Origin of the sequence: Shimia abyssi, from assembly GCF_003014475.1 — a bacterium.
GTDB classification, from domain to species: domain Bacteria; phylum Pseudomonadota; class Alphaproteobacteria; order Rhodobacterales; family Rhodobacteraceae; genus Shimia; species Shimia abyssi.
The window spans coordinates 1-55,484 of record NZ_PYGJ01000023.1; the positions used below are offsets into that span (position 1 = coordinate 1).

Here is a 55,484-nt window from a genome sequence, read left to right on the forward strand (position 1 = left end):
TATTTCTCGACCACCTCAGGAAATGTCACCGACGATGTCATACTTCAGTATTTGGAACTGCATTCCAAAAGGAAACCTACCGGCGTCAGCCGGTAGTGGTTTAGTTTTCAATTGAATCTAGGCCAATCTAGTTTCATTTCCTGTCACGGAAAGCGCCTTGGCGCAGCCGATGTGACTCCAGCCTACCTTTCAAGGGTAGAGCGTGGAGAAGTCGGTCCGCCGGGGGAAGAGACGCTGGTCAAACTGGCGTCTGATCTCGGAGAGGATCCCGATGTCCTGCTTGCGCTTGCGGGTAAGGTTTCGGCAGATCTTCGGGCCGCAATTGTCGCGCGCCCGAAACTGTTTGCAGACATGATCCGGCAGCTTCGCGACATGCCCGACGAGGCAGTGATACGAATTGTTCGAGAATTCAAAGACGGCAATTGGTAAGCTGAAGGAGACCACATGCTTACTCTTGAAAACGACGATATGATTTTCCGCTTCCCAGACTTGGGGGACGACGCGAAATTCTCGATAAACTTCCGACGCACATTGCGCATCCCGGATACGGAGGAAAACTATGGATTGCCACCGGGCTTGGGTCGCTTTCCCCGTGCGCCACGCAGAGGACTACAGGGATGGGCTAGCCTGCACACACGGTTGAACGGGGTATCATTCGGCAATTTGTCGCCATGCCGTTAGGTGTTCCACCCCAGGTGATCATATCTCTCCTCGGAGATAGGCCCTCTTCATGGCCAGATCGGTTCTAAGGGACGTTCGGGACGGGGGCAAGACATGCCGGTCCATCTTCACAAACAAGCGACAACGACTCCGGAGGTTCGGGCGTCCATCCAGGCGAGTGACGAGCCAGCGTCGTCCCTGGCGGAGAAGTTTGGCGAGATCGAGCAGAACGTCTACAAGTGGAGGCATCGCGACAGCGTCGAAGATCGCATCGTCGTAGTTGGCTTGTTTCCATATCGACCTCCTTGCCTCAAAATTAGGGGTCGAAGCGTCTACAAATCTGGGGGCACCTAAAACAACACCAACACGCATTGCGTGCATTCTTTGATCTACATCAACCAAATCTTGTCGGTCATCACTATTGTCGCTACAATTGCGACCAATTCGCCAGGGGACTGGTCGCTTCGTTAACCACTGGCGCCTTTTCGAAAGTGTTCGTCACGTAAACACAATCAACAGAGATCAATAGCCTCTAGCTGATAGGCTAGAGGAAGAGTTTTTTGAGCGCAGTACTAAAAACAATCGAAGCATTTCCCAGAGGGCGAACCGGCAATGAGCTTTATGCTCTGTTGGACGTCAACTTTACGGCTGCCAAGCGGGAAGAAATCCTCGCCGAACTCTTAGCATTGCAAAAACAAGGTCTGGTGCAGCTCGGGCACGATAATAAATGGCGTGCAGCAAGCAGAACCACTGCCAAACCTGCACATCAGGAACCCAGCTCAACAGGCACCGATGCCCAGCCAGACACAGACATCTTAGTTGCATGTCCCGCGCATTTTTTGACCGAGCGTGATGAGGCAATACTGACCCCCGGCGTAGACGATTTTGAAGGCAAGATCGATCCCAATGCACTTTTGAAATATTATCGGGCCGCACTGCAAAGCGATCCGCGCGGCTCCCTAACCCAAGCCGAAGACCGACATGGGACAGCCTACCAACTGTTGAGCGGCGTAGGCGATCCGTTTCCTGAGACAGATCATATAGGCATCATCCGCGTTAAGCTCGACCATTTGCCCGACAGCTTCAGAGAGGCTCTCACCCGCCGTGAAGCCAATGATCCAGCCTTGGCCGTTGGGTGGCCAATTGCAATCGGAAAAAAGTCTGGCGCGCCGGCTATCAGACCCGTTGGCCTGGTCGCCGCAACCTGGAGCCGCAACGATGACGATCTGATAATAGACATCGAAGCAGACGACGTGATGGTGAACCCGGACTGGGTCAAATCAGCAACGGCTGGGACAGCTTGGTCTGCGACCAACCTAGCCAAAGTGTTCGCAGGGCAGGGCGGCGCAGGCCTCGAGCGAAGTGACTTTCTTGCACGTTTGCGCGAAGCCTCCGCAAAATCCATCAGAGGGCATATCACCGGCCGCAATTTTGCCACGCAAGTTGACCCAATGGACGAAGGTATTTTTGACGCTTTGGGGCTGTTTTTACCTACGGAAAGCCCCTTCACTGCTGGCGCTGTGCGAAATCTGGACGAAATCTCAAGTTGGGATCGGGAAAAGATCTCGCGGACAGCTCTTGGCCCCCTGATTGGCCTCGCCCATGAGGGTGAAATGCCCGAGACACCACCGGTTAATGTCGGCCCGCTGAACCATGAACAGATCCGCGCGGTCGCCAACTCTACGTCACACCCGCTTTCCGTTGTGACTGGTCCACCCGGAACAGGAAAAAGCCAAGCAATCGTTGCTATCGCGGCGACAACTATGCTGCAGGGCGGTTCGGTTGTTGTTGCATCGAAAAACCATCAGGCACTGGACGCAGTCGAAGAACGCCTCGCGGCCATTGCTCCGAAGGTTCCATTTGCCGTGCGGACTCTGGATCCAAAGAACGACATTGACCAGAGTTTGAAACAAGCGGTTTCGGACTTAGTGAATGACCCCGGCTCGGCAGGGGCTGCAGCTGATGCTTTGCTTGTAATGCAGCTATCTGCTTTGGCGGAGCGACGACTATCCGCGCTTGAAAAAGTAGAAGAACAGAGGCGCCTGCAGGTTCAGCTTGCGAAGTTGAACGAAACAATTCTTTTGCGTGGGGATGGCGTGCCTTCTGTAACTGATCCCACGGACTCCACTGTGAAAGCGGGCCTACTAAGGCGGATTTGGGCATGGCTGTTTTCAAGACGCAAAAAAACGTTGCCAGCTGCTGAAGCCTCATTGAAAACGGCGTCCCTCAAAGACCTGACCCAATCCGTTGAAAACATACGAACCAAAGCGACTGAATTGGGAGATCCCGAAGACCCAGTTGCCCTAACCAATGAAATTGAAGCCTTGGCACAATCTGTGTTGCGACAACACCTCGGGGAACGATCTTCGCTGAGCGAGGAACAACGGCTCAATCTTTCTAGAGAGAACGACGATTTGGAGCTGCACGGCAGCTCGGCCATGTCTCGCAGCATCGCTGAAATGGTTCTCTATCACCGCCCTCTCTGGCTCGCCTCCGTTCTAGGAACGCCAAAGCGTATCCCTTTGTATGAAGGTCTGTACGATTTAGTGATTTTTGACGAAGCCAGCCAATGCGATATAGCCTCAGCTTTGCCTCTTCTTGCACGCGCGAAAAGGGCCGTGATCGTCGGTGATGACCGGCAGCTTGCCTTTATCTCGCAGATAGGTGTCAAACAAGATCGCAACCTGATGGCCGCCAACGGCCTGCCCAGCCGAGGCACGGGCCGGTTTTCGCAGGGGCGCAAAAGCCTGTTCGATCTTGCACGCAGCACGCCTGACGTTCCCGCAGTCATGTTGCGGGATCAGTACAGATCGGCAGAAGGAATTGTTGGGTACATCAACGATTTGTTTTATGGCGGAAAACTAAGAGTTTCGGCCAACATGGATTGCATGAAGCTGCCAACGGGGCGCAAATCTGGTCTCGCCTGGGCCGATGTGCCCGCTCCTGCAGTGCCATCCCATGGAACCCAGAACATCAACTCGGCGGAAGTGCAGGCCGTCACCGCTGAAGTCAAAGATCTGCTGCTCAGCAAGGGTTACAACGGCTCCATCGGTGTGATCGCCCCATTCCGCGCACAAGTCCAAGAACTGCAAAAATCTCTCAAAGCGACAATTCCGACCGAACTTTGGCAAAAAGCTGAACTACGTGTTGGCACGGTCGACGGTTTTCAGGGACAAGAACGCGATCTCATCCTGTTCTCACCAACGGTGCACAGCAAGATCAGATCAACCGCAACAACCTTTCTGCAACGTGACTGGCGCCGCCTGAACGTCGCAATCAGCCGCGCAAGAGCGATCGCACATGTGTTTGGCGATCTCAACTATGCCAGATCCGGCCAAATCAAACAGCTTCAAAGCCTCGCCGCACGCGCAACAGAGCCGCGCGTAGTTTCCGTCGGTGAAGGCGTTTTTGACAGCGATATTGAACGGGTCGTCTTTCATAAACTGAAAGAGCGCGGATTGGACCCAAAACCACAATACGACATCGCGGGCCGGCGGTTGGACTTTGCCCTGTTTGGCGAAGGCGGCATCAAGCTGGACCTCGAAGTCGATGGACGCCACTGGCACCAGGATGCCGACGGCAATCGAAAATTGGACGATCACTGGCGTGATCACCAGATGCGTTCACTGGGCTGGAAAGTTCAGCGTTTCTGGGTGGATGAATTAATGCAGGATATGGAGGGATGCCTTGACCTCGTCGAACGACAACTCGGCTAATCAGATGCCGATACCCCAAGAATGGCGCAAATCGCGTACGTTTACATGGCTGGCGGTTACAGCCTCGATAGGCGCTGTGGCAGTGTTCGGTTTCCTGCTGTTGAAAGTGAACCTGCTTGAAACAGAATATGGAGAGATTCGCGGTAACAAAGAGCGGATCTTGCGCGAGATTGATAACCGGCAAGAGCAACACGCCGAGCTCTTGGCTAAAATTCAAAAGCTCGAGACCGATAAATCCGGGCTTGAGGATGATCTGGCAAAAGCACGGGTCTTGCAGCGGCAGCTTGCAACACTTCAAGAGGGTGTCACTTCTGCCGAAACAACTCTTAAGGCCATGACCGGCGACATCACCGAAGCCGACCGGAAACTGATGGAGACAGAGTCCGTCGCGTCAGCATTGGAAATAGCGCGCGCCGAACAAGATGACCTGGTCACCAAGAAAGACCGGTTGGCTGCAGAAATAGCGAGCCTTCAGCGCGACGCTGACAACGCGAAAGACGCTGCGAGAGAAGCCAGAAACGCGCGCGACCAGCTGCAAGATGAAGTTGATGACTTGCAAGCGAAGAAGCGAGACCGGGATGAAGCCCTAGACGAGACTGCCGCGGCAAAAGCAGAACACGACGCGAAGAAAAAGCTTCTGAATCAGATCTCAAAGGAAGCTTCCGAAAAAGACGCTTTGGCAGATGAGGCGGAACGTCGTGTCACGCAAGCCGAAAAGGATCTTTCCTCTCTGAGTGCCCGGATCAGCTCTGCACGCAATGAGCTGGAAACGAAACGAAATGAGGCCAGCGCCGAGGCGGCTCGCCTTGCTGGTTTGGAAAAAGATAGAGAGAACCTCGACGAACAAGTTGACGCTCTGAGAAGCGAAGAAGCGCGTCTGAAACGATTTGTCGAGAGCAACACTGACGCAGAAGCGCAGCTCAACAGCACTCTTCAAGAGTTGCGAGAAAAGGATGGGCGGCTAGGCGAGTTGGAAGCCCAGATAAGCTCTTATCGAGATGACCTTCAGGACGAACAGGCCAACGTTGCTACAGAGAACGCGAAGCTTGCGGCCCTACGTCAAACCCTGTCTGCCGTTGAATCCGAGCACGCCAAAGCGGTTGAAGAACTCAGCTCCGTTACGACTGACATCCTGGGAAAAGCTCAATCACTGGAGCAGCTCGCAAAAGATTTGGCGGCAGTCAAAGCAGATCTAGTTTCTGAACGGGCGCTGCTGGAGCGAAAGCGCAGCGACCGGATCTCCGAAGAAGCACGGCTTGCCGGATTGCAAGAAAAGGCTGCGAACCTTCTGCCCAAGGTTACCGAACTGGGGGAGGTGGAAACGAACCTGACCCAAAAGCAGGCCGAGTTGGAAACCGTTGCAATCGCTTTAAAGTCAGCTGAATCCTCGCTGGTTTCTCAAATTGCGAAGACTGAGGCTGAACGGACACGCCTGACCGCATTGCGCCAGCAAGCAGGTACTGTTTCGGACGAGGTTGATGACTTGAGATCAACAAAAATCACTCTCCAGACCGAAGTCGAAAAGCTGCGACTCGAAAAGGCAAACCTTGAGGCGTTACAGCAAGAGCAGGTCACCTTGAAAACAGACATTGCAAACTTGTCTGGGCGGAAGGGTGTGCTTGACCAAGAAATCAGTGAAGCAGCGACGACTCTCGCCGATGTCGAAGGCAAGGTTGACGGTTTGAAAGATCGCCTGCGGTCTCTGGAGGAAAAAGAGGTGGACTTGAAATCCCGGATCACAGAACTGGAAGCCGCTCAAGAAGCCCGTCGCCTGTCTCTTGAAGGGGAAATCCGCGTTTTGGAGAATGAGAAGGCAGCGCTGCAAGAGACCGTTGCCAAACCAGATAGCGATTCACGAGAAGAAGTTCCGGATACGGCCAAGCCTGAAGGAGATGAATGATGGGATCTCTACTACTAACTGTTCTTATCTCGGGCTTTGTCCTGCTAGCATTGGTGATCATTATGGTGATCGTTGCAGCCAGGGCCGACCATGCAAACACGCTGAAGCCGCCGCTCGCGACACTAGGTGAAATAGATGCCCAAATCCGCGGCAAGTACACAACGCTGGATGATCTAGAGGCCGAGCTGCAAAAGCGCCGCGATGCGATTGGGAACCTCGCAGATGTCCAAGCGGAAGTTGATGCCCTTATCCGACAGAAAAATGAGGTGCTGGGAGAATGGCAGCAACTCGAAGACCGCCGCCAAGAAATTCTGGCTCTGCGTCAGGAAACAGACGAGGCGCACACAGCTTTGGCCGGTGCAACACGTGATTTGAGTGCGAAGGCGTTGGAACTGGAGCAGGTTGAGGCTCGGTTGCAAAAGGCCGAAAGACTTGTTGCGCAAATCGCTGATCTGGAAGCAGACTATTCACAGCTTGAGCAATCCGTTGCCGAGCTGCGAGGCGAGCTGTCCGACTTGCAAACTCTGCAAGCCCGCGAAAGTGAACTACGACAAAGTATCGAGCGGTTTGAACGCGACAGCGCCCGTTTAGAAGGCGAAATCGAAAGCGTCCGCAATCGTCGCCAAGAGGCCGAAGAAGGTGCACGCACGGCGCAAGGGCGACTAGAGGACATCAAAGCTGACTACACAGAGGAAGCGGCCAATCTGGCATCCCAGCGCACCGAGTTGACCAAAATCGAGTCGCAGCGCCTCGAGCTTCTTACGCAAATCGAAACCCTGAAGGACAAAGCGGATGTGGCTGGTGGCGTCGGGGGGCGCGGAGACGACCCATTAGCGGTACTCAAGTCGCTCCCACCAGTCCTTGAAGGTGTTAGGAAATGGCCTGAACATGCAGCGAACGAGCTGGAAACTGATGCGCTTCACCGCGTTTCGGTTCACATGAATGCATTGGGGTTGGATTACCATTCCCGCGTCATTCGCGCCTTTCACACCGCAATGAAAGTGAATGAAACGACACAAATGGCGGTGTTGGCCGGGATTTCTGGGACCGGCAAAAGTCAGCTACCGCGCCGTTACGCACAGGCCATGGGGATCGGTTTCCTTCAGGTACCAGTTCAGCCTCGTTGGGACAGCCCACAAGACCTGATGGGGTTTTACAACTACATCGAAAAGCAGTTCAGGCCTACCGACCTCGCCCGGGGACTGTACCATTTGGACAAATGGAATGGCCCAGATGAGAGCCGGGATGTGCAAGACCGGATGATGCTGGTTCTCTTGGATGAAATGAACCTCGCTCGTGTCGAGTACTATTTCTCGGATTTCTTGAGCCGATTGGAAAGCCGTCCCGGCATTGATCAATCCGACCGTGAAGAGCTGAGAAAAGATGCCGAACTCGAGCTGGACATTCCCATGCCAAAAGGCGATCCAACACCACGCATTTTCCCCGGCTACAACGTCCTGTTTGCCGGCACCATGAACGAAGATGAAAGCACCCAGTCGCTTTCGGACAAGGTTGTGGACCGTGCAAATGTCATGCGCTTTGCTGCCCCGAAAACAATCCAGGCAGGGGTAGGGCAGGGGCCACAAGTAGATCCCAAAGCACTCTCACGCCGCCAATGGCGCCAATGGGTGAAAAGCACAGATGCGCTTGGACCAGATCGGGGACAGGTAGAAGCTCACGTCGAAAAGATGGTGGGTCATATGACAGAACTTGGTCGCCCCTTCGGTCACCGATTAGGCCGTTCCATGATTGCCTATGTCGCCAATTACCCGCAAGATGGCGGGCGTCTGAATATCCCGACCGCTCTGGCCGATCAGGTAGAGATGCGGCTTCTTCCCAAATTGCGTGGCGTCGAAATGGACACCTCGGACGGCGCCTTCGAGCAACTTTCGGAATACGTGCAAAGAGACCTAAACGATACGGTCCTTGCCGAAGCGATCCGCAGCTCTGCCGCGGCAGCGACTGAGGATACAGGGCAGTTCGTCTGGCGAGGAGTCACGAGGTAATGAACCTTGTTAGGCGCCCCTGGTCGCTTCGCTCGGAAGGTGTAGAGGAGGCCGTTTTCGGCCCCGAAGACTGTCTTCTTGGCGACTCGTTTTCCCAAACTGACCGCAAAAGCAGGCACACTAGGCTTTTGTCGCTCGGCAATCGGGAATTGCGGCTGTTTCCCTATCCTAAAAAGGGCAGTGCGGACTTTCCTGTCCAGATTTCGGGTCTTCCGGCGCGTCCAAAAATCGGACTGGAACCCAAAACCCCCGAGGAAACGATTGCGGTCGAAGTCTCGGGACGGATGCATCGCGTCCTTGCCCGTATTGAAGAGCTGGAGGGCGCGCTTGATGATCCTGAAAACCTGTGGGAAAGACTACAAACTGCTTGGGATCGCGCGGAAGACGAAAGTAATCCCCGCATGGCCGAAATCGTGCGGCAAGCGGGCCATATCAAGCCGCATCTGCTGGAATTGGAAAAGCGTATCCGCCGGGTGCTGCGGCGCAACCGAGAGTTGACGCCTCTGGACCGTGTTCAGGAAATGGATCGCGCGTCGATGCTGTGGATGGTGCGCCAACCTGGCCGCAACACCGCCGAGCGGGCGGGGGCCGACCAGCGCGTTCTTGCTATTGTCCGTCACGAAAATTTTGACACGCTCGAGAACAGAGTTTTCCACGCCTATCTCAAGTTAGCGTCGCATTTTGCGCGTCAATGGATCCGCGAACACAAACAGGCGCAAAGTAGCCAACGTTTTAGGTTGGTCGAGGACTATTACAGACTTTGCCGACGGTTAATCCGCGAGCTGAAAGAAATGGGTGTATCGGTCGCACCGCCAGGCATCACGGCAAACTATGTGCTGATGGAAGACAGAGCCTATCGCGCGGTCAATGAAGCGTGGGATCGGTTGCTGCGCCAGGATAAGGCAGAGGATGAGCTATGGGCTTGGCAAGCCGAGAGCTGGACGGACTTTTGTATTCTCGCTGTTACACTTGCCCTGTTCGGCCTGGATGAGGCGAAACTGATCTCGCAGGCACCGCTGGTCTGGATGGATGAGGCCATGCAAGGGCGAAGGTTCCTCCACGACCGGCCGCTGGCCGTGTTTTGGCTGCGCGAAAGCGACCGGATTGTTGAAGTTCAAGCGAGGCCCGAGAAGATTTCGAAGCTCCAATTTGCGGCGCGGGCCAATCTGTGGCTCCGTATCATTGATCTGAAAACAGACGCCATCCCGCGACGCATACCTGTTTGGACACCGCATTCCTTCAACAGAATGTCCCCCGAAATCGAGGCAACGAATGCCGCGACATTGGTTCAAATGCTCCGCAATCAGCCAGGTCAGGAGATTTTACGAGAAGGGTTGATTTTGATACCTGCACATGGCGTTGCAGAAAGCAGCGAGGCGATTTCTGGTGGTGGCCGCGTCCTGGCCATATCAATGGATGCGCGTGGGGAAACACTCAAAGAAGGCAAAAGGGTTTTGGCAAGCTTTGTGCAAACTTGCATTCAAGGGGGCGAGGCATGAAACGTCTTGTCGGCTATGATCTGAATGGCTGGAGCGATTACTCAGCCCGAAACTGGCTCCAGGTGCCTGGTCAGGTAGCCATAGAAGGCCAGGAACAGACAATACACGGCGGCGTTGGTGGCGTCGTGGTGACGGTCAGAGAAATCCCGAATGGCGACAAGTTCGTCGGAGGCATGCAAGCGCTGCGCGCACCACATGGCAGAGGCGCGGGTTGGGGAGATGTTGGCGCAGAAGAAAGCCGCTCCCCCCTGTTGCAATTGTTAGAGAGCCCTAATGACCATCTGGGCAAAATTTCCAGCGCCCTTAGTGCAATGGGAGAGGCGCGCCGAGCAACCGCCGTCCTTTCGATCCCTGATATCCCTGCATTTGGTGAAGATCACCAGGACGCACTCTTCAAATGTTTGCAAACCCTTCGACCCAGTAGACGGCTTCTGGTCTGGCGACCTGTTCTTGCCGTCTTGGCCGCTCTTGACGATTGCCCCGACCTGCCATGGGAAGACATCAAAGATATTGGAGTTGTGATCCATACGTCGCAAGGTTTCTCGTCGCAGAAGTTGCAGCTCCGCAAGGAAAAACTCTTTGCGCCCGAGAGGCGCTTCCCCGGTCGCCACCATGAATGCGATTTTGGGCTGGAAACGCTGTTGCGGCAAGCCAATGACGTATTAAAAGAACAATCCACGACTCCCCGCAAAACCGAGCATATAGAAACATCTCAGCTGCCTTGGAAACTGGCGTTGGGTCACAAGTCTGTCGCAGAGCCCCTCAGACAGTGGAATGGATCTTGGGAAGTTGTTTCACCACCGGACAAGCTCGCGCTCCGTGATGCTGCCATTCCCGAAGCCCTTGTCGAGCATCTGAAAGGATGCCAGATTATTCTGTTCCAAACCCCGGCTGTCGGTTTGGTAAGCGATTCAATAGCCCAGAAATTAGCAGCGCAATTCAGTGGTGATGTCCATTGTCTGAGACCTCAGGCCATTGCCCATGGCGCCCTGAAAGCGGCGCAACGTCTGTCCAAAAACCAACCGGTTTACTATGACTTCCTGCCTCAGATTTCGACCATCGTTCAGGATACAGAAGGTGCCAAAAACTACGACCTTATCCCGCCGAACGCATTGTTGCCTGCAGGAAAGCCCTATCGCAGTAGTCAGCCCGCCCAACTAGGATTGTTGGCCGGCACGAAAGAAATCAAAGTGCATCTCAAGAAAGAAACCGATGCAACGCCACGCCGCGCTGTAGTCACGCTGGCAACATCCCCCGTGGCCAATACACCTGTCGAATTGCACTTACAGCAAACACCAGCGGCTGGCAGTGCACAGCTCACTTTGGTTTCTGAAGCCTTTTCTGGGCCGCTCATCGTGGATTGGCAGAAAGCAACTGAACTGGATCAAGGTTGGGAAGAGCTTATTGAAAGCCTGAAACCTGAAAAGCCAACCGTGCCAAAACGATTGGTTTTACCTGTGGGCATGGGCACATGGCTAAATCAAGATAACAGACCCGGTTTGGCGGACATACTGACGCAGGAACTCTCCAAAATGAAACCTAACTGGCATGCGCTAACCGCGAAGCTATCCAGTCGAACCAATGGAGAGTTCCCTATTTCAAGCGATGGCGAATTTCCCGGTGAGTTACCCCAGTCCGTCATATGTCAGCTTGGCGACGCGATCAGCCTCGCCGAACAGGATATTCGCGAACGCCTTGCAGGAAGAGGGACTATAAACAACCAGTCTTTGCGGTTTCTGACCTGGCTGTTTCACATGTGCCCGGAATGGATTGTTCCACATCTTGTGGATGGTGCAGAGGCAGCAACCGGTGCGCATTTTTTTGTTAAATCCGGCGGTTCACGTGGTCTTATGTTGCAGGGGATCGGCAGGACGGCCAGAGACCCAGAAAACCAGAGACGTGCCTTCGAACACCTTTTGGCATTGCCCATGAAACGGTGGAAAAAGGATCAGATCGCTTGTGCATCTTTCCTCTTATCGCGCACAGACACCGCGCCCATGTTGCTTGAACGCAACGAGGTTGAGTTCCTTGCCGAAGTCGCTGAGGCGAAAGTTTTAGAGGCCGTTGGGAGAGAGTTCACATCGGCCTACATCTATGGCCCTTTCTTGTTGGTCGGGCTAATACGTTGGCGGTTGCGCGACCCTTGGGCCCTCGTTGTCGGCAGGGACCCGATCGCCGACCGCTTATTAGCCGCCACACGAAAACTGATGGCTCATTTGTCCCGTGATGTCCGGCAAAACCGATACCACCTCGTTTTGGAACAAGTCTGCGAGGAGCTGGAAGGGCAGGGAAGCAACCCTGACATTCTGATCGACATCAACAACATGATCTAGGTGCGCATGCACAGAGAAAAGCACCAGCTTGCGGGCGTCACATCTAAGTCAAAGCCCGCCAAGACCTTTCCAAGGCGGGCTAGCTTTTCCATATTCAATGACAAAGTAACTATGTAGCGCGCGTCGCGGCGAGTGATGAGATAACATGTTCCGGGTTCTCCCGCCATTGGGCGACAACATCCGTGACCGCAACCACCTAGGTTTTCTGCCAGACGGCATTGGCAATGATCTTACGCGGGAAACGGAAGCCCTTGAACCTCGGAATGTCGGTAGGAGTTTTTATTGCCGCTGGCTAGCGGAAACAAAACTGGCGAGCAATTTGGCAATGCCGCTGAACCTTGTCTAAGGTGTGGCCCGAAGACGAGAAGTGGAACGGTTGGGGTTTCTTCGATTGGAGGGCTTTGCGAGTGGCCTATGAGTTTAACATCGCGAGGAATGTGCTTTCGGTGATTATCCCAATCTTTTGTCCTTGCAATGACAACTCTTCAGCGCGGCGATGTTTGCTGCTTTTGTCGTGGCCGTTCAGAAGGGTCAGATCCTGATCGCCAACGACCAACAAAGTTGTTTTGCCAGACACGGTGTTTCGGACGGTGACACCCGCATCGGCGGCCAGTTTGGCTGCGTCTGTGCGGGACATGGACAGGGATCCGGTAAAGCAGGCGACATGCCCATGCAGCGGGCCATCTTGACGCCCTTCCAGGGAGGGGGTGGCCAGAAATTTGCGCGAGGCCTTCCGCTTGGGGGCGGCCAGATCCTGAAGCGTCAGGCCGGTGCGTTCCTCGGCCAGCAGCACGACTTGCGCCGCTGCACGGGCGTCTTCTTCGGCATCGTGGTGCTGGAACTCGAGGCCCAGCTCGACTTTGAGATTGGCCAGCCCATGTCCGCCATTGCCTTTGAACTCGGGCCAGGCGCGACGCGCCATGGTGACGCTGTCATGCCAGGTCAGGTCTGGTACCGAGAGGCCGTAAGCATGACAGGCGCTTTCGATCGCACGCTTGTCAAAGGCGCTGTGCTGCACAAGCGGCTGGCGCGAGAGAAGCTCCTGGAAACCCGAGAGGAACCATTCAAAGTTGGGCTGCCCCTGAACGCGGACCGCGTCGATGCCGTGCAGGTTCACGTTGAAGCTGTCGAAATGGGTTTCAGGATCAATCAACGTCCCCAAAGACATGACCGGTCCCTGTACAGGCACACAGGCCAACCCGATCTGGCAAATGCTGGAAGAGTCACTGTTGGCCGTTTCCACATCCAGAGCGATAAAGCGGAATGTTTTGTCGAACAAACTAGGTTTTTCGGTTACTGGCACATCGGGGGCGATTTGGCCCCGCGCGCCACGCAGGAAGTTTATCAGGCTCATGCTGTCCATCGTGTTTGAGTTGGGAGCCCCCCTTATATACTTGGGGGCTCTCACTTTACTGGCCTTTCTTCTTCTCGATTTCGGCGACTGTGGCCAAAACTGTCGCGATGCGTTTTTCGTCGGGGGGATGGGTGCCCCAGAAACTGAGTTGACCATTTGCCTCTTTTGGATTTTCAGGCCGGGCAAAGAAAAGTGAACCTTTAACTGGATCATAGCCCGCCCACATAGCGATGTAGGTTCCCAGAACGTCTGATTCCAGTTCATAAGTCTGGCTATAGACGTGACCACCTGCTGCGGCCCCGAGCATCACGGCGTTGTTAATGTCCTGTTGTTTCAAATGTTGTGGTGTGCTGGTGTCATATGCTGCAGCGTAGGCCATCAAAGACCCCGCGATGATTGCGCCAACCGCAGCTTGCTGTTCTTTCTTTTTGATGTGTTGTGCCAGGTGGTGCCCAACCTCGTGGCCCATCACAAAGGCCAATTCGTGCTCATTGCGGGCGTCTGCAATCATTGGCAACGTAAAGGTTACAAGCGGATTACCAGCCCGGTCGTAGGTCTGGAATGCGTTTCGATTGGGCATTTCGGTGTCCACCAGAATTTGGATGTCGCAGTTAAATCCCTCGCGATCAGCAGTGAGCTTGCGACAAAACTCTTCGGCAACGGGTTCGACTCTACGAGCGACCCGGTTGAACTGAGAAGCCGCGGCACTTGCCGAAAGCCGATTGCCAGCGCGTTGAGTCGCCTGGTTCTGTTCTTCGGCGAACATCGCACTGGCCTGACTTGAAAAAGTCGGGTCGGCCTTGGGGACGGAGTAGGTGGTACCGCAAGCGGCCATCAACGCCAAAAGCGTTCCCGCAGTCACAAGCCTCAAAGTTCTTCGAGTTCCAATTTTCATTTGATTTTTCCGCGCAATTGATCTTTGCGCGCAGACGTACCTTAGGGCAGGCCTCGATACTTGTGAGGCGTTGCCAAAATCTTGCTTAATCCGGTCAAAGCCGATCGCACTGTCACCCCTCAACCACCGGATAGAAGGGTTTGCCCCAATCTTCGTGGGCGTTGTCCATCATCAGGTCGATGAACACAGGCACAAGATCAGAGAGGATTGCGACTGCGTCGCGCAATTGTTCGCGGTTGACCGAGCTGTTCCAGGTGGCGCCACCGTGGATTGTCTGATTTCGCAACACATAGAGCCGGTCGAACAGCATGGACAGGATGGTGACCGTGTCCGTTTCGGACACCGCGCGGGAGAACCGCGCCTGGGCGGAGTCAAACCGGTCTTGCCAGTTTTCGTATCCGGCCACGCCGTTGTGATATTTCCAAAAGGGCGAGAACACGTATTGGTTTCCCAGAAAGACGCGGATCGGGCCGGTAAACTTGGTCCAGACGGCGTTGTAGATGTGGTTTTTGGCATCGAAATCGGACAGGCGCTGAAAATAGTCGCGGAAAACTTCGCGCTCGTTCAGATCAAAGCTGTCCTGTTCAGCGGCATAAGCTGCGTTAAAGGCTACCCAGTAGAATATGAACGCCGCGTCCAGATCTTCGGTTTCTTGTTCGGCGCGGCCCAGCCAGCTGATGGCACGATGCACCCTTAGTCCGAAATCGCTGGGAAACTGATCGCGGATGGCACGCTGGCGGGTTTTAAGGGTGTCATAAACAAGCATTCTCAAAAGACCTTTTGTTTTTGATAACTTAATCTGGCGCTTTTTGGCGTCAGGTGCAATATTCTTTGGCAGGAGGCAGGGGATGTCATTCGAAAAGGCCAAAGACCTGTTGCGGCTGGCGGATATGGCAGCGGCGCGGCACCGCGGTGTGTGCCTGAACGAGATCACCGCAGAGTTCGGGGTTGCACGGCGCACAGCGCAGAGGATGACGCAGGCCCTGGCCGAGGCATTCCCGCTGTCGGTAGAGGTCCACGAAGATCCCGATCGCACCCGTCGCTGGGCGATGAAGCCGAACCCGTTATCGTCGATGGCGCTGACCGGGGCGGATGAGCTGGAGGCGCTGGATGTGGCGCTGTCGCGGCTGGATGACCCCGCGGATGAACGGCAGAGAACTGCATTGTCAGCCCTGCGGGAACGGTTGCTGGCTAAGCTGACACCTGCCGAAGCGCGCCGCGCGGAAGCGGATGCCGAGGCCTTGCTGGAAGCCTATGGCATGGCGGCGCGGCCTGGCCCCGTGGCGCGGGTGGAAACGGGGGTGGTTGCAGCGATCTCTGAGGCCCTGCGCGGGCCGTTTCGGTTGTTGATCCGCTACAATGGCAGCCAAAGGTTGGTGGAGCCTTATGGGGTGCTGCTGGGGGCGCGGCGGTATCTTGTGGCGCGGCAACCGAACAAAGACGAGACGCTGCGCCATTTCCGGCTGGACCGGATCGAAGAGGCCGGCGTCACTGAGGAATGGTTTGGTCGCGACGAAGGGTTCAGTCTGGAAGAGCACGCAAGCCGGGCGTTTGGATCGTACCACAACGATGCCCAGTACCGCGATGTGATCTGGTGGTTCGATGTCGGGGCGGTCGAGCGGGCCCAGTCCTGGGAGTTTCACCCGGGTCAGAAAACACGGCTGCTGGAGGATGGGGGGCTTGAGGTGCGGTTTCGCGCCAGTGGATGGCTGGAAATGGCCTGGCATCTTTATCAATGGGGGGATTGCGTAGAGGTGATTGCACCAAGGGAACTGGCCGATATGGTTCATGCGGCCCGCCGGGACGATTTCGACGCACTTCCCTGATGATGTTTCACTTTTGTTCCGCATCGCAAGTGTTTTCTGAAAGCAAAGGGTCCACACTGCGACAGGTTTTGACACCCTTTGGGCGCAAATTGAGTCGGGTTGGCACCAACGGGTGCGATTCTGTTAGGACGAAGGGATTGATTTCATGACCGAATTTACATTTGTGCACACATCCGACCTGCATTTGGGCAAAGGGTTCGGGCAGATGCCAGACGAGCTGCGGGGGCGGTTGATCGAGGCACGGCACGAAGTTCTGGCGCGTCTGATCCAAGTCGCGCGCGCGCATAACGCCGGACATGTCCTTGTGGCTGGTGACATGTTTGACAGCACCGGCCCCTCAGAAGGGGTGCGCCGACAAGCGGCGACCGCCATGAGTGCGTCAGAGGATTTGCAGTGGTGGATCATTCCGGGCAACCATGACTCGCTTCAGGGAGAAGAGTTGTGGGCCGCGTTTGACAGTGAGAGCGGTGACAATGTACATGTCTTGCGCGAGGCTGCGACGCTCGAGATAGAACCAGATGTCTATCTGTTGCCTGCGCCCTTGCCACGTCAGTTTCCCGGTGTCGATCTAACAGGCTGGATGGCCGATGCGGACACACCCGAGGGCGCTTTGCGGATTGGCCTCGCCCATGGCGGTGTCGTGTCGTTTGGCGAAGATTTTGACAGTTCGGCCCTGATCCCGCCGGATCGGGCAAAGACCGCGCAGTTGGATTATCTGGCGATGGGGGATTGGCATGGGTATCTGCCTGTCGGAGATCGCACCTACTATTGCGGCAGCCCCGAAAGGGATCGGTTCAAGCATAACGGGCGCGGTGCCTGTCTGGTTGTTACCTTGGCCGGGAATGGTGCCACGCCAAAGGTCGAAAGCGTCGAAACAGGCCGGTTTGACTGGCGCTTTGCCGATTTGCCGTTGAACCCCGGCATGGATGCTGGGGCCGAGTTGGAACGGCTTTTGCCTGCGGATCGGGCTGTACGACGGGACGTTTTGGTGCAGCTTCACGCGACCGGGTTTCTGCGGATGGCCGAACGTGGTGCCTTTGACGAGGCACTCCAGCAGGCGGAACCGGATTTTGCCCGCCTGATCCTGCAGGACGAAGAGCTGGCCACCGAATACGAAGTTGGCGATCTGGATCTGATTGCTGTGAGTGGCGCGTTGCGGGCGGCGGCCGAGGATCTTCACAACGAGACACAGAACACCGACCTGTCAGCCGAAGATGCGCGTGTGGCACAGGCCGCGCTGAACCGTCTTTGGTCACTGGTCAAGGAGGGTTGAGCCATGAAAATCACGGCAATCACCTTGCAAAACGTGCGGCGCTTTATCGAGCCGGTCCGGATCGGTGGGTTCGGGGCGGGTCTGAATGTGCTGGCCGCACCGAATGAACACGGCAAGTCGACCTTTTTTGATGCCATTCATGCGGTGTTCTTTGTCTCGCACCGATCCAATGACAAAACAGTCAAGGCGCTGACGCCGCGGGTGGGGGGAGACCCCGAAGTCTCGGTCGAGTTCGAGGCCGAAGGCGCGGGCTGGCGTCTTGAGAAACGCTGGTCCGGTTCCGCCAGCCGCAAGGATGCGAAACTGTGGCGCGATGGCGTTCTTGTTGCACAAAAATCCGAGGCCGAAGAACAGCTGTCGGGGTTGCTTAAGCCGCCGTCTGACGGGGGGCCGGCGGGTCTGTTGTGGGTCCGGCAGGGCGTCGTAGAACTGGAGAGCGGCGGCGAGGAGCAAATGGCGCGGCGGGACATCATGACCTCGGTTGCGGGCGAGGTCGAGGCCATGACCGGTGGACGACGCATGGAAACGGCGCTGGCGAAATGTGCCGCGTTTCTGGGCCTGCATCTGACCAAGACCGGTAAGTCCGCACAGGGTGGTGCGCTCAAGGCGTGCGAGGGCGAAGTTGATGAGCTGATCCTGCGACGTGATACGTTGAAGGACGATGTGCGCAGGTTGCAAGGTGATCTGGATCGACGCCGGCAGGTACGGCGAGAATTGGAGGATTTGGAGGCGCCCGAAGCCTTTGATGTACGTGCAGAAGCACTGGAAAAGGCCGTTGCAGGTTTGCGCGCAGCAGAAGAATACGACCAGAAAGTACAATCGGGCGAGGACAAGCTGGGCCTGCTCTTGGCTCGGGCGGACAAGGCCGACAGCAAGAAAGTGGCGTTGCAAAGGGCACTGGCCGAAAAGGCATTGGCCGTCAAAGAAGCCACCGAGGCTGCAGAGAATGCCGCGCAGGGCAGGGCAAAGCATGAAGAGGCGCAAGCGCAACTGGATGCCGCGCAAACTGACCATGACAAGGCGACCAGAGAGGCCGACGCGGCGGCCGAGGTTTTGCGTCTGTCGCATCGGGTGGAACGGGCGGCCTCGACCGAGAGCCGCCGCAAGGATCTGACGGGCCGTATCGTGAAGGCAGAAGGGTTAACCAAGACCATCAAGGCGCTGCAAAACGACCTGTTGCAGGGGGTGTCCGCCCATACGCTACGTCAGTTGGAACGTCTGGCCACAGATCTGGCGGTTGCAACGCGCAGCCGTGACAGCGCGGCCTCGGCGTTCAGCGTAACTTATTCCGGCGCGGGCAAGGTCCGTCAGGATGGAACCCCAGTCACAGAAGGGGTGCGCCATGCGGTGACCGGTGCCGTTTCACTGGAACTGGACGGGATCGGCCAGCTAGAGATCTCGCCTCCCGAAGGGGTTGATGATGGCAGCGTGGCTCAGGCCGGGGCGGCTCTGACCAAGGCGTTGGGTGCCGCTGATGTGGCCACACTGGCGGCTGCGCAGGCGTCCTATGAAACGCGCAAAGTGGCCGAGGCAAAGCTGCAAGAGGCGCGTGCCGACCTAAAGGCATTTGCCCCCGAAGGGGTTGAGGTGCTGCGCGAGGAATTGGCGGGATTGCCAGAGCCGGTCGAGATTACAGGCACCGTGACGGATGTGGCAACTGCCGAAGCCGCTGAGGCCGAGGCGCGGCAGGCACGGGATGCGGCGGCGGTTGCGCTCGAAGGCGCGCGCACGACAGTGCAAACCTTGCGAGAAACCATGTCGCGGGCCGAAGCACTGGCTGAAACCGCAAAAGAACGCACCACGCGCGCCGATCAGCCTTTGATCGGGTATGGGGACGCAGAGGCGTCCTTGCAAGCCCTGCAAAGTGACGTCGACGCCGCGACGGTCGAGATCGCGACCGCCAAGACCGAGCTGGAAGCGTTGCGCGGGGTCGCCCCTGATCTGGCGACGGCACGGGCGGCTGACACGCGAGCTCGGTCGGTGATTGAAGCGGCCGAGAAACAGATCAACCAGCTGCGCGAAGAACGCGCCGCCTTGGGATCTCGGATTGCGGTGATTTCCTCGGCTGCGCTCGAAGAAGAGCTGGCCCTTGTTGGTGAGCGGCTTGAGGATGCGCAAAGCCGGTTGGCGCGTATCCGGTTCGACATCGCGGTCTATCAGCGCCTGCAAGCGGCCTTGAGAGCCGCGCAAGATAGCGCCCGAGAGAACTATGTCGCGGCGGTTCATAAAGAACTGGTGCCGCTCTTGCGGATGATCTGGCCGGATGCCGAGCCCGAGATTGATGCCGATACGGGGCTGATTACCGCCATCACACGGCGCGGCCAGCAAGAGGATTTCGAGGGGCTGTCCGGCGGCACGCAGGAACAGATTTCCCTGCTCGTCCGTTTGGCCTTTGCCCGCATTCTGGCGCAAGATGGCCGGCCAGCGCCGGTCGTGCTGGATGACGCGATTGTCTATACCGATGATGACCGGATCGAGCAGATGTTCAATGCGTTGACCCGCCAGTCCGAAGATCTCCAGATCATTGTGTTTTCGTGCCGCCAGCGGGCGTTTCGCAGGTTGGGTGGCACAACGCTGTCGATTTCCCGAATTGAGAAGGTCGCATGAAACGCGATCAGGGAACAATCCGCCTGTCCGCTTCGGACCTGATGCGGTTCATGGCTTGTGGTCATGCCTCGGCGCTGGATCTGTTGCGCTTGCAGGGCAGGGGGTCTGATCCGGTTGAGGACAGCGCCGATGCGCAACTGGTGCAGCAACAGGGCGACGATCACGAGGCGGCTTTTCTACAGGACCTGCATGAACAGGGCCGCAGTATCATCGAGGTCGAGACAGATGGCGTGCCGTTCGATCAGGCCGTTTCTGCGACGCTTGCCGCGATGCAGGCTGGCCCAGAAGTGGTGTTTCAGGGCGCTCTCGAGGGTGGCATGTGGGGCGGCTACAGTGATTTCCTTGAGCGTGTGGAAGTGCCCTCAAACCTAGGGGATTTCAGCTATGAGGTGACGGACACCAAGCTAAAGCGCAAACCGGCGCCGGGGCATGTGTTGCAGCTGGTGCTGTACTCCGATCTCTTGGCCGAGGTACAGGGCGTGATGCCGGAACATGCCCATGTGCAGCTGGGCAATGGCGAGAGGTTTACGTTTCGCCTGTCGGAATATGCCGCCTATGCCCGTGCAGCGCGAAAACGGCTTGAGGCGTTTGTTGCAGAACCAGAAGATACCAAACCGGTGCCTTGCAAAACCTGTGGTCTGTGCCGCTGGCGCGAACATTGCGGGCAGATTTGGCTGGACGAGGACAGCCTGTTTCAGGTGGCCGGTATCTCGCGCACACAAGTGAAGCGGTTTGAGGATGATGGGGTTCTGACCATGGCCGCGCTTGCCACTCTTGACCGCAAGGTGCCGCGCATTGCCGGCGCGACACAAGACAGGCTGGTGGTGCAGGCGCGTCTGCAAACCGTGCGCAAGGCCGGTGGTCCGCCTGTGGCTGAACTGCGCCCAAAGGCCGAGGGCAAGGGGTTTGACCTGATGCCGCGTCCCGAGGCGGGGGACCTGTTTTATGACATCGAGGGCGATCCATTTTACCGAGAGGGAGGAGCCGATGGTCTGGAATACCTGCACGGGGTGTGGGATGGAGCCGGGTTCACAGCACTTTGGGCGCATGACCATGCGGCGGAAAAACAGTCTCTGATCCAGCTGTTTTCGCTGTTCTCGACCCGGATTGCGACCTATCCGCAGACGCGCATCTATCACTATGCCCCGTACGAGATTACCGCGCTGAAACGGCTGACCACGCAATATGGCGTGGGCGAGGCGCAGTTGGATCGCTGGCTGCGCGAGGGTCGCTTTGTTGACCTCTATGCCGTGGTGCGGGGCGGTATTCTGGCCTCTGAGACGAGCTATTCCATCAAGGATATGGAGGCGTTCTACGACATTCCGCGCACCGGCGAAGTAACCACCGCTGGCGGGTCTGTTGTGGCCTATGAGGCGTGGCGTGAGAGCGGTGATGAGTCGATTTTGGACGAGATCGAAGAGTATAACCGCGTTGATTGTGTCTCGACCGAATTGCTGCGCGATTGGCTGTTGGGGATGCGCCCAGAGGAGGCTGTGTGGAAAGACCTGGGCGAGGCGGCGTCCGAAAAGGTCGAGGAGGCAAAGGCAGACGTTGACGCGCTGCACGAGATGATAATGGGGTCAGACCTGCCCGAGGACCGCCAGAAACTGTTGTATGATCTCGGTGTGTTTCATGATCGCGAAGGCAAACCCGCCGCCTGGGCCGTGTTCGATGCGGCCGAAAAACAGTTCGAGGACCTGTGCGATGATCTGGAATGCATCGCCGGGTTGCGGGCGCAAGCGCCCGTAACGACTGTGAAACAGTCGCTCGCGCGACTTTACAAATACCCCTATCAAGAGACCAAGCTGCGCGCCGGTAGCACCGCCAGTGTTGCCTTGGGCGACGGGGGCGTCGTTGGCGTGAGCATTCTGGAGCTGGATCGCAAGGCGCGCACCGTGACCCTAAAGGTTGGTAAGAAGAACGCCGATGTGCTGCGTGACTATGTGGATTTGTTGCCAAACTTTGCGATCAATCCGAAGCCCATCCCCTCGGCTATTCACGCGGTTATCGCCGACCAATGCGGTGCAGGGGTCAACACGGCGGCTGAGGATCTGCTATTACGCAACACGCCGCGGTTTGCCGACGTTTCCCCTTTGACGGGGGAAGGCGAGCCCGTGCAGCAATTGATCGATGCCGTTGGCGCGATGGATGGCACTGTCTTGCCGGTGCAGGGCCCTCCGGGGACGGGCAAAACCTATGTCACCGCACGAGCCATTCTGTCGCTGGTGCGGCAGGGCAAGCGGGTGGGCGTGACCTCTAACAGCCATGATGCGATCCGCAATGTGCTGATGGGCTGCATTGATGCGCTGGAGGATGACGACATTGACCTGACGGTGCAGGATGTGACCATCGCCCACAAGGACAAGACCGGGGCGGGGCCGCTGCCCGAAGGGTATCAGGAAATCATCCAGACCAAACAATCCGGCGACGCTTTGCACGGCTCGGCGCAGGTGGTGGGTGGCACCGCGTGGCTGTTTGCGCGCGCTGAGCTGGCCGATACGTTTGACTATCTGTTTGTGGACGAGGCGGGGCAGGTCAGTCTGGCTAATGCGCTGGCGATGACGCAGGCAACGAACAATCTGGTTCTGGTGGGCGATCCGCGCCAGCTGCCCCAAGTGATCCAAGGGTCGCATCCGCATCCTGCAAACCTGTCCTGTCTGGACTGGATTATGGGCGATGACGTGGTCGTTCCTGCCGGTCGCGGCCTCTATCTGGACACGACACGGCGCATGCACCCTGCAGTGACGGACTATATCTCGGGGCAGTTTTATAGCGACACGCTCAAGGCGTATGAGGACACGTTGCGTCAGGCGGTCACCTCCGAAGGGCTGCCCAACGCAGGCGCGTTTTTGGTTCCGGTGGCCCACGAAGGTCGCGCGCAGGATTGCCCCGAAGAGGTGACCGCGATCCGTGACATGATTGCGCGACTGTGCACAGGCACATGGACCGACAAAGACGGCGCGACACGCCCCATCACAGCCCGCGACATCATCGTGGTCGCGCCCTACAACGCCCAGGTTAACCTGCTGGCAGACGCGCTGGACGGGATCAAGGTGGGCACGGTGGACCGGTTCCAAGGCCAGGAAGCGCCGATCGCGCTGATCTCGATGACAGCAAGTTCGGCTTTAGAAACCTCGCGCGGTTTGGATTTCCTATTGTCCCGCGAACGCCTGAACGTCGCCATCAGCCGCGCCAAGGGCCTGAGCCTGATCTTTGCCTCGCCCGCGCTGGTCGCGACCCCGTGCGAAACAGTTGAACAAATGCGGTTGGTCAATGCGCTCGCGGCGTTGGAGGAGATGGGCGCGACGTGACAAATGCTTGCGAGTTTCGGTCAATGCCAATTTGGTTAGCTATGCTGGTATTGAAGATCTACTGCCTGATCCCTTGATTGATCCAAAGGGAAGAAAAAGAAGTTAAGGACCAACCGTTATGTCTCGTTTTAACCCGCACGAAAATGCTCCACCGATTCATGCCGCTGCCGAGACTTGGCGAGACCGGTGCTTTCTAAACGACGGGTCGCTTTTCACAGAAGAAACGGATTTGTGGAGCCTCGAAGTCTTTGACGAGTTGTACAAGGATTACTCGCTGAATTTGGACGAAGGCGAAGGTGACTTTTACGAAAAGCTTGAGATGCAGCTGGCTGCGGGGTCAGCCAAGTGTAAAAGGCTCATGGCCGAGGTCATGTGGTTGGTTCTACTGTTTTCTGTCAACACCAGACCGCCGAAAAAGCGCGAAGTTATCGAACGAATTTGGTCTTGGTCTGAGACACCATTTCCAGACGATCACCCTCTACTTTCTGACGATGTGATCTCTGGCCTGTCTTCTACCGGCACTGCATACAATACACACCGTTGGCGAGAACTCGTCTATGTTATTGCGGTAATGCGCGATTTTAAATCGCGGGACAATGTGGGGCGGCGCAATCTCTTGTCCGACCCTTGGGTGTTTGCCGAGTGGCTGCATGAAATCCCTAAGAATGGAAATCGGCAATTGCGGCATATTTTGACCCATCTGATGTTCCCAGATGTTTTCGAACGCATAACCTCTGGCCGAGATAAACGGGCAATAATTTCAGCGTATACCGGAGAGACCGAGAAGGAGTTGTTGGCCATTCCGTTGGTTGAACGGGACAAGAAACTATTGAAAATTCGAGAGGCTCAAGAAGCTGAGTTTGGCTTAGAATTTGATTTCTATATGGAAGAATTTCAAGGTTTTTGGAGCAAAGGTGGACCTGTTTCCGAATGTCGTAGTGGTGTCGATTGGCGTCCGATCGACCTTCAGATTAAGATGATCGAGATGGACAGAAATGGAGTTTCGCAGAATCGTCGCGATGTTATCAAGACATTGAAGACGTCATTGCTGTTTCCCAGTACCGAGTTTTCATCGACCAAGAAGATGGGCGCTTTGGAGGCGCCAGATGGCGAGGCGATTTGCCTGGAATACACCCCCAGCCAACCGAACCTTTGGGTTGGTGAAACCTACGTAGACGGGTTGCGTGCGGCGGGGTATGCGTTGGAGGAGAAGCCGGCGGTTGAAGGTGACCGGGAGGGGCGCCACTCTGCGTTGTCCTCAAAGGGTTTTCGGGGTCGCACGGCGTGGAAAGTTGCTGAGCTGACTGGTGAGGCCCTCGCAAAAGTGCTGGCGACAATGGGTGTGATGCCCGCAATGACCTTGTCGGATCAGGCTGTTGATCGTTGGGTGGCCGTTCTGCAGGACGAGTTTGAAGGGTTCGCGCATTTTGAGCCGCGTCATGACGGGTTTGATGAAACAGAGACGGATTACAAACACGAATTTGCAGACCGGTTGCGGAAAACGCTTGATGCCTGTCGCGAACCCGAAGATTTTGCCGAGGCCTATAGCACGGCACAAGAGACGTTCAATCTGATTGATTGGCGCGTTTTGGATCACTTGCGCACGCATCCAAACCACGTGAAGTTTGGAGAGGTCATTGGTGGGTTTGCGACGTCAGAAGCCCCAGATTTCCCTGAGTTTGTTGCAGACATGATTTCGGTCTGGAGGTCTGATCACAAGGGATCGCCTGATCCGGCCCGGCAAATCGGTGAAGCCATTGCGATGGTTTTGCACCCCAAGAACGCGATCTATTTTCGACGGACTGTGCTGGATGACTTGTACAATGAGGCCGTCGGCCAACTTTTTCCACGCTCTGAGGATCCCGTCGAAGAATATGCCGAAGAGCTGCGGTTCGGGCGGGCTGTTTTTCAGGCTTTTAAAGAGCGCGGCCTAGCCCCGCGTAACCTGATGGACGTGCAATCGGCGCTCTGGGTTGTGCATAATCATGCATCAGAGACCCCAACCGCGCGAGTTTCACGCGAGACCGTTGAGGCGGCAATGGATGCGTACGACGCCTACAAAACCTCTGGCAAGCATGGCGATCTATTCGATGCTTTTGGGGATCCCCGCGACTATTGGGTGCGCTCGACGCGTGAGAGGCCAAACCAGGTGTATCCGACAAAACCAATCATCGGCTTTATCCGTAATAAAACGGTTTTCAATGGAGGATGGGGGCAAAAGAGCGATGCGGCAGCTCAGTTGCACAATGCTGGGTTTATCATTGTTGACAGTGACAATGAGCCTGTCGAGCCACCCGAAAGATACAGCCATCTGATCAACGATGCAGACCGCATTCGATTGTGCGCATTGAACTACTATATCGCTCTAGCACGCGAGCGCGGCCACGCCTTTGTCCAGATCCAGGCGGGCACCTTGGGTAGGGATTTGTTTCTAGTAAATGCGACAGCCAATGTGTGTCAGGCCTTGCGCGGCAAGAAGTTTCAGGACCTCGCCGCGGTTTCGCCACCGACCCAGAAGGGCCCAAGAGACAGCACAACAACAACATTTACCTTTGATTTGAGTGGTTCCGAAATGCCTATTCAGCCAGTTTCAGATACAGCACAACCAACCGGGCCCCTTAACACGATCCTCTTTGGTCCGCCGGGCACGGGTAAGACCTTTGAAACCGCAGAGCGTGCGGTGCGGATTTGTGATGGCGAGGTGCCCACGCATCCCGATCCCGCCGAAGCGCGCAAGCTGGTCATGGCACGCTACAAGGCGTTGGAAGAGGCGCATCGGATTGCCTTTGTGACCTTTCACCAGAGCTATGGGTATGAAGAGTTTGTCGAGGGGTTGCGGCCCGAGACGCAGCCCGATGAGGACGAAGCCCAAAGCGCGTCAGGGTTCCGTTTGGTTCCTGTCGATGGCGTCCTCAAGCGAATTGCACAACGGGCGCGGCAACAGGCCTATGTGCAGTCCGAGGACTGCGATTTCAGCGGCCGAAAGGTGTTCAAGGTGTCCATCGGTGAATCCTGGGATTCTGGAAAAGACGATATCCGGGAAGAGTGCTTTAACTATGACTTTCTTGCCATAGGGTATGGGGGTGAAATCGACTGGTCCGATGACATCTACGCATCGCCCCGCGAGATCCTGTCACGCTTGCAACAAGAGGCGGGCAAAGAAGACGCCACGGGGCATGATGCGACCGTAAAGGCGATCCGGCGCCTCCGCAACGATATGAGCAAAGGGGACATCGTAATTGCCAGCAAGGGCAACAAAAAGGCGCGTGCCATCGGTATTGTTACGGGCGGTTACAGGTTTGAGGATGGTGATGACGTTGAATACAGGCAACGCCGCGAGGTTGACTGGCGCTGGGTTGCAAAAGAAGGCGACGAAATAGATGTGGACGAGATCTATGGCAAGAGCTTTGCCATGGGGACGCTTTATAGGCTGGTTGACGATTTGATAATTTGGCGGGCCTTGGGAAGCTATCTTGCACCTCAGATTGAAGCTGTTGATGCTCCGAAACGCCCCTATGTTCTGATCATCGACGAGATCAACCGCGCCAATATCTCCAAGGTGATGGGCGAGATGATCACGCTGTTGGAAGAGGACAAGCGGGAAGGGATGGAGAATGCGCTGTCGGTGGTGCTGCCGCATTCGAAAAAGCCATTCACTCTGCCGTCGAACCTGCACATTCTGGGTACGATGAACACGGCCGACCGTTCGATTGCGCTGCTGGACACGGCGCTGCGGCGACGGTTCAGGTTCGAGGGGGTCGACCCTGACCCAAGCGTTCTGTCGCCTGTTGACGGCATCGACCTGCCGCGTGTTCTGGCCACGATCAACGCGCGGCTGGAATATCTGATCGGGCCGGATCATCTGATCGGGCACGCGTGGATGATGGGGGCCGAAACTCTGGCCGATCTGGACTGGATCATGGCGACCAAGCTGATCCCGTTGATGCGCGAGTATTTCCACGAGGATCTGGGCCGAGTACGGGCCGTGCTGGGCGGCGGCAATGCGTTTCTGGAACAGACCAAACTGCCGGTGCCGCCGGGGCTGGACAGCATGTATCACGAGCCGCGCTTTCGCTATTTGGATCGCTACTACATCACAGGTGCTTACGGTCAGGCGGCCTATGACGAGTTGCTAAACGGGGCCGGGCAGCAGGGCGGACAGGACGGAGACGTCGGGTGAAACTGTTCGCTGGGCAAAAATCGCTAACCTGTCTTGAGTGGAAGCATGTTTCGATCGGTGATGGGGCCACGGTCCTTACACCCGCTCAGGCGGATCGCTTGTGCCATCTCGCCGAGACCCGCGCGCGGGTCCTGAAACTCGGACCCGAGGCCGTGCTGGCACGCCGCCATAACCATGTTAAGGCGGGGCAGGTCTGTGGGGTTTTGGCCGCGCCAGACGTGACGCTGGAAATCCTGCCCAAGCTGGATATTGACGGCGCGCAGGGGCGAGACGTGCTGATCCATATGCTGGATGTGGCCTATGACTTGCGGATTGCCTCGGATGGCTTGGCGGGCCTCGGCACACAAAAGCTGGACCTGCTCGAAGTGACAATCCTGTCCTTTGCCCGTCGCCTGACGGCAACCCTGCGTCGGGGCCTGCCACGCAGATACCTGACCGACGCGGATGATCTGAGCGTGTTGCGCGGGTCACTGGACATCAAGCGGCAGTTTACGGTGAACGCGGTGCGGCCCGACCGGTTGGCGTGCCGCTATGACGAGTTGACGGCAAACACGCCCCTGAACCGCGTGGTGTTCGCTGCGGCCCGACTGTTGGCGCGGCGGACCGGGTTGGCGGCGACTTACACGATGCTGAACGATGCGCTTGACCGGATGGAGGGTGTCGGCATCAGCCGCGATCCCTTGCGCGAGCCGGTGTCGCTGGACCGTACAAACACCGCCTGGCACGGGGTGTACCGCATGGCACGGCTGTTGCTGGCCGGGGCGTCGCAGTCGGCGCGTTCGGACGCGCACGAGGGTTTTGCCTTGCTGTTCCCGATGAATGATCTGTTCGAGAAATACACCGCCAACCTGATGCACCGTCGCTATGGCCGTGCCGTGCGCCGCCAGGCCAAGGGCAAGGCAGTCACCAAAAGCGGCCTGTTCCGCATGAAGCCGGACATTCTGGTGGATCGCGGGTATGAGACCCTGATCATCGACACCAAGTGGAAACAGCTGGACCTGAGCGACGCCAAGGCCGGCGTGTCACAATCCGATGTCTACCAGATGCTGGCTTATGGCCACGCCTATGGTCGCCACGACGGCAACACTCGCCTGATGCTGCTTTATCCTGCACGGGACGGGCAGGGGACGGGTATTTTCAAGAATTGGATTGTCGAAGGCAGCGGGTTCGGCTTGCAGATTGCCACGCTGGATTTGTCCGCGCGGGATGTAGCCGGCAAAGGGCTGGAGGGGTTGGTTGGCGCCGTGTAGCACATTGAGTTTCGTGCAAACAGGATTGCGTTGCCAAGTCAAGAAGATACAGCGGCTTGAGGTCAGCATCTCTCGCCGTTGGAGGATTGACGTTCAAGGTAGGAGAAGTCTGGCATGTTCACCTTTCTGCGAAGAGGAATTTTTATTGTCACGCTGCTCGTCTCTTTGACTCTCAGTACAATCGCTGCCGCCATTTGGGCGTTCAGCCTGTCGGCGCAACTGGCCGCGGCGGGAGTTGCTCACGCGGCTGCGATGTCCAGGGCGGTTGCCCGCGAAAAGGCAAAAGGGCGGTTGAAAAGAATAATGGTGGCGGTGCCGATTGTGGGGACGGCTGTGGCCGGGGGTTTTGAATATTATGAGTACACCCAATGGCAAGAGGATAACCCTGACAAGGACGCAGGGGACTATGGTTGCGAGGTGGCCCAGGCAAGCGCCGAAGTGATGGACGAGGTGTTGATGGAATTGCCCGAAACCGTCAGGCCTTCAGAGCAGTTCGTGCAGGGTTACATCCCAGAATGCGAGGAAGGCTAGCACCGGAGTTTCAGGTGAGGGAAGAGTTGGAGAGATCATCACGTCTTTTTCCCTTTGGGGTCTGTGCTCAGTCCGCCAAATAACCTGCAGCGACGTTTGCCAGGAACGACCTTTGCTTGGCATTGGTGACCGCTTCGGGTTCTGGCACGACAAAGGGGGTGTAGGCTTTTCGGAACCGGCCCAGCGTTGTCTGGCGCGCTCTTCTATTCACAAAATGCGTCGCCCGGACCCTTGGTGTATGTGGTCAGGCAACGATGTCGCCCACATAGATTGGGGCCTATTCTTACGCCTGAGGCAGCACCAGCAGCGGTTCTTCTTCCTCGGCAACGGCGCGTTCGATGTATTCGCGACCGTGCAGGTCGTTTTCAATCAGGGCAGCGGCAGTCAGGGGTTGGCTGGACAGGCGGGCGCGGAGTTCGGAAAGGTCGGAGGTCAGCGAAAGGGCCGTGTCTTTGTCGGCGATCTTGGTGCGCATTACGTCTGCGGGCAGGTTCCAGGCTATCTGGTTCAGCTGTTGCGCCTGCGCCGAGGCGCGTTTGGCCGCTGCCTGTTTTTCATCCAAAGCCAACAGCACTCTGAATTGCGCCCCGCCACAGAGGGACAGTGCGCACAGAACTGCCCTGAAAAGATCTGCATCCAACGTGATCTCGGCGGACATCTTGAGCGCCGTATCGCTAAAGTGGTTGTAGTTTTCGTTCAGCTTTCCGTCTGCGGCGCGTAACACCTCGTCGCGATCAGAACGCACGTCGCTTTCTTCTACGCGTTCGAGTTGTGTGCGCAGCTCGGTTAGATTGTGGCGAATGCGTGCCTCTTCCCAGACTTTGGGAATGGCATCAATTTTTTCCTCCATGCGTTCTACTGCTGCTCCGATGTGATTCAACCGGTGCAGAACGATTGCGGTGCTGGCAACCGTTACGCCAATACCCAAAACAGAGGTGCCCAAAGTGGCGAGCTGCAGGTTTTTCATGCCGCCCATCAAGGATTCAAGGGCCGCCATGCGCGATTTGATTTGTTCGTTTTGGATGGTTTGAAACACCGAGAGACCGGCGCCGACGGGGTTGGCGCCTGACAGTAGCCCAGGCGCCTGTTCCATTACAGTGCGCAACAACCCGGTTTCCTGCAGGTGGCCGACAATTTTACCCGTTTGGGCGTCCTTGAGAATGGCGCCATAGCGCACGAGTTTGCCAGATGAGAGGCCCGGCAAATGTTCAAGCGCGGCGGAAAAGGGAATTGCTGACAGGTTCATGTCAAAGTCTCCTGTTTTTTTAAAGCGATTTGGTCAATCTCGGCTAGAAGGCATCGCTGCACCGAAGGGGTGTCAGGATCGGCCACATCTCCGATAATCTTGTTTCTGGCTTCACTCTGCACCTGTTCGATGTACATGCAGGTCAGGTTTTCCAATTGCTGGTTTCGAAATGACGAGGATCCGAAGGTCGCAATTGCGAGTCCCCCACCCAAAAGCGCAAGCGCCGGGAGGCTAATGGCGCTGGTGGTGAAAACGAGCAGCGTCGTGGTCGTTACGGTCGCAAGTCCAGCCACAAAAGGTATGACCGCCAGCGGTGCCACTGAAACGGCGGCCGTAACACCGGCGCTGGCAATTTCTCCCATTGACCAGGAATGGTCTGCAGATTGCTGTACCAGTTGATCTTCGAGATGCTTTGCCGAAGCTTCGTAGTTTTCGCGAAGCTGGGAATAGTGGCGCTTCATCCAGTCTTCGACAATCGGTGCGACGTGCTCGTCGTGGTAGCTGCTGCGCCACAGCCAATCTTTCAACGTCATTTGGCGAAGGGCGGTGTCGATCAGCTGATTCAGCTCGTGAAGTTTGTCGGCAAAGTGCTCCACAACCCTAAGGCGCTCGTCGTCGCGCCAATCCATGATTTCGGAACGGATGATGTTGGAGTGAAGTCCTGTCATGGGCGGGAGTATCGCACGCGAGAAAGGGGAGGTGAAGAAAGAACCACAGGTTGATCTGCAGATTCGCTTACCGCGCTCGGCGCCATCCGGCTGCGCGGGCCTCGGCTTCTGAGCAGAACCAGCGTTCGCCTTTGCCTTCGTTGATTTTTGTGCGGTCGTACCATTTGGTGCCGGGCAGGCGATAAATCCGTTTGCCTTTGGAGCTGATGTTGCCCTTGATCGCGCAGGCCCCGGTATCCGCGCGAGAGACCGTGTCAGAGCCAAGCCGTTCGCCCTTGCGCCAGCGATCGGGGGGGGTAAAGCGGCCCTGCCAGATGCCGAGACCGGCGCGTTTGGAGTGTGCCTCGTGCGCGACGTAATCGCGTGAGTACTTGCGATAGGCCACGGCCCAGCCCTGTTCGACCATCCAGGCATTCATATTAACGCCACCGGTTGAGCAGATACCGATATAGCGCCCGTAACGGTCGGTGTCGGTGATCTGACAGGACACCGTGCGCCGCCCGATCTCTGCATCGAGGGCCAGGGCTGCTTTCTGGCCGCAGTGCCAGTTGCGATCCCGTGCATCGCGGCAAAACTGCCCGCTTTCTGGTGCATCGATTCCGTGCAGGCGAATGCGTTTTCCGTGAATGTTGATTGTGTCGCCGTCAATCACGCTGGCTCTACCGATGAAGGTGGGCGGTTCGGCAGCCTGTGTTGCAGAGGCAAGAACCAACGCAAGCATGGCAAAGAAGGGTCTGAAGGTCATGAGGTGATGCACAATACTGTTAATATTTGGTTAACGGTTATGGAAAGCAAGAGGCCATCGCGAGGCAGGCTGGACCAAAGTGTCAGGAGTTGACGACCCTCCAGGCGCGGAGTTCGTGACCGCTGAGCCAGTACATGTCTTCAGGCGAAGTCTGGCTGCCTGCGATGAAAAAGTCCTCGCGCACACCTGCAGCCTTGAACAGAGCGACCAGCGCTCCGGCAAAGGCCTGCGTTTCGGCTTCGTCGGCTTCACCGTCGATCGTGTCCCACTGGTGCACGCCTACCCGGGCGCCGGGGTCCACCGAACGCTTGCTACCCCCGAGAAACAGAATGGTGCAGGCACTGGCGCATTCGCCGTTGACTACTGTGTTGACATCATTGGCTTTGAGCACTTCGAACCCTCGGACCGCATCGTTCAGAATGCCGCCGGGCGAGTCAAAAGTGATGTGGCTGGCCCCGTTGTCTACAGCTGCAATCAACTGGTCCACGCTTTGAGCGGTGACATCGCCGGAAAAGGAATAAGTGTTGTTGGTAGAGGCGGGAGAGACAGCGGACAGATCCGGGTTGCCATCAAGCCAGGGGCAGGCGTTGAACAATTTGCGGTGGTCAGCTTGGCTAAGGCCGGTTTTGTCAAGTTCCGCGGCCGTTGGTGTGACAATGACCGGCGACAGGCCCGGGAACTTGTCGCCCAGCTCGACCGACAAGACGACGCCTGCGGTAGGAATCTGCGTGTAGCACCATGCGTGTTTGAACTGGGTGTCAGTGCCCTTGTCGTAATGGTGGCCTGCTTTCACAATGAACTTGTCGGTGCCGATTGTGACGTCGGTCGTGCGGAACAAGCTAAAGTTTGTGGTGACAACAGTGTCCTCTCCGGCAGTTGCCCCCGCGGAGTGCGGCATGTTGGGCCAGATAGGGGCCGGTGCCTCGGCCACCGCGGGTGTACTGGACGTGACGGGCGGCGGCGGCAGTTCAGCCAAACGGCGGCTCTCGGCATTCAGCACGAGCCAGAAGGCGAAACCCGCAGCCAGCACAAGAAAAGAAAGTCCCATCAATACGATGAACACGCGACTTGCCTGTGCTTTGAGCAAAGCCGCGCTGGCACCGGCATCGGCTGCGGTTCTGGTTTCGTGCGCTTTTGCCGAATTTGTCTGTGTCAGACGGTCAGAGGCTGCCTTGATCTCGTGGGCTGGTCCCTCGAGACGTTCGGCGTTGGCCTTGATGACCTGTTCCAGCATATTTGTGTCATGCTGCTCGCGCATAGTCATCTCCATTCACTTTCTTGGTCATGTCAGGCATTGGGGCGACAGGCTCTTTCGAGGTGTCCGGGTCCGGATCCGTTAGTGAGTCCGTGGGGGCCTCGCCCGACCGCGTGTCAAACTCGATGGCCATCTGCGCCTTCAGTTCGTCTGCCGCTTCCGGGGGCAGGGCGTCGAGGATCGCTGTGATGCCGTCCTCGACATTCTCTCCGATCGGCACCGGCACATAGACATAGCGCAGGACAGGCACTTCGACCTCGTAGGGAACCTCGACCTCTTTCTCGACGATTTTCTCGACCTCGATCTCTTGGACGCGAACAACCGGTCGGACACCGCGCACCTTGAACCACTGCGAGTACATCGCGACGCTTGATCCGGTTAGGGCGGCCACAATACCAAGAAGAGCGCCAAAGACCGCGCCAACCTGTTTGGCCTGGTTGTCTTGGACATCCGCGGGTTCGACCCCGAATACGAAAGAGGCCCAACGGTGCATCTGAGAGAGCTCGGCAGCATGTGCCACAGCGCCTACTGCTTTGATCGCTTCGGCCTCGAGCGCTTCGATTTGGCGGGCACGGTCTGCCTTGTCTGATTGAATTGTCAGCAAAGTTGCCGTTCGCTGGTCTGCGCGTGCCGAGTTTTCCCGTTCGAAAGCGGCCAGGGCTTTGGCCGCTTCATCGCGTTCGGTTTGTTTCTGTGCGACATTGGCCAGCGCTTCTGGGGAAGGCTGCGTGATGGACTTTTCGATTTCAGCGTTAAGCTTCATGATTTCAGTTTCGAACTGTGCACGTGCCTCCAAAATAACATTCTGTTTGGCCGGCATGCCACGCATCCGGTTGTTGAGCTGGTCGCGCATACGATTGTCGATGCCGTCCCCGTTCAGGCGGGTCATGATCCATTCTTGTTCCGACTGCCACGCAGCGCCTGCTTCGGCTCCTGCCTTGTCTTGTTGCTCGGTCAGGCTGGTCAGCTGCGCTTTGAGCTCGCGCGTTTCCGGGCTTTCGAGGTTTTCCCGCGCCGTTTGCAGCGCCTTTTCACGGATTGCCAGAGATTGTTCCAGCTGGGCCATGCGTTCTGCATCGACCTGAGCGATGTCTTCTCCCTTTAGATCATCTGCGCCCGAGTGCTTTAGCTGTTCGATTTCACCACGAAGCGACTGTACCTCTTCGCGTGCTTTGCCGACGGGTTGGGTTGTGACGTGAACATAGCGCTCGATCCCGTTAAACACGGTTTCAAAGGAAATGAGAGAGGCGACAAAAAGGCCGACAAGGGCCAGGTATCGTGCAACGCCGCGTGCATGGAAAACCACTGTTGCGGCTGGAATTTTGGCCAGTTCGACAGCCGCTAGCACCACAAAAACCCCGAACACTGGAATTGCTTGCAGCCAGCCCGAACCGGCAGGAGCACTGAAGGCTTGGGCAAAAGCAACACCAAGGCCTGCGGCGACAAGAACGCCCTCGATTGCCCAGGCGAGAAAGAACAGTTTGCGTGACCACTTTTGATTTTCCGGGCGCAGCTGGTCGTCCTGAACATCGGAAGCAGCAGCCGTGTCGCCGATTTGCGATTCAATGACTTCGGTTTTCATAGCAGCCTCGTTTCTTTGTTCAGCGCAGCTTCAGGTCCCCTTGAGGCGGCGCTTTCTTTACCAATTGTTAACTATTTGCAGGGGGTGACAAAAATAGTCATTGTCATTCTAAGTTATTGATAGGGAGGATTAATTCGTCTATGAACTCGCAATCCAGGAACTGTGTGGCCCTCGTAATTGAATTGAATTTGAAGAATTATTCACGCCCTTCCAAATAAGCAGATGGGGAGATGCAGGCATCATTTCTTGTCTATTTTGGACAGGGTTTTGTGAGTTTTTGACTCTCTGCCGTGCATGGAAAATGGGCGGGACCCAAGCGACAAGTGACGCCTTGCATCAGGTTCGGGAATTTCCTTCAATGCGTTAGGCCGTGGTGCTGGTGAAGTGGGAGGATTTGATGCAGGTTGATGGTTCCAGAGTCCAATATCTCATGGAGGTGTTGCAAAGGAGGTCAGGTAACAAGGCAGCCGCGAAAATCCTCAAAAACGTCGGGATAAAGGATCTCGAAGAACCAATCGACGTTCTCGCAGAAGCCGAATTTGTAAGGCTCGCGTGTCAGGAACTGGATGACCTGCTGTTTGCAGTAAAGGCTGGGTTGGATTATAGATATTCGACAACCTTGGTCGGATATGTCGCCCGATACTCCAGAACAGTGGAAGCGGCGATCAGAAACTCTCAGAAGATAAGCGCAACTGTATATCCGGCTTATCGACTAGTACTGCAGGTCTCTAGCAATTACGCTTCTCTAGAGTTGGAAGCTGTTGATGAACGGTTGAGTAAGTATCATCGCCATCGGGACCTTTTGATTTTTGGTGTGCTTGCTCTGTTGCGAAGCATCACAAATACGCAATTTTACCCAATTGAGCTTAGGCTGACCCATCCAGGCGGTGACTTCGCTTCGGAAATCGAAAAGATTGCCGGCTTCCCGGTGGTTTTCAGCGCCGAGAAGCTCGAGATGCTTCTGCCGCTTTCAGTGTTGGACATCCCCATCCCAACTTACGAACCAAAGCTGCGTGACTATCTTATTGCATATGGAGAGCGCCTGCTGGTCGATAACCCTAATCAGGCACCCAGCCTTAGGGCGCGCATCGAAGGTGTGCTGACCAATGGTTTACCCAATCGCTTGCTTCCAGCAAAAGAAGTCGCCGCGACTCTGGGTATGAGTGGCCGAACGATGGCGCGCAGACTTGAGGGAGAGGGGCTGAAGTTCAGAACAATCGTTGACGATCTGCGATTGGATTTATCCAAGACCTATCTGAGGGACGGTATCAGCGTTACAGAAGTGGCCTTTCTTCTCGACTACTCAGACACCGCCGCGTTTTCTACGGCCTTCAAGCGTTGGACCGAACTCTCGCCGAGGCAGTTTGTGCAAAAGGCCTCATAGCCTAAGTGATCATTCTAGTTTCAGGGTCTGTAGTAAAACCCAGCGATCAGCCGGATCGCTGGGGGCAAAGAGTCTAATTGCAATACGTTTTACCGGTCACAGTGTTGTAGTGGCACGTGTTTGTTGTGGCGTGTACCCCGGCACCGGACACACGAGATGTGGTCGAGTAGGTATTGCCCGTGTGGTTGGTGGTGACGCTAGAGCGTACTCCTGAAAGCGAACCGTAACCGTTACAAGTCACATTGGTACCAACTGTTGTGCACCTCACACCTCCATTTTGGTCGCCATAGCTGACGGAGTCCGCAAAGGCCGGAGATGTCACGGCCACCACAATGGCCGCGCAAACAAAGCCGACCCGCATCATTTGGAGCGGGTGCCAGGCGATGGGTCTGGGCGCAGGCGGTCTTATGCGCCAGACAATCGAAACGGACCCCTACAAGCACGAGGATTGGGACACTCGCTTGAGCCAAAAGTTTTTCGTCTCGCATTTGCATGCCAAGGATTGGCTATCGCTGACAGGAGAACCTGCGCCAAACGTCCCCCCGACAGCGCAAGAGTATTCGGCAGCGGAATTGCCGTGGTTCGAATGGTATGGCGCCGACCAGCCGCCGTTACCCGGAGGCAAGGCGTTGGCAGGGCTCAGGTCTGTTGGCACGTTGCACAAGGACAAAACCGGCGCTGAACTGCCGCATTCCCAGGATGTTGAGATGGTGAAACCCATCTTCTTGGATTAAAGTGAACTTGTTGCAAACGCTCATACTGGTTGGTGAGCAATGGTTTGAGCGATACCTGAACAGCAGCTAATGGGTGCCAACAGTCTGTTATTACGCAAAGGCCGCAGTTCAGGGACTGCCTTGAGCAGTGTTTGGAATTTCATAACCAATCATATACAGTCGGACATCGTAGTTTGTATACGGAAGCTAAAATGGAAATATGTTCAAAGTGGTCTCCAACAGTTGGGCTACATGCCAGAGGAGGTTAGGTGAAGTAAGTATCGTTGGTATCGCCCTCCCGCAACCATCGTTACAGAACGGCCTTGAGATACACTCTCAGAGGCCGTTTTTGTTTGCACCAACGACAACAAGCCAGCGAGTTCGCCAACCAATTCAATGGACAGCTTGCCCCCGTCTGGGATCAGCCGAATCTCCGACAAGAGACTCCGAATGATCGTGGTAGCCTCGGGCTTGGTGGCCGCGTCGTTCAGGGCGTAAGAGAGATCGGCGAAAAGCCCCGTGGGACTGGAGGCAATGCTGGCACCTGATCGCATGTACGAGAGTGCTTTCGTTTTCTAGGGATCCGCGAAACCATAGAATTTGGAGGCAGTTTTCCCAAATACGGCCTCGCGAGCTGTAGCAGGAACGAGTGAAGTGATTGAATCGATCAAGGTGGCGTAGTCCGAGTACAAACTATCGACCGGGAAATTTGATCCAAACATGCATCGCTCGGGCCCGAATTGGTCAAGGCACGCCTCGACAATCGGGCGGATGCTTTCTGTGCTCCAATTATGGTCAAACATCCCAAGGCCTGACAACTTGCAAACCACATTTGGCTGCGCTGACAGGTGCCTCAGCGCATTTTTCCATTGCCTCAAGCCGTGCTTGCTTCTGTTATGTGGGCTACCAGCATGGCATAGAGCGACATGGGTGTCCGGTGCTTGTGCGAGAATGGCCGCAGTCTTTTCCATCAACTCTGGTATCAATTGCAAATCAAACGACAGCCCGCGAGTACCTGCCATCTGTAAACCGCGCACAAAGGCTGGGTTGTCGAGCAACGCGTTGGTGCCGGTCACATCATCCTCGTCCGGCGCGCGGCCAACGATCTGCCGAACGCCCCGCACAGTGGGCATTGACGAAAATGCCGCCAACTGCGCTTCGAGATCAGCCGCAGCTAAATCGCAGAAAACAACCTGCTTTATTGGCCAGTCTGGATTTGCATCTGCCACGGATTGAACCCACGTAGCTTCAGTCAGCCCATCTTCCGCTCCGACTTGAATGTGTACGGAACCGGATATCCCTGCCGCTTCTGCATCGCGGCGAAACTCTTTAATCAAGTAGTCGCGCTGGATCGGGGTAGGATCGCCGAAGAACCGGATTTGCCCCTTGGCCATCAACCAAGGGTAATTCACCGACTTCAAGTCCCAAAGATGGTGATGTGCATCAATTTTCATGACCTGTAATCCCTGTTGTTCGCGCTAAAACATCCACGCCTTGCTGCTTCCAGAAGTGCAGTAAGTCGATAAAAATCCAGTTTTCTGCTAACTTGTCTCCGTCGCGCCGGTAAATGTCGATTACCCTAAACTCCCCAGCTTTGTCCGTGGCGGGCATTCCCATAAATCCCCCGGAAGGCACGGCAGTGAAGTTTGGCCATCCAAAAAAGCCGCCATAATGTCCCTCAGCCATGCGGCAGATGTGGTTTGTTTTTGAGCGTTCGGTGAACCCCGCGCGAAAGGGGCCAGAATGCTGTTTCGCATAGCGCTCGATTGTATAGGTCGCGCCGATGCCACTTGGACCCCACCAAATCATGTCGTCATGCCATGTCCGGGCCAATTCTTCTTCGAGCGATAACCCACTGTCCCACTGCCCAAGATCAGTGATCATCGCTTCGATTGCAGACAGTGTTCTCTCTCCCTCAGCCTCAGGCTGCGGTTCAAACAATAAGCCGTCGTGTGTCATAGGCCCCGGTTGAACCAATTGCGCGGCAGTTTGTTCAGGAAAGGGGGTTAGACCCGCCTGCAGCATTAGATGGGGAATGTCGAAAAACATCGCAGTTTCGACAATCATTTCGTCTTCAATACGATGAAACGCACAATAGCGTAGAAATGCCATTTTTTTGGTTGGCCGTATCCCCAGCCAAGGCCGATCAAACAAACCCATCAAATGCCCCATGGAGCAAACCCAAGTGCCGCCGGGTTCATCGAACCGGTTCTCAGCGGCAAAGAATACGTCCATACGGCGCTGCATCCGGGTAAGACACCGGCGCAGGGGGAGCCAGAAGTTTTCAACAACTTCAGCGGCCCCAATGATCTCATTGAAAGGGTGAAAGCCTCGCCACTTTAAGTCTGCCGAACAGTGGTTGTTCATAACCATCGCTAACGATTCGGGAGATGCCGAATCAAGTTCTTCATAAAACTCACGCACGATCTGCTTGGCGGCCTGAGGCGTTGTCATCGGGAGATTCTCCTAATTTATTGGGCTTTTTCCGGTGATCTGAAGGTCATCGGGGCCAATTTCACATATTTTTGCATACGTATGCAAAAATGTCTTGCCAAAACTGCCCTCACGTCACTACGTTTTTTGCAAACGTATGCAAACCGTGATTCCAAGCATGTGGAATTTGTCTTAGGGGGACATGATGGCCGAAATCCAGCTACGCAATGTTGGCAAGCGATGGGGCAATTTCGTCGGTGTCGACAATTTTGACCTAACGATCGCGGATCGCGAGTTCCTTGTCCTTCTCGGGCCTTCCGGCTGTGGGAAAACCACGACCATGCGCATGATTGCGGGGCTGGAGGATGCCTCTGATGGTGAAATTCTGATTGACGGCAAAGTGGTCAACGACCTTGAACCCAAGGACCGCGATGTAGCGATGGTGTTCCAAAGCTACGCGCTCTATCCGAATATGAATGTCTACGAAAATATTCGTTTTCCGCTCAAGGTGCGCGGAATTGCCCCCGAGGAGCATGACGAGCGAGTACGTCGGGCGTCTGCGATGGTGGAGCTTGATGAATTCCTTCACCGCAAGCCGGCAGAACTTTCAGGTGGTCAACGCCAACGAGTTGCTCTGGCCCGCGCCATTGTGCGCGAACCAAACGTATTCCTGATGGACGAGCCGCTGTCCAACCTTGATGCAAAATTGCGTGTCTCGACGCGGGCGCAAATAAAAAACCTGAGCCACGAATTGGCCGTCACGACGATTTACGTAACCCACGACCAAATCGAGGCTATGACGCTTGCAGACCGAGTGGTTGTTATGAAGCAAGGCATCGTGCAACAGGTCGGCAGCCCGACCGACATCTACGACATGCCGGCCAACACTTTCGTGGCAAGTTTTATCGGTTCTCCGGCGATGAATTTAATGGAAGGTGAGGTTCAAGGCGGTACGTTCCGCACCGAGCACGTCGAAATCCCCGGCCTATCTGCACCTGATGGGCCGATGACGCTTGGTTTCCGCGCCGAAGACGCGGGCATATCTGAGGCGCGAACTGGTCAGATCACCGCACCCATTTACACACTCGAGCTGTTGGGAGATGCCACCATGATTTCGGTCCGCGTCAGCGGAGCATTGGTGTCTGTCAAGGCCGACAAGTCTTTCCGCGCTGAAATCGGAGACATGGTCTCCTTTTCGGTGCCAGTTGATATCTGCCACCTCTTTGAAGCTGAAAGTGGTGCGCGATTGGGAGGCTGATGCCTCAACAACAGCCCGGTAGGGCAAACGAACGGTCCGAACGTGCACGGCGGACCGACAACAGGGAGAAACGCGAATGAAACTCAAGACACTTCTTGCGGCCGGTGCGGTCGCAATGTCATCGACGGCGGCCTTTGCCGGTTGTGCCATCGAGAACACCGTTCCGCTAAAGTCTTTGTCGGCCGGTTTTGAGGCTTGGAAGGCCGTGACTGACGCAATGGCAGAGTGTGGCAATTTTCAGGCTTCGCTCGATCAGGAATTCCGCGAGAAACAGCCCGAAGCCTTTGCTGCTAACCCGGCTCTTTATCAAATCGGTGGCGTTGCAAACGCAACGATGATCCCGCTTCTGAACGCGGGCAGCATCCGGCCATTGGATGATCTTGTCGCCAAATATGGGCAAAACCTAACACCAAACCAGTTGATCAAGGTGGATGGCAAGGTCATGGCGATCGCCATGATGGTGAACGCGCAGCACCTGATGTATCGGTCTGACATTCTTGCAGATCTCGGAATTGCAGAGCCCGCAACATGGGACGAAGTATTGGCGGCTGCGGAGAAAATCAAAGCAGCAGGTGTTGTGGAATATCCGCTGGGAGGCACGTTCAAGACGGGCTGGAACCTCGGCGAAGAGTTCGTGAACATGTATCTTGGCGAAGGCGGCACCTTTATTGGTGAAGGGAATATGCCCGCCATCAACAACGCCCAAGGCGTTGCTGCATTGGAAACCATGAAGGCGATGACTGCCTATATGGATCCGGAATATCTAGTGTCGGATTCGACCTACGTGCAACAGCAGTTCCAGCAGGGCAAAATCGCAATGGCCAACCTTTGGGCCAGCCGTGCTGCGGCGATGGATGATGAGGCCGAAAGCCAAGTGGTTGGCAAGGTTGCGATGGCGGCTGCACCTAACGGCTCAGCGGCGCCAGCGTCTTCGTTGTGGTGGGACGGTTTCGTGTTTGCCGCCAACATGTCTGACCAAGAGGCAGAAGCTGCTTTTCAGGTGGCCATGGAAGGTATCGATGGCGAAATGGTATCGGCCAACAATGATGCAGCTGTTTGGCTGCTCAATGGGTACACACCCGGCAAGCTGGCTGCTGGTGCAGCTGCAACGGCAGCCAATGGCGCCTCGCCTTATCCAGCTTCCGGTCCGATGGGCATAATGCACACCGTTCTGGGCAATGGACTGGCTGACTACCTCACCGGTGCAAAAGATGCAGAAACCACGCTGGCAGACATTGAAGCGGCTTATATGACGGCCGCCAAAGAAGCTGGTCTGGTGAAGTAAGCTCCCCCTCTTGCGAACCTTTCGGGGAGGGCGCAGTCCTCCCCGATTTCAAAAACACTTCCTTGTGCCCACAGGGTCAGTAGAAAGGCAGAACCATGAAGTTCAAGACGTTTGCCGCCTTTATCGGCCCTTCTGTCTTTATGATGCTCCTGTTTATCGCGTTCCCGCTGGTTAGCGTGTTCCAACAGAGTTTCTATATTACACAGCCAATCTATGACTTGGTCGATGTGGAAACATGTACTCCTGGGTTCGTAACCCAAACGTGTGTGACCGAAACGCAATCTGTGCCCAGACTGGACGAAGAGGGCGCGATCATCACAAAGACAGATTTTGTTGGTCTTCAAAGCTACCGCAATGTGCTGGAACTTGGCCGGGCGTGGGATGCTCTTTCCTCCGGAAGCTGGGCTGCGTTCCAGTCCATCGATTTCTGGAAGGCGCTTCGCTTTACACTCTCGTTTACGCTTATCACTTTGCCGTTGGTGATCTGTGCAGGGTTGGGGATCGCAGTAATGATCAACAGCGCGGCCAAATCCGTACGCGGGCCTGTTATTTTTGTTTCGCTCTTGCCATTCATTATCACACCGGTGATCGGCGCGCTTTCGATCAATTGGCTGTTTCGGGGCGACGGTATCCTGACAGCCGCTCTGGAATGGTATCTGCAACGTGACATTGCGATGTTCGCGCAGGCGTGGACCATTGAAATCCTGATGATGTTTTATCGTGTCTGGCATGTCGCGCCCTTTGCCGCGATTGTCTTTTATGCGGGCCTTCAAACCGTCAACCAAGATAGCCTCGAAAGCGCGATCATCGACGGTGCGTCTCGTTGGCAGCGGCTAAAATACATTATTATTCCACACTTGATGCCTCTGATTGTCTTCATTTCGATGATCCATCTGATGGACAGCTATCGCGTGTTCGAAGAAATCGTCGGTTTCTCAAGTCAGGGCCATGTGATCTCACTGCAATGGCTGACCTATGACTTCCTTGTACCGGATCAGGCGGGCAACCGCTCAATCTCCCGTGCATCGGCCTCGGCCATGCTCACCATGATCGGCATTGCGCTCCTGCTTGTGCCGTTATTGCGCCGCACGTGGCGCGACCATCAAGGAGGCCACTGACCATGTCCGCCCGCGCCCTGCAACAACCGCTGCCATTGCGGCTAACCTCCAACGTGTTCTTAGCTCTGTGGTGTCTGATCGCCGCGTTCCCGATCTTTTGGATCATGGTCCAAAGCTTCAAGACACCTGTCGATGCCTACGACAGCAATGCTCTGAACGTGATTCTGGGGCCAGAAACACTGGCACGCGGTCATGGCATGTCGGCGCTACAAATCCTTCTTGGCATTGGCGCAATATGGCTTACCATCCGCCTTGCGAGCCGCACGCTCCCGGCCTTTGTGCGTAGTTCCTTGAACGGCAAACAGCAATGGCTCGGTTGGATCATTGGTGCTTTGGTGTTGGGCGTAGGTTCAGTAGTTGTGCTGTTTGGTGTCGTTCCATGGGTTTCAGGTGTATTGAACCCGATGCTCGGCCCGCTCGGGGTCGATGTTGTCGGGCTAACGACCGAACATTACAAGACGGTTTGGGTTGAACGTGGTTTCTTCCGCAATTTCCAAAACTCACTGCTGATCACAGCAGGTGTCGTTACCATCTCGCTCAGTGTTGGAACGCTAGCAGGTTATGGGCTTGCCCGTTCGGGCAGCAAGCTGGCGTTCTGGATTTTGATTATCGCGCTCATCTTCCGCGCTTTGCCGCACTCTGTTCTCGTCGCAGGCTATCTGCCAGTGTTCATCTCGTCTTCTGAATGGCTCGCGCCGATCTTTGGCGAAAACGCCCCGACGCTTTATGGCAAACCATTTGCCGTGATTGCGGTACTGGTGGCGATCAATCAACCTTTTACCATCTGGATGCTGCGCAGCTTTTTTCAGAACATTCCAGCCGAGCTTGATGAGGCTGCAAGGGTTGATGGATGCAGTCATTTTCAGGCGTTTCGACGCGTGATTATGCCAGTCATGTGGCCGGGCGTAATCACCACAGGTCTCTTCAGTTTCCTGCTGGCCTACAACGACTTCCTCGTGACCTCGCTATTGTTGGATGCTCAAAACCAGACAATGGTTCCCGCCATCGCTGGTATGTTTAACCGCGAAACCACGACAACCGACCAAGTTGTCGCTGTCGCGGCTGCCGTTTCCATCACTGCACCGCTCTTCTTCCTCGTGATGGTGTTCCAGCGCCAGATCGTCTCAGGTCTAACCGCAGGGGCAGTAAAGGGATGAGTTCTTCCGCCCGACATAGTGCTGTGGCACGCCATCCGGCGCTCAACAGATTGCCGAGGGATTTCATAACGAAGAGGACCCGCCTCTTTGAAATCCTAAATAGCATTCTGAAAGGAGAGCTCTGATGAAAGGGTCTCGACCTGAACAAGCCGTGCTGAGCCGCGACACGGATATGAGCAAAACCGACGACACCCGCCGTGTTATTGAAGATATGGTGGATGGTTTGAACGACCACCGCATCGATGACATTGGGGAGTTCTTTTCCCAAGGATTTCGTTGGATGGGCAACCAGGGTTGTGGCACAAAATACGGCTTGAAGGAATTCCAGGACAACTGGCAGCGCCCGTTTCAGGCGGCGTTTTCTGACAAGACCTGCATTGATGAGGCCCGCCTTTACATGGGTGAATGGGCGGCGGCCTTTGGTCGTCAGGAAGCCACGCACAGCGGTGAGTTCCTGGGCATTGCCGCCACCGGTAAGCGGGTTGAAATCCGTTACATGGATTTTTGGAAAGTTGTCGAGGGCAAGATTGTCGACAACTGGGTGAATGTCGATTTCGCCCATGTCGCCGCCCAACTGGGCGTCGACCTATTCAATGGCGAAGGCTGGGAAGCCTTTGACCGCGGAGAAAAAAACTCTCCGCGCCCCGATTTGTGAGGACGACAAAAAATGACGATAGTGTATCTCAAGCGCGGAAAAGATCAGGCTGAACGGGCAGAGGATGACGCCAAAACTCGTGCCGTTGTCGAAGGCACGTTGAAAGACATTGAAGTTAATGGTGACGCAGCCGTTCGAAACCTTTCGGAGAAGTTCGACAACTACTCACCCCAATCCTTCAAACTAAGCGATCAGGACGTCGACGATTTGATGGCACAGCTGTCAGATAGGGAACTGGCTGACATTAAGTTCGCACAAGAGCAGGTACGCAATTTCGCGCAAGCGCAGCGTGATACGATGCTGGATTTGGAAGTAGAAACGCTGCCAGGCGTGATCCTTGGACACAAGAACATTCCGGTGCAATCCGTCGGGTGCTACGTACCTGGCGGAAAGTTTCCTATGGTGGCTTCCGCTCACATGTCGGTGGCAACCGCGTCGGTTGCCGGCGTGCCGCGGATTGTCGCCTGCACCCCGCCGTTCAAGGGCAAGCCAAATCCGGCTGTGATCGCAGCCATGCACCTCGGTGGCGCGCATGAGATTTATGTGATGGGCGGTATTCAGGCGATTGGCGCCATGGCGTTGGGGACTGAGACCATTGATCCAGTGCATATGCTTGTAGGGCCAGGTAATGCCTATGTGGCCGAAGCGAAACGTCAGCTATTTGGCCGCGTCGGAATAGATCTATTCGCAGGACCAACTGAAACGATGGTGATCGCTGACGAAACAGTGGACGCTGAGATCTGCGCCACGGATTTGCTAGGGCAGGCGGAACACGGATATAACAGTCCCTGTGTGATGCTTACGAACTCGCGCAAACTGGCCGAAGAAACCCTTACCGAAATCGATCGTATTTTAAAGATTCTACCTACGGCCGACACTGCTTCGGTTAGCTGGGAAGAATACGGTGAAGTCATCGTTTGCGACACCTATGAAGAGATGTTGGCCGTGGCCGATGACATAGCTTCAGAGCACGTGCAGGTGATGACGGATCGGGACGATTGGTTCCTTGAAAACATGACATGTTATGGCGCGTTGTTTCTGGGGCCGCGAACCAATGTCTCAAACGGAGACAAGGTGATTGGCACTAACCACACCCTGCCGACCAAAAAGGCAGGAAGGTACACTGGTGGTCTTTGGGTAGGCAAGTTTCTGAAAACACACAGCTACCAAAAGGTTCTCACTGACGAAGCCGCCACAATGATAGGCGAGTATGGTTCGCGTCTGTGTCTGCTCGAAGGGTTCGTCGGCCATGCGGAACAGTGCAACGTGCGCGTGCGCCGCTATGGCGGGATCAATGTACCTTATGGAGAAGGTGCGCCTTTTCGTGAGGCGGCGGAGTGATCTGACAGTGGATAGACACACAGAACACAAAGCGCTCATCAAAGCGTTTAGGGACTCAACCTACAATTTCTCTGAAGGCGGGGTCCGCGCGGCGTTGAAGGACCTGACCACTCCGGATGCCCTGTTCCGACTGTGCCATCCGTTTGAAGACACTACCGGCTCGCAGGCGTTTTACGACTCGGCCTATGCCGGACTGTTTAACGCATGGCCGGATCTGGAACGCCGCGACTATATTGTCGTGGCGGGTCCGGATGAGTTCGGCAATGATTGGGTCGGATGCGGTGGATATTATACCGGCGTCTTCACCGGCCCGTGGCTCGAAATTCCGCCCACCGGCCACCAAGTCTCCATGCGCTATCATGAGTTCTTTCGCTTCGTAGACGGCAAAGTGGTCGAGTATCAGGCTTTGTGGGACATTCCCGAAGTGATGATGCAAGCTGATGCTTGGCCGATGGCGCCGTCGTTGGGCCGTGAATGGCACGTGCCGGGTCCAGCAACGTCTGATGGGCTTGTGCCGGGTCCTTACGATTCCGCCAAGGGAGCTGCGACCTGTCAGCACATTGTTGACATGTTGGATCATCTGAAAAAACATCCCAGCGACCCGGACCCACATTCCATGGAAATGGGGCGGTTCTGGCATGAACGCATGAGCTGGTACGGGCCTGCTGGTATCGGCACCGGACGTGGCATTTCCGGCTTTCGTAATTGGCATCAAATCCCATTCCTGAATGGAATGCCGGATCGCGGAAAATATGTGGATGAAATCACCTATCATTTCTTTGGCGACGGTGATTATGCCGCCGTGACCGGTTGGCCCGATATGATCCAGACTGTCACACATGACGGATGGATGGGCATCGCGCCGGCCGGAAAAAAGATCACTTTGCGCAGTCTGGATTTTTGGCGGGTCGAAAACGGAAAAATTCGCGAAAACTGGGTTTTGGTCGATTTGTTGGATGCTTACTACCAATTGGGAGTAGACGTTTTTGCTCGGCTGCGGGAGTTCAATAAGGCGCGCAGTATGGCGCGCCTGAATATTCCCGACGGAATGAGCCGATGACGCAATTGCCCCGAACCCCTTCCTTTTCTCTGGGCGGGAAAACTGCGTTGGTGACCGGCGCGTCCTCAGGTATTGGACAAGGCTGTGCGGTGTCACTGGCAGAAGCTGGTGCACACGTTGTCTGCGCGGCGCGAGGAGTTGAGAAACTCAATGAAACGGTCGCAGCTTTGGACGCAATCGGGCTAAGCGCAGAAGCGGTTTCGCTGGATCAAAACGACATTGAGGCCGTTGAAAGCCTCATGCTGGCTCGAGGTTTCGACGTTGTCGTCAATTCCGCCGGACTTGCGCGCCATGGACCTGCCGTCGACACCATGCCAATGGATTACGACGCGGTGATGGGTCTAAATTTGCGTTCTGCTTATTTCCTGTCTGCCTTTGCGGCGAAATCTATGATGACAAGTGAGAAGCGTGGTTCCATCATCCACATTTCCAGCCAGATGGGGCATGTTGGCGGAATCGATCGCGCAGTTTATTGCGCGTCTAAACACGGGCTTGAGGGTATGGTAAAGGCGATGGCAATCGAATGGGGGCCGTCGCAAATCCGTATCAATACCGTTTGCCCGACATTCATCAAAACGCCACTCACCGCACAAACATTTGAGCGGGCCGACCGCAAAGCCTGGGTAGAGGAAAAAATCAAACTTGGCCGCATAGGAGAGGTCGAGGACATCATGGGTGCGGTACGGTATCTGGCTTCGGACGCCAGCGCTTTGGTCACCGGCACATCAATGTTGATCGACGGCGGTTGGACGGCAGACTGATGGCGGAGAAAATAACATCTCTGCAAGTCGCGGAACGTGCCGGTGTCAGCCAATCGGCCGTCAGCCGTGTTTTTACACCTGGCGCCTCGGTGAGCAAGAAAACGGAGGACAAGGTCCGCAAGGCCGCCGCTGAACTTGGCTACCGTCCTAACGTGTTGGCCCGCGCAATGGTATCCGGCAAAAGCCGTATCATCGGCCTCGTCGTTGCTTATCTGGACAATTATTTTTACCCCGAAGCATTGGAGATCCTGTCGAATGATCTGCAAGAGCGTGGATATCACGTTCTGGTCTTTATGGCATCGCAGACAGCCGGAAATATTGATGGCGTGGTCGAGGAAATACTGGATTATCAGGTAGATGGGATCGTTACGGCATCGGTTGCAATGTCTTCAGATCTGTCGCAACGGTGCGCGCAAGCAAAGGTACCTGTGGTGCATTTTAACCGCTTCCAGGACGGAGACGGTGTCAGCTTTGTGACTTCTGACAATTTTCAGGGTGGGCGTGAGCTCGCTCAATTCCTTGTCGCTGGCGAACATAAGAAAATTGCCTATATTGCCGGTTGGGAAGGCGCTTCTACTCAACGTGACAGGGAGGCCGGCTTTCGCGCGGGGCTTGACGAGTTTGGGCAAAAGCTTTTCGCTCGTGAAGTCGGAGAATTCGATGTGGATCACGCACGCGCCGCTGCGCACGCCATGTTCAATGTCGATGCCAATGACCGCCCTGATGCGGTTTTTGTCGCCAACGATTACATGGCCTTTGCCGTCATGGATGAATTGCGCTTTGGTCTTGATTTGAAAATCCCCGACGATGTGTCTGTGGTTGGTTTTGATGACGTACCGCCGGCCGCATGGCGGGCCTACGACCTCACAACAATGCGTCAACGTGCCAATCTAATGGTGGCGGAAACTGTAGAAACGCTGATGGCGCATATTGAAAATCCTAGCTCGGCGAAGACACGAAAAATCTCCATCGCCGCGCCGCTGATTGTGCGTGGTTCGGCACGATTGCCAAAAAACTGGCCTCCCGTAAAAGGATAACCCCCATGCAAGGTTTTGATCCAAAGTTTCAGGACTTTCCTGACTACATCATCGGCATAACCAAAGAAATTTGGGAAGATCGGGGTATCGCCACGCTGCACAACTATTACAGCGACGATATCGTGGTGCGTTCTCCCGGCTCGGTGGTGATCGGCAACCAGAATGTTATTAGCGCCACTATGGCAACGTTGGCTGAATTTCCGGACCGGGAATTGCTTGGCGAAGACGTGATCTGGTCCGGCACACCAGAAGAGGGGATGTTGTCCAGCCATCGCATCCTGTCAACTGCGACGCATTTGGCCGATGGTGTTTACGGAAAGGCAACCGGCAAGCAATTGCGGTACCGCATCCTTGCCGACTGTCATGCGATCAATAATCAGATCAACGACGAATGGCTGATCCGCGATCAGGGCGCGATTGTGCGGCAAATGGGTTGGGACCCAAAGGAATACGCCGCCAGCCTGATTGAAGCGGAGGGTGGAAAGGAAGACTGCGTTAAACCGCTAACGCCTTACTCCGACATGCCTGGCCCATACAAAAGCACCGGAAACGACAATGAATGGGGGCAGCGCTACGTCGGCATCATCAGCCGTATCATGGGTGCTGACATCGCTACGATTGAGCAGGATTACGACCGTGCCGTGCAGTCCGAATATGTCGGTGGTAAGACTGGGCATGGTCGGGGTGCAGTAGACCGCTTTTGGATGAGCTTGCGAGCCAGCTTCCCCAACGCGGCATTCAAAATCGAGCATCAGATCGGGCGCGAAGATCCGAAGATGCCTCCTCGCGCAGCAGTCCGCTGGAGCCTTTGGGGTAAACACGAAGGTTGGGGGGCGTTTGGCGCGCCCACCGGTGCCGAGGTTTATGTGTTGGGTATCAGCCACGCCGATTTTGGCGCGCTGATCTCTGATCAGCCAAAAATCCGTCGCGAGTACACACTCTTTGATGAAACGTCGGTCTGGAAGCAGATTCTCATGCAAACGGGGCAGGGTTGAGCAATCCTTATACATATTTGACTCTGTGTAATTCACAGGAGGCACGGCGCTTTCACGCGCACCGAGCCGCATTACGTGCGCGCCGTCTCAACAATCGTCCACCGGGATCTGTTGTGCTTTACCCGATCAACTGCACAATACTCAAAGGACCGAACACATGACCCCAAAAGATATGGAAGCCCGCATCGTTCGCTACGGTGACTTACAACCCTGCAAAACCGCCTTTATCGACGCTCATACGCCCGGCAGCGATCAAAAGGAAAACTTTACTATTATCGGCGGTGGCGTGTCCGAAAGCCCGGATCAGCACGTGCACATCACCATTCCGCACGGCTTCAACATTGGTGCCGCAGGACAGCCGCCCAAATGCCGCAACTCCTTGCATGATCACCGCACCGCCGAGGCATTTTTTGTGCTTTCGGGGCGATGGCGATTTTTCTGGGGGCGTTATGGCGATGCGGGCGAGGTTGTGCTTGAGAAAGGTGATATCTTTAACATTCCCACCGGCGTCTTCCGCGGCTTTGAAAACATCGGTTCCGATTACGGAATGATTATGGCGATCCTCGGCGGCGACGACGCAGGAGGTGGCGTGATGTGGGCGCCGCAAGTGATCGAGGACGCCGCCGACCACGGGCTGGTGCTTGCAAAAACTGGCAAGCTTTACGATACCAAGAAGGGTGACGTCTTGCCGGACGGTGTGTCTGCGATGCCGTTGATGGAAGCGACTGAACTTGCCAAACGCGGCGAGCCGACCACGGTGGAGGTTCTTCCAAACCATGTGGCCCGCTATTGGGACATGGTCGCGCTCTCGGACAAGGCGCCTGTAGAAGTAATTGGAGAAACCGGCATCTTGCGCGACAAACCTGGGTTCGAGGTCAATTTTGTCACCCGCGCCTCGGCAAGCAAATGCGCAACTCGATTCGAACGACCATCGGTTTTAATGCCGGTCACTGGCCATTGGAAAGTGACATGGGATGGCGGTGCCGCCACCTTAGCGCCCGGCGACACAATGTCTGTACCTGAAGGTCTGGCACACAGTGTCGCTCCGTCCATGACTGGTGAGGCCGCAATGTATCAGATCGTTGGCACAGGTGATCCTGCTGGTCTGACTTGGAAAGGTTAATGACACCGCGTCGGTATCACCACAGTCGCGATACCGACGCAATACCGACGTAGAACCGACAGGAGATTAGGCACCATGAGTAATGTATTAACGACCCACGTTGGTAGCCTGCCACGCACTCAAAAAGTTGTAGATTTCATCTTTGCCCGTGAAAACGAAACGCATTTTGATCAGGAAAATTTTGACGCCGCGATGACTGAGGCCGTCGACGAAACTGTCCGTAAACAGGTCGCGGCAGGTGTCGATATCGTAAGTGACGGTGAAACAAGTAAAATTTCTTACGCCACCTATGTGAAGGATCGCTACACTGGTTTTTCTGGTGACAGCGAGCGCAACGCTCCTGCAGACCTGAAAATGTTTCCCAGCTTTTTGCAGCGTCTGGCAGACGACGGAGGTACACCGCAATACGCTCGCCCCAAGTGTACTGGCGATGTGCGCTCCAAAGGGCAAGGTGAGCTGATGAAAGATATCACGAACCTCAAGATCGCAATGGGCAAACATGGAGTTGAGCGGGGCTTTATGAATGCGGCTTCGCCTGGAGTTATCTCCTTGTTTTTGCAAAACGATCATTATTCTTCGAGAGAGGCTTATCTGGCTGCTTTGGCAGATGCGATGAAAGAAGAATATGAAACCATCGTGGCCAACGGACTAGATTTGCAACTGGATTGCCCTGATCTAGCGCTGTCCCGTCATATGTTGTTCACCGAAATGAGCGACACTGAGTTTGTAAAAGTTGCAAACATGCATGTCGAAGCGCTTAACCATGCGCTCCAGAATGTGCCGCAGGATCGAGTACGCGTACATATCTGCTGGGGAAACTATGAAGGGCCGCATTGCTGTGACATACCGATGGACACGGTTTTTTCCACATTGATGTCGACTAAATCGCGTTATGTGTTATTCGAAACATCTAACCCGCGCCACGCGCACGAATGGGCTGTGTTTCGGGATCGCAAGGCAGAAATTCCTGAGGACAAAGTGCTTGTTCCTGGGGTTGTCGACACAACAACCAATTTTGTTGAACATCCAGAGCTGGTTCGGCAACGTATTGAAAAATTTGTTGATATTGTCGGTTCAGGCCGAGTGATTGCCGGGAGCGACTGTGGGTTTGGTACCTTTGCTGGCTTTGGAGCAGTCGATCCGGACATTGCCTATGCTAAATTATCAGCTCTTTCCGAGGGTGCGTCTTTGGCGAACCGAAACGTATGAAATTGCCGCTCGTCTTCCTACCTGGCATGATGTGCGATGCGCGACTGTTTGCACCGCAATTTGCAGCTTTTTCCGGCAATCGAACGGTGATTTCGGCATGCATCTCAGGACACGACTCGATAGAGGAATTGGCAGCAAACGTACTTGGATCTCTGCCTGATCGCTTCGCCTTAGCAGGGCTTTCAATGGGGGGGATCGTCGCAATGGAAATGGCGCGGCAGGCGCCTTGTCGCATTGCCGGTCTCGCGTTGATGGACACCAATCCTCTAGCTGAGACCGAAGCGGTTAAAACCCGTCGTATCGCTCAGATCGAAGCGGTGAAAGCTGGCAGTTTGGAGCAAGTTATGCGTGACGAGATGAAGCCGAATTATCTCGCGGACGGCGCCAATCAAGGTACCATACTAGACGTCTGCATGGCCATGGCGACAGATCTCGGAGAGCGAGTTTTTGTAAATCAATCCGTGGCATTACGAAATCGCATCGACCAATCGGAAACGCTTCGTAATTTTCGAAACCCCTCGATCGCGTTGTGTGGAGAGTATGACACGCTCTGTCCGTTTCCACGGCACGAAATGATTTGCGATCTGCTTCCAAACGCGGAGCTCGAGATCATCCGGAACGCCGGACACCTGCCCACTCTGGAGCAACCTGCTGCAACAAATGCCGCCTTGTCGCGGTGGCTGGAGAGAATATGACACCTTCGCTTTTAAAACTGCTTCGTTCTGTTGATACGCCGACCGTCTGTAACGCAATTGAAGTCGCCCAAGGCAAGCGCGGTTTCGCGCAATTTACACGTGGCACGATGTTGTGTTCCGCACCTGATGCACCCGCATTGGTTGGCTTTGCACGAACTGCAAAGATCGCAGCGGTTTCCCCGCCTGTCGAGTCGGCAGAGATTATTCGGGAGCGGCGCATGGCCTATTATCGACATATGTCTGAAGGGCCGCGGCCGGCGATTTCAGTTGTAGAAGACGTCGATTTTCCCGACTGCATCGGAGCATATTGGGGTGAGATAAACACCACTGTTCACAAGGGCCTCGGTCTGTCAGGCGCCTTGACCAACGGGGTCATGCGTGACCTTGGGGATTTGCCAGATGGCTTTCCGGTGGTAGCTGGCTCCATAGGGCCGAGCCATGGATTTGTCCACGTGCGCGAAGTCGGTACGCCTGTGAGAATTTTCGGGATGCATGTTGCGGACGGTGACCTCGTACACGCAGACCGCCATGGCGCACTGATTATTCCCTCCGATGTGTTGTCCCAGCTCAAAGTCGCTATCGAGAAGCTTTTGGAAACAGAAAAACTCGTGCTTGAACCGGCGCGAGCTGAGGGTTTCGACTTTGATGCGTTCGAAAAAGCATGGGCTGCCTTCGAGGCGTCTCGTACCTGACTTTCGATTCGGTGTGCCTAGTCTCATAAACTGCCGATCCATGATCATTCCGACTAAATCCGCATTGTTACGCGGCGAATAATGCAGATGGTTTTGCCCAACATTGTCAGTCGCCAGAGTTTTTGGAACCGATGGCGGCCTAAACTAAGAGAAAGTTTGGCTCATCTGGTTTTTGTGATTATGCGGTGCGTTTGCTGTGATGCAAGCGTCGTGCTTCGAATGTCTTCCGTTTGATCATCTCTCGTCGTTTCAGAATGGCTTGGGTGTGTCCGAAGTAGACATCGGCTGGTGTGACTTTGTTTGGGCTCTCGTGATATCGCCGATGATCGTAATGATCGACGCAGGCTGCAATCTGGGCTTCGAGATCGCCCAGTAGGAACTACTTTTCCAGCAAGATCCGGTTCTTCAAGGTTTGATGCAATCTTTCGATTTTGTCTTGGGTCTGCAGATGATACGGCGCGCACACGGCTGTGTTTCATACCTTTGTCCTGTTACCATTCAGCCAAGTCGGCAGAGACATAACTTGAACCGTTGTCACTAAGCAGTCTTGGTTTGTGAACGACATGGATCTGTTCACTGCCGGAGGCCTACAAGGCGAGATCGAGGGTGTCTGTCACATCCTCAGCTCGCATGACCGTTCATTTGATGCTTTTCCTGGTGGTGACAACTCGGACCACAATCCTCGGGATGAGTAGATGAACGAGGTGTCCCTGAAATTCAGATTGAAATATGTGGCGGAGGACACCGACAGGCATGGCAATGTCCGCCTGTATTACCGGAGACATAGCCGGAAGGTCAGGCTACGCGGCCCGGCCGGATCGCCCGAGTTCCTGGCGGACTACAAGAAAGCCGCCGCCGGGACCCTCGAGGGCCCCAAGAAAGAGCAAGGGGCGGGGCATGTTGTCCCGTGCAGCATTCGCTGGCTTTGCGTCCAGTATTACAAGAGCGCGATGTTCAAGGAATTGGACCCCAGGACCCAGAAGGTCCGGCGCGCGATCCTCGAGCGGTTTTGCCAGCACAAGAGCGACGGGGACAAGCCTTTTGCGCTTCTGTTGCCCAGGCATGTCCGTATCCGCCGGGACGAAATGTCGGACCGTCCCGAGGCCGCCAACGGGATGGTGAAGGCCCTGCGCCAGCTTTACCGGTTTGCCCTGCGCTATGATCTGCACGATGACAACCCGGCCGAAAAGGTCGAATACCTCAAGGGCAACCCGGACGGCTTCCATTCCTGGAGACTGGATGAAATCGCCCGGTTCGAGGAAGTCCATCCGGTTGAGACCCAGGCGTGGCTTGCCCTGGCCCTGGCGATCTACACCGGTCAGCGGCGTTCGGACCTGTTTCAATTCGGCCGCCAGCATGTCAGGGACGGATGGCTTGTGTTCACCCAGCACAAGGGGCGCAACCGCAATCCGGTTCGGATGGAAATTCCAATCATTGCCGAATTGCAGCGTATCATTGACCAGACGCCAACCGGCGATCTTGCGTACCTGGTCACGGCTTTCAACCGCCCATTCACCTCGAACGGCTTTGGCAATCGTTTCCGCAAGTGGTGCGATGCGGCTGGGCTGAAAGAATGTTCGGTTCATGGACTACTCAAGGCCGCCGCCGTGCGCCTGGCGGAGTTGGGATGCACCGATGTCAACGGCGGATTAAAAACCTGCCAGTGTGGCGGAGTAAAAGCCGGCCATTTGGCGTGACGATGGCTTAGGCGTTTTTCTGATGGATTGAGGG

Annotated in this window: 40 protein-coding genes and 3 pseudogenes; 31 read left to right on the forward strand and 12 right to left on the reverse strand. The window is 55.7% G+C overall.

What is annotated here, in order from left to right:
- The 7 genes and pseudogenes from CLV88_RS23485 to CLV88_RS21235 all read left to right on the forward strand — a co-directional run.
- Window positions 1-96: pseudogene (locus CLV88_RS23485) on the forward strand (IS200/IS605 family transposase); the annotation flags it as partial.
- 75 nt (window positions 97-171) lie between these two features.
- A complete protein-coding gene (locus CLV88_RS21205) occupies window positions 172-429 on the forward strand; it encodes a helix-turn-helix domain-containing protein (RefSeq protein ID WP_207797120.1) in 258 nt (85 codons plus the stop codon).
- Between the two features lie 791 nt (window positions 430-1,220).
- A complete protein-coding gene (locus CLV88_RS21215) occupies window positions 1,221-4,376 on the forward strand; it encodes an AAA domain-containing protein (protein ID WP_106610414.1) in 3,156 nt (1,051 codons plus the stop codon).
- Window positions 4,348-6,276, forward strand: a complete 1,929-nt coding sequence (locus CLV88_RS21220; RefSeq protein ID WP_106610415.1) for a coiled-coil domain-containing protein — start codon at window positions 4,348-4,350, stop codon at window positions 6,274-6,276. The genes CLV88_RS21215 and CLV88_RS21220 overlap by 29 nt, the downstream gene beginning before the upstream one ends.
- Window positions 6,276-8,282: an McrB family protein gene (locus CLV88_RS21225; protein WP_243403754.1), complete on the forward strand. Its 2,007-nt coding sequence runs from the start codon at window positions 6,276-6,278 to the stop codon at window positions 8,280-8,282. Before CLV88_RS21220 ends, CLV88_RS21225 begins: the two co-directional genes overlap by 1 nt.
- Complete coding sequence (locus tag CLV88_RS21230) at window positions 8,282-9,781, forward strand: hypothetical protein (RefSeq protein ID WP_106610417.1); 1,500 nt, start codon at window positions 8,282-8,284, stop codon at window positions 9,779-9,781. Before CLV88_RS21225 ends, CLV88_RS21230 begins: the two co-directional genes overlap by 1 nt.
- Window positions 9,778-12,114, forward strand: coding sequence for a hypothetical protein (locus tag CLV88_RS21235; protein ID WP_106610418.1), 2,337 nt, complete (start codon window positions 9,778-9,780; stop codon window positions 12,112-12,114). The genes CLV88_RS21230 and CLV88_RS21235 overlap by 4 nt, the downstream gene beginning before the upstream one ends.
- Before the next feature lie 412 nt (window positions 12,115-12,526).
- On the opposite strand, the gene CLV88_RS21245 is transcribed toward CLV88_RS21235, so the two are convergent.
- From CLV88_RS21245 to CLV88_RS21255, 3 genes are all read right to left on the reverse strand, one after another.
- Window positions 12,527-13,468 (reverse strand): exonuclease domain-containing protein, encoded by a 942-nt coding sequence (locus CLV88_RS21245; protein ID WP_106610452.1) that lies wholly within the window; start codon window positions 13,466-13,468, stop codon window positions 12,527-12,529.
- A gap of 55 nt (window positions 13,469-13,523) precedes the next feature.
- Window positions 13,524-14,363, reverse strand: coding sequence for a M48 family metalloprotease (locus CLV88_RS21250; protein ID WP_106610420.1), 840 nt, complete (start codon window positions 14,361-14,363; stop codon window positions 13,524-13,526).
- A gap of 112 nt (window positions 14,364-14,475) precedes the next feature.
- Complete coding sequence (locus tag CLV88_RS21255; RefSeq protein ID WP_165798972.1) at window positions 14,476-15,129, reverse strand: HEPN domain-containing protein; 654 nt, start codon at window positions 15,127-15,129, stop codon at window positions 14,476-14,478.
- An 82-nt stretch (window positions 15,130-15,211) separates the two neighbouring features.
- Between CLV88_RS21255 and CLV88_RS21260 the strand changes: the two genes are divergently transcribed.
- From CLV88_RS21260 to CLV88_RS21290, 7 genes are all read left to right on the forward strand, one after another.
- A complete protein-coding gene (locus CLV88_RS21260; RefSeq protein ID WP_106610421.1) occupies window positions 15,212-16,189 on the forward strand; it encodes a helix-turn-helix transcriptional regulator in 978 nt (325 codons plus the stop codon).
- Window positions 16,190-16,334: 145 nt separating this feature from the next.
- Window positions 16,335-17,462, forward strand: coding sequence for a metallophosphoesterase family protein (locus CLV88_RS21265; RefSeq protein ID WP_106610422.1), 1,128 nt, complete (start codon window positions 16,335-16,337; stop codon window positions 17,460-17,462).
- Window positions 17,463-17,465: 3 nt separating this feature from the next.
- On the forward strand, window positions 17,466-20,069 hold the full coding sequence (locus CLV88_RS21270; RefSeq protein ID WP_106610423.1) for an AAA family ATPase: 2,604 nt from the start codon (window positions 17,466-17,468) through the stop codon (window positions 20,067-20,069).
- Entirely contained in the window at window positions 20,066-23,380 is a 3,315-nt protein-coding gene (locus CLV88_RS21275) for a TM0106 family RecB-like putative nuclease (protein WP_106610424.1), read from the forward strand. Before CLV88_RS21270 ends, CLV88_RS21275 begins: the two co-directional genes overlap by 4 nt.
- Window positions 23,381-23,498: 118 nt before the next feature.
- Complete coding sequence (locus CLV88_RS23490; protein ID WP_106610425.1) at window positions 23,499-27,560, forward strand: AAA family ATPase; 4,062 nt, start codon at window positions 23,499-23,501, stop codon at window positions 27,558-27,560.
- On the forward strand, window positions 27,557-28,810 hold the full coding sequence (locus CLV88_RS21285; RefSeq protein WP_106610426.1) for an McrC family protein: 1,254 nt from the start codon (window positions 27,557-27,559) through the stop codon (window positions 28,808-28,810). The genes CLV88_RS23490 and CLV88_RS21285 overlap by 4 nt, the downstream gene beginning before the upstream one ends.
- 114 nt (window positions 28,811-28,924) lie before the next feature.
- Window positions 28,925-29,341 carry a hypothetical protein gene (locus CLV88_RS21290; protein WP_106610427.1) on the forward strand — a complete coding sequence of 139 codons (417 nt, stop codon included), beginning with the start codon at window positions 28,925-28,927 and terminating at the stop codon, window positions 29,339-29,341.
- Between the two features lie 38 nt (window positions 29,342-29,379).
- Here the strand turns inward: CLV88_RS21290 and CLV88_RS23815 are convergent.
- The 6 genes and pseudogenes from CLV88_RS23815 to CLV88_RS21315 all read right to left on the reverse strand — a co-directional run.
- Window positions 29,380-29,481 (reverse strand): annotated as a pseudogene (locus tag CLV88_RS23815) (HGGxSTG domain-containing protein); the annotation flags it as partial.
- Between the two features lie 143 nt (window positions 29,482-29,624).
- Entirely contained in the window at window positions 29,625-30,587 is a 963-nt protein-coding gene (locus CLV88_RS21295) for a hypothetical protein (protein ID WP_106610428.1), read from the reverse strand.
- Entirely contained in the window at window positions 30,584-31,216 is a 633-nt protein-coding gene (locus CLV88_RS21300) for a hypothetical protein (protein ID WP_133170026.1), read from the reverse strand. The genes CLV88_RS21295 and CLV88_RS21300 overlap by 4 nt, the downstream gene beginning before the upstream one ends.
- A gap of 106 nt (window positions 31,217-31,322) precedes the next feature.
- The gene (locus CLV88_RS21305) at window positions 31,323-32,000 is read right to left on the reverse strand and encodes a thermonuclease family protein (protein WP_106610430.1); all 678 of its coding nucleotides are present in this window, start codon (window positions 31,998-32,000) and stop codon (window positions 31,323-31,325) included.
- Between the two features lie 82 nt (window positions 32,001-32,082).
- Entirely contained in the window at window positions 32,083-33,258 is a 1,176-nt protein-coding gene (locus tag CLV88_RS21310; protein WP_106610431.1) for a COG3904 family protein, read from the reverse strand.
- On the reverse strand, window positions 33,242-34,837 hold the full coding sequence (locus tag CLV88_RS21315; protein WP_106610432.1) for a coiled-coil domain-containing protein: 1,596 nt from the start codon (window positions 34,835-34,837) through the stop codon (window positions 33,242-33,244). The genes CLV88_RS21310 and CLV88_RS21315 overlap by 17 nt, the downstream gene beginning before the upstream one ends.
- A gap of 397 nt (window positions 34,838-35,234) precedes the next feature.
- Between CLV88_RS21315 and CLV88_RS21320 the strand changes: the two genes are divergently transcribed.
- Both CLV88_RS21320 and CLV88_RS21325 read left to right on the forward strand, forming a co-directional pair.
- The gene (locus tag CLV88_RS21320; RefSeq protein WP_106610433.1) at window positions 35,235-36,221 is read left to right on the forward strand and encodes a helix-turn-helix domain-containing protein; all 987 of its coding nucleotides are present in this window, start codon (window positions 35,235-35,237) and stop codon (window positions 36,219-36,221) included.
- A 332-nt stretch (window positions 36,222-36,553) separates the two neighbouring features.
- Window positions 36,554-36,955, forward strand: coding sequence for a hypothetical protein (locus CLV88_RS21325; RefSeq protein ID WP_106610434.1), 402 nt, complete (start codon window positions 36,554-36,556; stop codon window positions 36,953-36,955).
- 554 nt (window positions 36,956-37,509) lie between these two features.
- Here the strand turns inward: CLV88_RS21325 and CLV88_RS21335 are convergent.
- Both CLV88_RS21335 and CLV88_RS21340 read right to left on the reverse strand, forming a co-directional pair.
- The gene (locus CLV88_RS21335; protein WP_106610436.1) at window positions 37,510-38,388 is read right to left on the reverse strand and encodes an amidohydrolase family protein; all 879 of its coding nucleotides are present in this window, start codon (window positions 38,386-38,388) and stop codon (window positions 37,510-37,512) included.
- Window positions 38,378-39,388: an ester cyclase gene (locus CLV88_RS21340; protein ID WP_106610437.1), complete on the reverse strand. Its 1,011-nt coding sequence runs from the start codon at window positions 39,386-39,388 to the stop codon at window positions 38,378-38,380. Before CLV88_RS21340 ends, CLV88_RS21335 begins: the two co-directional genes overlap by 11 nt.
- A gap of 184 nt (window positions 39,389-39,572) precedes the next feature.
- On the opposite strand from CLV88_RS21340, the gene CLV88_RS21345 reads away from it, so the two are divergent.
- The 14 genes from CLV88_RS21345 to CLV88_RS21410 all read left to right on the forward strand — a co-directional run bounded on the left by CLV88_RS21345 (window position 39,573) and on the right by CLV88_RS21410 (window position 53,753).
- The gene (locus CLV88_RS21345) at window positions 39,573-40,625 is read left to right on the forward strand and encodes an ABC transporter ATP-binding protein (protein ID WP_106610438.1); all 1,053 of its coding nucleotides are present in this window, start codon (window positions 39,573-39,575) and stop codon (window positions 40,623-40,625) included.
- 76 nt (window positions 40,626-40,701) lie between these two features.
- Window positions 40,702-41,910, forward strand: a complete 1,209-nt coding sequence (locus CLV88_RS21350) for an ABC transporter substrate-binding protein (protein WP_106610439.1) — start codon at window positions 40,702-40,704, stop codon at window positions 41,908-41,910.
- A gap of 95 nt (window positions 41,911-42,005) precedes the next feature.
- On the forward strand, window positions 42,006-43,028 hold the full coding sequence (locus CLV88_RS21355; RefSeq protein ID WP_106610440.1) for a carbohydrate ABC transporter permease: 1,023 nt from the start codon (window positions 42,006-42,008) through the stop codon (window positions 43,026-43,028).
- 2 nt (window positions 43,029-43,030) lie between these two features.
- Complete coding sequence (locus tag CLV88_RS21360) at window positions 43,031-44,185, forward strand: carbohydrate ABC transporter permease (RefSeq protein WP_106610441.1); 1,155 nt, start codon at window positions 43,031-43,033, stop codon at window positions 44,183-44,185.
- A 124-nt stretch (window positions 44,186-44,309) separates the two neighbouring features.
- Complete coding sequence (locus tag CLV88_RS21365) at window positions 44,310-44,840, forward strand: ester cyclase (protein WP_106610442.1); 531 nt, start codon at window positions 44,310-44,312, stop codon at window positions 44,838-44,840.
- A 12-nt stretch (window positions 44,841-44,852) separates the two neighbouring features.
- A complete protein-coding gene (hisD, locus tag CLV88_RS21370; protein ID WP_106610443.1) occupies window positions 44,853-46,181 on the forward strand; it encodes a histidinol dehydrogenase in 1,329 nt (442 codons plus the stop codon).
- A complete protein-coding gene (locus CLV88_RS21375; protein ID WP_106610454.1) occupies window positions 46,144-47,241 on the forward strand; it encodes an ester cyclase in 1,098 nt (365 codons plus the stop codon). Before hisD ends, CLV88_RS21375 begins: the two co-directional genes overlap by 38 nt.
- The gene (locus tag CLV88_RS21380) at window positions 47,238-48,002 is read left to right on the forward strand and encodes an SDR family NAD(P)-dependent oxidoreductase (RefSeq protein ID WP_106610444.1); all 765 of its coding nucleotides are present in this window, start codon (window positions 47,238-47,240) and stop codon (window positions 48,000-48,002) included. Before CLV88_RS21375 ends, CLV88_RS21380 begins: the two co-directional genes overlap by 4 nt.
- The gene (locus tag CLV88_RS21385; RefSeq protein ID WP_106610445.1) at window positions 48,002-49,039 is read left to right on the forward strand and encodes a LacI family DNA-binding transcriptional regulator; all 1,038 of its coding nucleotides are present in this window, start codon (window positions 48,002-48,004) and stop codon (window positions 49,037-49,039) included. Before CLV88_RS21380 ends, CLV88_RS21385 begins: the two co-directional genes overlap by 1 nt.
- A 5-nt stretch (window positions 49,040-49,044) precedes the next feature.
- The gene (locus CLV88_RS21390; RefSeq protein WP_106610446.1) at window positions 49,045-50,034 is read left to right on the forward strand and encodes a nuclear transport factor 2 family protein; all 990 of its coding nucleotides are present in this window, start codon (window positions 49,045-49,047) and stop codon (window positions 50,032-50,034) included.
- A 157-nt stretch (window positions 50,035-50,191) separates the two neighbouring features.
- The gene (locus CLV88_RS21395) at window positions 50,192-51,157 is read left to right on the forward strand and encodes a cupin domain-containing protein (protein ID WP_106610447.1); all 966 of its coding nucleotides are present in this window, start codon (window positions 50,192-50,194) and stop codon (window positions 51,155-51,157) included.
- A gap of 75 nt (window positions 51,158-51,232) precedes the next feature.
- Window positions 51,233-52,366, forward strand: a complete 1,134-nt coding sequence (locus CLV88_RS21400; RefSeq protein ID WP_106610448.1) for a cobalamin-independent methionine synthase II family protein — start codon at window positions 51,233-51,235, stop codon at window positions 52,364-52,366.
- Complete coding sequence (locus CLV88_RS21405) at window positions 52,363-53,061, forward strand: alpha/beta fold hydrolase (protein ID WP_106610449.1); 699 nt, start codon at window positions 52,363-52,365, stop codon at window positions 53,059-53,061. The genes CLV88_RS21400 and CLV88_RS21405 overlap by 4 nt, the downstream gene beginning before the upstream one ends.
- Window positions 53,058-53,753 (forward strand): RraA family protein, encoded by a 696-nt coding sequence (locus CLV88_RS21410; RefSeq protein WP_106610450.1) that lies wholly within the window; start codon window positions 53,058-53,060, stop codon window positions 53,751-53,753. Before CLV88_RS21405 ends, CLV88_RS21410 begins: the two co-directional genes overlap by 4 nt.
- A 178-nt stretch (window positions 53,754-53,931) precedes the next feature.
- On the opposite strand, the pseudogene CLV88_RS23495 reads toward CLV88_RS21410, so the two are convergent.
- A pseudogene (locus tag CLV88_RS23495) lies at window positions 53,932-54,385 on the reverse strand (integrase core domain-containing protein); the annotation flags it as partial.
- 63 nt (window positions 54,386-54,448) lie between these two features.
- Between CLV88_RS23495 and CLV88_RS21415 the strand changes: the two are divergent.
- Window positions 54,449-55,450, forward strand: a complete 1,002-nt coding sequence (locus tag CLV88_RS21415) for a tyrosine-type recombinase/integrase (RefSeq protein ID WP_106610451.1) — start codon at window positions 54,449-54,451, stop codon at window positions 55,448-55,450.
- Window positions 55,451-55,484: the final 34 nt, after the last annotated feature.

Excerpts from the sequence above, each read along its gene's own strand:
- CLV88_RS21225 (WP_243403754.1), top strand. The coding sequence starts at position 6,276 with ATGGGATCTCTACTACTAACTGTTCTTATCTCGGGCTTTGTCCTGCTA.
- CLV88_RS21230 (WP_106610417.1), top strand. The coding sequence starts at position 8,282 with ATGAACCTTGTTAGGCGCCCCTGGTCGCTTCGCTCGGAAGGTGTAGAG.
- CLV88_RS21235 (WP_106610418.1), top strand. The coding sequence starts at position 9,778 with ATGAAACGTCTTGTCGGCTATGATCTGAATGGCTGGAGCGATTACTCA.
- CLV88_RS21245 (WP_106610452.1), bottom strand. The coding sequence starts at position 13,468 with ATGAGCCTGATAAACTTCCTGCGTGGCGCGCGGGGCCAAATCGCCCCC.
- CLV88_RS21250 (WP_106610420.1), bottom strand. The coding sequence starts at position 14,363 with ATGAAAATTGGAACTCGAAGAACTTTGAGGCTTGTGACTGCGGGAACG.
- CLV88_RS21255 (WP_165798972.1), bottom strand. The coding sequence starts at position 15,129 with ATGCTTGTTTATGACACCCTTAAAACCCGCCAGCGTGCCATCCGCGAT.
- CLV88_RS21260 (WP_106610421.1), top strand. The coding sequence starts at position 15,212 with ATGTCATTCGAAAAGGCCAAAGACCTGTTGCGGCTGGCGGATATGGCA.
- CLV88_RS21265 (WP_106610422.1), top strand. The coding sequence starts at position 16,335 with ATGACCGAATTTACATTTGTGCACACATCCGACCTGCATTTGGGCAAA.
- CLV88_RS21270 (WP_106610423.1), top strand. The coding sequence starts at position 17,466 with ATGAAAATCACGGCAATCACCTTGCAAAACGTGCGGCGCTTTATCGAG.
- CLV88_RS21275 (WP_106610424.1), top strand. The coding sequence starts at position 20,066 with ATGAAACGCGATCAGGGAACAATCCGCCTGTCCGCTTCGGACCTGATG.
- CLV88_RS23490 (WP_106610425.1), top strand. The coding sequence starts at position 23,499 with ATGTCTCGTTTTAACCCGCACGAAAATGCTCCACCGATTCATGCCGCT.
- CLV88_RS21290 (WP_106610427.1), top strand. The coding sequence starts at position 28,925 with ATGTTCACCTTTCTGCGAAGAGGAATTTTTATTGTCACGCTGCTCGTC.
- CLV88_RS21295 (WP_106610428.1), bottom strand. The coding sequence starts at position 30,587 with ATGAACCTGTCAGCAATTCCCTTTTCCGCCGCGCTTGAACATTTGCCG.
- CLV88_RS21300 (WP_133170026.1), bottom strand. The coding sequence starts at position 31,216 with ATGGATTGGCGCGACGACGAGCGCCTTAGGGTTGTGGAGCACTTTGCC.
- CLV88_RS21305 (WP_106610430.1), bottom strand. The coding sequence starts at position 32,000 with ATGACCTTCAGACCCTTCTTTGCCATGCTTGCGTTGGTTCTTGCCTCT.
- CLV88_RS21310 (WP_106610431.1), bottom strand. The coding sequence starts at position 33,258 with ATGCGCGAGCAGCATGACACAAATATGCTGGAACAGGTCATCAAGGCC.
- CLV88_RS21315 (WP_106610432.1), bottom strand. The coding sequence starts at position 34,837 with ATGAAAACCGAAGTCATTGAATCGCAAATCGGCGACACGGCTGCTGCT.
- CLV88_RS21320 (WP_106610433.1), top strand. The coding sequence starts at position 35,235 with ATGCAGGTTGATGGTTCCAGAGTCCAATATCTCATGGAGGTGTTGCAA.
- CLV88_RS21325 (WP_106610434.1), top strand. The coding sequence starts at position 36,554 with ATGGCCGCGCAAACAAAGCCGACCCGCATCATTTGGAGCGGGTGCCAG.
- CLV88_RS21335 (WP_106610436.1), bottom strand. The coding sequence starts at position 38,388 with ATGAAAATTGATGCACATCACCATCTTTGGGACTTGAAGTCGGTGAAT.
- CLV88_RS21340 (WP_106610437.1), bottom strand. The coding sequence starts at position 39,388 with ATGACAACGCCTCAGGCCGCCAAGCAGATCGTGCGTGAGTTTTATGAA.
- CLV88_RS21345 (WP_106610438.1), top strand. The coding sequence starts at position 39,573 with ATGGCCGAAATCCAGCTACGCAATGTTGGCAAGCGATGGGGCAATTTC.
- CLV88_RS21350 (WP_106610439.1), top strand. The coding sequence starts at position 40,702 with ATGAAACTCAAGACACTTCTTGCGGCCGGTGCGGTCGCAATGTCATCG.
- CLV88_RS21355 (WP_106610440.1), top strand. The coding sequence starts at position 42,006 with ATGAAGTTCAAGACGTTTGCCGCCTTTATCGGCCCTTCTGTCTTTATG.
- CLV88_RS21360 (WP_106610441.1), top strand. The coding sequence starts at position 43,031 with ATGTCCGCCCGCGCCCTGCAACAACCGCTGCCATTGCGGCTAACCTCC.
- CLV88_RS21365 (WP_106610442.1), top strand. The coding sequence starts at position 44,310 with ATGAAAGGGTCTCGACCTGAACAAGCCGTGCTGAGCCGCGACACGGAT.
- hisD (WP_106610443.1), top strand. The coding sequence starts at position 44,853 with ATGACGATAGTGTATCTCAAGCGCGGAAAAGATCAGGCTGAACGGGCA.
- CLV88_RS21375 (WP_106610454.1), top strand. The coding sequence starts at position 46,144 with ATGGAGAAGGTGCGCCTTTTCGTGAGGCGGCGGAGTGATCTGACAGTG.
- CLV88_RS21380 (WP_106610444.1), top strand. The coding sequence starts at position 47,238 with ATGACGCAATTGCCCCGAACCCCTTCCTTTTCTCTGGGCGGGAAAACT.
- CLV88_RS21385 (WP_106610445.1), top strand. The coding sequence starts at position 48,002 with ATGGCGGAGAAAATAACATCTCTGCAAGTCGCGGAACGTGCCGGTGTC.
- CLV88_RS21390 (WP_106610446.1), top strand. The coding sequence starts at position 49,045 with ATGCAAGGTTTTGATCCAAAGTTTCAGGACTTTCCTGACTACATCATC.
- CLV88_RS21395 (WP_106610447.1), top strand. The coding sequence starts at position 50,192 with ATGACCCCAAAAGATATGGAAGCCCGCATCGTTCGCTACGGTGACTTA.
- CLV88_RS21400 (WP_106610448.1), top strand. The coding sequence starts at position 51,233 with ATGAGTAATGTATTAACGACCCACGTTGGTAGCCTGCCACGCACTCAA.
- CLV88_RS21405 (WP_106610449.1), top strand. The coding sequence starts at position 52,363 with ATGAAATTGCCGCTCGTCTTCCTACCTGGCATGATGTGCGATGCGCGA.
- CLV88_RS21410 (WP_106610450.1), top strand. The coding sequence starts at position 53,058 with ATGACACCTTCGCTTTTAAAACTGCTTCGTTCTGTTGATACGCCGACC.
- CLV88_RS21415 (WP_106610451.1), top strand. The coding sequence starts at position 54,449 with ATGAACGAGGTGTCCCTGAAATTCAGATTGAAATATGTGGCGGAGGAC.